Annotated in this window: 53 protein-coding genes (1 of these 53 running past the window's edge); 42 read left to right on the forward strand and 11 right to left on the reverse strand. The window is 62.0% G+C overall.

Annotated elements, in window-relative coordinates; all coding sequences use genetic code 11:
- Window positions 1-557: 557 nt before the first annotated feature.
- Window positions 558-1,634, reverse strand: coding sequence for a bifunctional nicotinamide-nucleotide adenylyltransferase/Nudix hydroxylase (locus DU490_RS08080; RefSeq protein WP_114573806.1), 1,077 nt, complete (start codon window positions 1,632-1,634; stop codon window positions 558-560).
- 162 nt (window positions 1,635-1,796) lie between these two features.
- Here DU490_RS08080 and DU490_RS08085 point away from each other — a divergent pair, with 162 nt between their 5' ends.
- Together DU490_RS08085 and DU490_RS08090 are read left to right on the forward strand one after the other, a co-directional pair.
- Window positions 1,797-2,666 (forward strand): YihY/virulence factor BrkB family protein, encoded by an 870-nt coding sequence (locus tag DU490_RS08085; protein ID WP_114573894.1) that lies wholly within the window; start codon window positions 1,797-1,799, stop codon window positions 2,664-2,666.
- A 222-nt stretch (window positions 2,667-2,888) separates the two neighbouring features.
- A complete protein-coding gene (locus tag DU490_RS08090; protein WP_114573895.1) occupies window positions 2,889-3,161 on the forward strand; it encodes an acylphosphatase in 273 nt (90 codons plus the stop codon).
- Window positions 3,162-3,245: 84 nt separating this feature from the next.
- Here the strand turns inward: DU490_RS08090 and DU490_RS08095 are convergent, their stop codons facing one another.
- The 3 genes from DU490_RS08095 to DU490_RS08105 are packed head-to-tail and all read right to left on the reverse strand — an operon-like array spanning window position 3,246 to window position 6,097.
- On the reverse strand, window positions 3,246-4,190 hold the full coding sequence (locus DU490_RS08095; protein WP_114573807.1) for a nucleoside hydrolase: 945 nt from the start codon (window positions 4,188-4,190) through the stop codon (window positions 3,246-3,248).
- A 43-nt stretch (window positions 4,191-4,233) separates the two neighbouring features.
- On the reverse strand, window positions 4,234-5,148 hold the full coding sequence (locus tag DU490_RS08100) for a ribokinase (RefSeq protein WP_114573808.1): 915 nt from the start codon (window positions 5,146-5,148) through the stop codon (window positions 4,234-4,236).
- Window positions 5,149-5,161: 13 nt separating this feature from the next.
- Window positions 5,162-6,097, reverse strand: coding sequence for a D-2-hydroxyacid dehydrogenase (locus tag DU490_RS08105; protein WP_114573809.1), 936 nt, complete (start codon window positions 6,095-6,097; stop codon window positions 5,162-5,164).
- A 182-nt stretch (window positions 6,098-6,279) separates the two neighbouring features.
- Here DU490_RS08105 and DU490_RS08110 point away from each other — a divergent pair, with 182 nt between their 5' ends.
- The 13 genes from DU490_RS08110 (at window position 6,280) to DU490_RS08170 (ending at window position 17,265) form a co-directional block, all read left to right on the forward strand.
- On the forward strand, window positions 6,280-6,570 hold the full coding sequence (locus DU490_RS08110) for an FmdB family zinc ribbon protein (protein ID WP_114573810.1): 291 nt from the start codon (window positions 6,280-6,282) through the stop codon (window positions 6,568-6,570).
- 54 nt (window positions 6,571-6,624) lie between these two features.
- On the forward strand, window positions 6,625-8,412 hold the full coding sequence (gene aspS / locus DU490_RS08115) for an aspartate--tRNA ligase (protein ID WP_114573811.1): 1,788 nt from the start codon (window positions 6,625-6,627) through the stop codon (window positions 8,410-8,412).
- 123 nt (window positions 8,413-8,535) lie between these two features.
- Entirely contained in the window at window positions 8,536-9,075 is a 540-nt protein-coding gene (ruvC, locus tag DU490_RS08120; RefSeq protein WP_114573812.1) for a crossover junction endodeoxyribonuclease RuvC, read from the forward strand.
- 283 nt (window positions 9,076-9,358) lie between these two features.
- Window positions 9,359-9,967, forward strand: a complete 609-nt coding sequence (gene ruvA / locus DU490_RS08125) for a Holliday junction branch migration protein RuvA (RefSeq protein WP_114573813.1) — start codon at window positions 9,359-9,361, stop codon at window positions 9,965-9,967.
- Window positions 9,968-9,991: 24 nt separating this feature from the next.
- Window positions 9,992-11,029, forward strand: a complete 1,038-nt coding sequence (ruvB, locus tag DU490_RS08130) for a Holliday junction branch migration DNA helicase RuvB (protein ID WP_114573814.1) — start codon at window positions 9,992-9,994, stop codon at window positions 11,027-11,029.
- On the forward strand, window positions 11,026-11,421 hold the full coding sequence (gene ybgC / locus DU490_RS08135; RefSeq protein WP_114573815.1) for a tol-pal system-associated acyl-CoA thioesterase: 396 nt from the start codon (window positions 11,026-11,028) through the stop codon (window positions 11,419-11,421). Before ruvB ends, ybgC begins: the two co-directional genes overlap by 4 nt.
- Window positions 11,422-11,456: 35 nt before the next feature.
- The gene (gene tolQ / locus DU490_RS08140; RefSeq protein WP_258801497.1) at window positions 11,457-12,134 is read left to right on the forward strand and encodes a protein TolQ; all 678 of its coding nucleotides are present in this window, start codon (window positions 11,457-11,459) and stop codon (window positions 12,132-12,134) included.
- 12 nt (window positions 12,135-12,146) lie between these two features.
- Complete coding sequence (tolR, locus tag DU490_RS08145) at window positions 12,147-12,584, forward strand: protein TolR (RefSeq protein ID WP_114573817.1); 438 nt, start codon at window positions 12,147-12,149, stop codon at window positions 12,582-12,584.
- A gap of 16 nt (window positions 12,585-12,600) precedes the next feature.
- The gene (gene tolA / locus DU490_RS08150; protein ID WP_114573818.1) at window positions 12,601-13,797 is read left to right on the forward strand and encodes a cell envelope integrity protein TolA; all 1,197 of its coding nucleotides are present in this window, start codon (window positions 12,601-12,603) and stop codon (window positions 13,795-13,797) included.
- On the forward strand, window positions 13,797-15,086 hold the full coding sequence (gene tolB / locus DU490_RS08155) for a Tol-Pal system beta propeller repeat protein TolB (RefSeq protein WP_114573819.1): 1,290 nt from the start codon (window positions 13,797-13,799) through the stop codon (window positions 15,084-15,086). The genes tolA and tolB overlap by 1 nt, the downstream gene beginning before the upstream one ends.
- 44 nt (window positions 15,087-15,130) lie before the next feature.
- Window positions 15,131-15,664, forward strand: coding sequence for a peptidoglycan-associated lipoprotein Pal (gene pal / locus DU490_RS08160; RefSeq protein ID WP_114573820.1), 534 nt, complete (start codon window positions 15,131-15,133; stop codon window positions 15,662-15,664).
- 36 nt (window positions 15,665-15,700) lie between these two features.
- Complete coding sequence (gene ybgF / locus DU490_RS08165; RefSeq protein WP_114573821.1) at window positions 15,701-16,474, forward strand: tol-pal system protein YbgF; 774 nt, start codon at window positions 15,701-15,703, stop codon at window positions 16,472-16,474.
- A gap of 26 nt (window positions 16,475-16,500) precedes the next feature.
- The gene (locus DU490_RS08170; protein WP_114573822.1) at window positions 16,501-17,265 is read left to right on the forward strand and encodes a YciK family oxidoreductase; all 765 of its coding nucleotides are present in this window, start codon (window positions 16,501-16,503) and stop codon (window positions 17,263-17,265) included.
- A 111-nt stretch (window positions 17,266-17,376) separates the two neighbouring features.
- On the opposite strand, the gene DU490_RS08175 is transcribed toward DU490_RS08170, so the two are convergent.
- Window positions 17,377-18,042 (reverse strand): HAD-IA family hydrolase, encoded by a 666-nt coding sequence (locus DU490_RS08175; protein WP_114573823.1) that lies wholly within the window; start codon window positions 18,040-18,042, stop codon window positions 17,377-17,379.
- The gene (ubiG, locus tag DU490_RS08180) at window positions 18,042-18,764 is read right to left on the reverse strand and encodes a bifunctional 2-polyprenyl-6-hydroxyphenol methylase/3-demethylubiquinol 3-O-methyltransferase UbiG (RefSeq protein ID WP_114573824.1); all 723 of its coding nucleotides are present in this window, start codon (window positions 18,762-18,764) and stop codon (window positions 18,042-18,044) included. The genes DU490_RS08175 and ubiG overlap by 1 nt, the downstream gene beginning before the upstream one ends.
- 161 nt (window positions 18,765-18,925) lie before the next feature.
- On the opposite strand from ubiG, the gene galU reads away from it, so the two are divergent.
- From galU to msrA, 6 genes are all read left to right on the forward strand, one after another.
- Window positions 18,926-19,816, forward strand: coding sequence for a UTP--glucose-1-phosphate uridylyltransferase GalU (gene galU / locus DU490_RS08185; protein ID WP_114573825.1), 891 nt, complete (start codon window positions 18,926-18,928; stop codon window positions 19,814-19,816).
- A 5-nt stretch (window positions 19,817-19,821) separates the two neighbouring features.
- Window positions 19,822-21,129 carry a UDP binding domain-containing protein gene (locus tag DU490_RS08190; protein ID WP_114573826.1) on the forward strand — a complete coding sequence of 436 codons (1,308 nt, stop codon included), beginning with the start codon at window positions 19,822-19,824 and terminating at the stop codon, window positions 21,127-21,129.
- 74 nt (window positions 21,130-21,203) lie between these two features.
- Entirely contained in the window at window positions 21,204-22,100 is an 897-nt protein-coding gene (locus DU490_RS08195; RefSeq protein ID WP_114573827.1) for a hypothetical protein, read from the forward strand.
- A 60-nt stretch (window positions 22,101-22,160) separates the two neighbouring features.
- Window positions 22,161-24,047: an autotransporter assembly complex family protein gene (locus tag DU490_RS08200; RefSeq protein ID WP_114573828.1), complete on the forward strand. Its 1,887-nt coding sequence runs from the start codon at window positions 22,161-22,163 to the stop codon at window positions 24,045-24,047.
- Window positions 24,011-28,381 carry a translocation/assembly module TamB domain-containing protein gene (locus tag DU490_RS08205; protein ID WP_258801501.1) on the forward strand — a complete coding sequence of 1,457 codons (4,371 nt, stop codon included), beginning with the start codon at window positions 24,011-24,013 and terminating at the stop codon, window positions 28,379-28,381. The genes DU490_RS08200 and DU490_RS08205 overlap by 37 nt, the downstream gene beginning before the upstream one ends.
- Window positions 28,382-28,448: 67 nt before the next feature.
- Window positions 28,449-29,063: a peptide-methionine (S)-S-oxide reductase MsrA gene (gene msrA, locus DU490_RS08210; protein ID WP_114573829.1), complete on the forward strand. Its 615-nt coding sequence runs from the start codon at window positions 28,449-28,451 to the stop codon at window positions 29,061-29,063.
- Here msrA and DU490_RS08215 read toward each other — a convergent pair.
- Both DU490_RS08215 and pepQ read right to left on the reverse strand, forming a co-directional pair.
- Complete coding sequence (locus DU490_RS08215) at window positions 29,044-30,084, reverse strand: hydrolase (protein ID WP_114573830.1); 1,041 nt, start codon at window positions 30,082-30,084, stop codon at window positions 29,044-29,046. The two genes, msrA and DU490_RS08215, sit on opposite strands and share 20 nt — an antisense overlap.
- A 7-nt stretch (window positions 30,085-30,091) precedes the next feature.
- Complete coding sequence (gene pepQ, locus DU490_RS08220) at window positions 30,092-31,399, reverse strand: Xaa-Pro dipeptidase (protein WP_114573831.1); 1,308 nt, start codon at window positions 31,397-31,399, stop codon at window positions 30,092-30,094.
- Between the two features lie 184 nt (window positions 31,400-31,583).
- Here pepQ and gorA point away from each other — a divergent pair, with 184 nt between their 5' ends.
- From gorA to yidD, 10 genes are all read left to right on the forward strand, one after another.
- Complete coding sequence (gene gorA, locus DU490_RS08225; protein WP_114573832.1) at window positions 31,584-32,945, forward strand: glutathione-disulfide reductase; 1,362 nt, start codon at window positions 31,584-31,586, stop codon at window positions 32,943-32,945.
- A 256-nt stretch (window positions 32,946-33,201) separates the two neighbouring features.
- Window positions 33,202-33,780, forward strand: a complete 579-nt coding sequence (ectA, locus tag DU490_RS08230) for a diaminobutyrate acetyltransferase (protein ID WP_114573833.1) — start codon at window positions 33,202-33,204, stop codon at window positions 33,778-33,780.
- Window positions 33,781-33,870: 90 nt separating this feature from the next.
- On the forward strand, window positions 33,871-35,136 hold the full coding sequence (gene ectB / locus DU490_RS08235) for a diaminobutyrate--2-oxoglutarate transaminase (RefSeq protein ID WP_114573834.1): 1,266 nt from the start codon (window positions 33,871-33,873) through the stop codon (window positions 35,134-35,136).
- A gap of 99 nt (window positions 35,137-35,235) precedes the next feature.
- A complete protein-coding gene (locus DU490_RS08240) occupies window positions 35,236-35,646 on the forward strand; it encodes an ectoine synthase (protein WP_114573835.1) in 411 nt (136 codons plus the stop codon).
- A 341-nt stretch (window positions 35,647-35,987) separates the two neighbouring features.
- A complete protein-coding gene (locus DU490_RS08245) occupies window positions 35,988-36,836 on the forward strand; it encodes an ATP-dependent zinc protease (protein ID WP_114573836.1) in 849 nt (282 codons plus the stop codon).
- Between the two features lie 35 nt (window positions 36,837-36,871).
- Entirely contained in the window at window positions 36,872-38,377 is a 1,506-nt protein-coding gene (locus DU490_RS08250; RefSeq protein ID WP_114573837.1) for an inactive transglutaminase family protein, read from the forward strand.
- Window positions 38,378-38,381: 4 nt separating this feature from the next.
- Window positions 38,382-39,383: an alpha-L-glutamate ligase-like protein gene (locus DU490_RS08255; protein ID WP_114573838.1), complete on the forward strand. Its 1,002-nt coding sequence runs from the start codon at window positions 38,382-38,384 to the stop codon at window positions 39,381-39,383.
- 33 nt (window positions 39,384-39,416) lie between these two features.
- Window positions 39,417-39,869 (forward strand): transcriptional repressor, encoded by a 453-nt coding sequence (locus tag DU490_RS08260; RefSeq protein WP_114573839.1) that lies wholly within the window; start codon window positions 39,417-39,419, stop codon window positions 39,867-39,869.
- 39 nt (window positions 39,870-39,908) lie between these two features.
- Window positions 39,909-40,361 carry a phosphoribosyl-AMP cyclohydrolase gene (gene hisI / locus DU490_RS08265; RefSeq protein ID WP_181869998.1) on the forward strand — a complete coding sequence of 151 codons (453 nt, stop codon included), beginning with the start codon at window positions 39,909-39,911 and terminating at the stop codon, window positions 40,359-40,361.
- Between the two features lie 3 nt (window positions 40,362-40,364).
- Entirely contained in the window at window positions 40,365-40,715 is a 351-nt protein-coding gene (gene yidD, locus DU490_RS08270) for a membrane protein insertion efficiency factor YidD (RefSeq protein ID WP_114573840.1), read from the forward strand.
- A gap of 54 nt (window positions 40,716-40,769) precedes the next feature.
- On the opposite strand, the gene DU490_RS08275 is transcribed toward yidD, so the two are convergent.
- A complete protein-coding gene (locus tag DU490_RS08275; protein ID WP_114573841.1) occupies window positions 40,770-41,201 on the reverse strand; it encodes a SufE family protein in 432 nt (143 codons plus the stop codon).
- A gap of 247 nt (window positions 41,202-41,448) precedes the next feature.
- On the opposite strand from DU490_RS08275, the gene DU490_RS08280 reads away from it, so the two are divergent.
- Window positions 41,449-42,522 (forward strand): DNA-binding protein, encoded by a 1,074-nt coding sequence (locus tag DU490_RS08280; RefSeq protein ID WP_114573842.1) that lies wholly within the window; start codon window positions 41,449-41,451, stop codon window positions 42,520-42,522.
- Window positions 42,523-42,589: 67 nt separating this feature from the next.
- On the opposite strand, the gene nfuA is transcribed toward DU490_RS08280, so the two are convergent.
- Window positions 42,590-43,180 carry a Fe-S biogenesis protein NfuA gene (gene nfuA, locus DU490_RS08285; RefSeq protein ID WP_114573898.1) on the reverse strand — a complete coding sequence of 197 codons (591 nt, stop codon included), beginning with the start codon at window positions 43,178-43,180 and terminating at the stop codon, window positions 42,590-42,592.
- A 237-nt stretch (window positions 43,181-43,417) separates the two neighbouring features.
- Between nfuA and metH the strand changes: the two genes are divergently transcribed.
- The 9 genes from metH to pdxH all read left to right on the forward strand — a co-directional run bounded on the left by metH (window position 43,418) and on the right by pdxH (window position 53,841).
- Window positions 43,418-47,119: a methionine synthase gene (gene metH, locus DU490_RS08290; protein ID WP_114573843.1), complete on the forward strand. Its 3,702-nt coding sequence runs from the start codon at window positions 43,418-43,420 to the stop codon at window positions 47,117-47,119.
- Window positions 47,116-48,441 carry an MATE family efflux transporter gene (locus DU490_RS08295; protein ID WP_114573844.1) on the forward strand — a complete coding sequence of 442 codons (1,326 nt, stop codon included), beginning with the start codon at window positions 47,116-47,118 and terminating at the stop codon, window positions 48,439-48,441. Before metH ends, DU490_RS08295 begins: the two co-directional genes overlap by 4 nt.
- Window positions 48,442-48,579: 138 nt before the next feature.
- On the forward strand, window positions 48,580-50,232 hold the full coding sequence (locus DU490_RS08300; protein ID WP_114573845.1) for a nitrite/sulfite reductase: 1,653 nt from the start codon (window positions 48,580-48,582) through the stop codon (window positions 50,230-50,232).
- Window positions 50,225-50,758, forward strand: a complete 534-nt coding sequence (locus DU490_RS08305; RefSeq protein ID WP_114573846.1) for a DUF934 domain-containing protein — start codon at window positions 50,225-50,227, stop codon at window positions 50,756-50,758. The genes DU490_RS08300 and DU490_RS08305 overlap by 8 nt, the downstream gene beginning before the upstream one ends.
- A 311-nt stretch (window positions 50,759-51,069) precedes the next feature.
- Complete coding sequence (locus DU490_RS08310; RefSeq protein ID WP_114573847.1) at window positions 51,070-51,537, forward strand: gamma-glutamylcyclotransferase family protein; 468 nt, start codon at window positions 51,070-51,072, stop codon at window positions 51,535-51,537.
- Between the two features lie 63 nt (window positions 51,538-51,600).
- Window positions 51,601-51,954, forward strand: coding sequence for an arsenate reductase (glutaredoxin) (gene arsC, locus DU490_RS08315; protein WP_114573848.1), 354 nt, complete (start codon window positions 51,601-51,603; stop codon window positions 51,952-51,954).
- A gap of 36 nt (window positions 51,955-51,990) precedes the next feature.
- On the forward strand, window positions 51,991-52,611 hold the full coding sequence (gene wrbA / locus DU490_RS08320) for an NAD(P)H:quinone oxidoreductase (protein WP_114573849.1): 621 nt from the start codon (window positions 51,991-51,993) through the stop codon (window positions 52,609-52,611).
- On the forward strand, window positions 52,608-53,009 hold the full coding sequence (locus DU490_RS08325) for a DUF2069 domain-containing protein (protein WP_114573850.1): 402 nt from the start codon (window positions 52,608-52,610) through the stop codon (window positions 53,007-53,009). Before wrbA ends, DU490_RS08325 begins: the two co-directional genes overlap by 4 nt.
- A 190-nt stretch (window positions 53,010-53,199) precedes the next feature.
- Window positions 53,200-53,841 carry a pyridoxamine 5'-phosphate oxidase gene (gene pdxH / locus DU490_RS08330; RefSeq protein WP_114573851.1) on the forward strand — a complete coding sequence of 214 codons (642 nt, stop codon included), beginning with the start codon at window positions 53,200-53,202 and terminating at the stop codon, window positions 53,839-53,841.
- Window positions 53,842-53,923: 82 nt separating this feature from the next.
- On the opposite strand, the gene DU490_RS08335 is transcribed toward pdxH, so the two are convergent.
- A complete protein-coding gene (locus DU490_RS08335; RefSeq protein ID WP_114573852.1) occupies window positions 53,924-56,671 on the reverse strand; it encodes a bifunctional acetate--CoA ligase family protein/GNAT family N-acetyltransferase in 2,748 nt (915 codons plus the stop codon).
- 110 nt (window positions 56,672-56,781) lie between these two features.
- Between DU490_RS08335 and DU490_RS08340 the strand changes: the two genes are divergently transcribed.
- Window positions 56,782-57,671, forward strand: the 5' portion of a protein-coding gene (locus DU490_RS08340) for a histone deacetylase family protein (protein WP_114573853.1). 46 nt of this gene lie beyond the right edge of the window; only the first 890 of its 936 coding nucleotides appear in the window; the start codon lies at window positions 56,782-56,784; its stop codon lies beyond the right edge, outside the window.

Here is a 57,671-nt window from a genome sequence, read left to right on the forward strand (position 1 = left end):
GCCTCCGCCAAGGCGCCTGACGGCGCCAGTCGCGATGGGAACCAGCGCTCCAACAGCGATTCTCTCCACCGACGCTGCCACACCGCTGTTGGAGTATCTTTAGATCACGACTGGAGGCCGCAGGCCTCCCGGCGGTGTTGCCGATGTGGCGACCACCGCCAGCGTCGGCCGCCTCCGCCAAGGCGCCTGACGGCGCCAGTCGCGATGGGAACCAGCGCTCCAACAGCGATTCTCTCCACCGACGCTGCCACACCGCTGTTGGAGTATCTTCAGATCACGACTGGAGGCCGCAGGCCTCCCGGCGGTGTTGCCGATGCTGGCGACCACTGCCAACCTCGGCAGCCTCCGCCGAGGCGCCTACCGGCGCCAGTCGCGATGGGGACCAGCGCTCCGACAGCTGCTCTCTCCACCAACGTTGCCACGCCGCTGTTGGAGTATCTTCAGATCACGACTGGAGGCCGAAGGACTCCCGGCGGTCTTGCCGACGCCAACGATCACCGCCAACGCGGCGGCCTCCGCCAGGCGCCTGCTGAGTCTTATGCGTAATCAGGAAACGTTTAGATCCCGCCGAAGTCTGCCGGAAGCCCGAGAAAATTCTGGATGATGAAGAAGTGGTCCTCGAACAGTCCGTCGGGCTCCAATTCGGCCAGCGGTACCCAGCGGGCATGATCGCCGCCTTTGACCGGCTTTAGCTGGGGCAACTGCTGATCCGGCCTGAGGGCGAAATAGAAGGCTTCGGCCAGGGTGCGACCACGCCAGCTGCGGTGCGGCTCGTCGAACAGTCGCTGGCCGCGCAGGGAGCCCTTCAAGACCGGCTCCGGCACCTTCAACCTGACCCTTTCGCGCAGTTCGCGCAGACAGGCGTCGAGCAGCCGCTCATGGGGGTTGATGAATCCCCCGGGCAGGGCCAGCAGCCCCTTCCCGGGGGCCGCAGTGCGGCGCACCAGCAGCACATGGCCTGATTGCACCACCACGGCATTCACGGTCACGAAAACCGGCGGGTAGGGCGCCTGGGCCCATGCCTGGCGATACTGTTCCAGCAGTTGCTGCTCTTCCATGAGCAGCTGGTGGGCCTCGCCGCCGGCAAAGTGACGCAGTTCCGCACAGACCGGGGGCGGTAGGTCATGGGTCGCGCCGGTACTCAGGTAATCATCGGTAGAAGAGTGTGAGCGGAACAAGCGTTCGCGGATCTGGCTGGCCGATATACCTTCGACCAGGGGTACGCTGACTGATTCCCATTGCGGAAAGAGCGATAGATAGTAACTCGACTGGCCACGGCTTGCGCCAATCAGTCCGATGCGTGGCAATCGAGCGTTGTGGTGCCCGGCAATGTCGCGAACCTTGCGCTGGACATCGCGCACCCAGACGTCATTATTGTAGAGCGCATCCAGAAGCGGGACGATTTCGAGCCTTGCGTTTTCCTCTACATCAAAACAACTGCGCAGCAGGTCCTGGCGTTCATCGAAACGCCAGGGATTGCGCAGAGAACGCGCTTGCCAGGCAGACCCAACGAGTACAATTACCTGTCGAGCGTGGCGTAATGCTTCATTGATGACCGCCATATGTCCCAGATGAGGGGGTTGGAAGCGGCCGATGAATACGAGACAGTCGAAATCATGGTCGGAAGCGGACATTGGCGAAACCTTCGCTGGCGGCTCGGGGCCGCCTATTATGGAGGTCGTCAGGCAGGGCTGCAATGAAGCACCGATAGTGAAATATGCAGGGCCGTTCTGGAGTTGCCGAGATGACAAGGAGGTGAGGTGCAGATCAATATCGTGACGTTCTGGTGGCGTGTGATGCACGATGCCGTACAACTCTGGCTGCAGCGCAATGCCTTCAGCTATGCCGGCTCACTAGCCTTCTACACGCTGTTTTCGTTGGCGCCGACGATCATCATCGCGGTGACAGTCATTGGGGTGGTGTTTGGCGAGGAGGCGGCCCAGGGGCAGATTGTCGCACAGCTGGAAGGGGTCCTGGGAGAGGAGGCAGCCAAGGCCGTCGAACAGGCCGTCGTGGCGTCGAGAATCGAGGAAAGCGGCCTGATGCCGACGCTGCTTGGGTTCGGTGCACTAATAGTGGGTGCCACTACCGTATTCGCCCAGATGCAGTTTTCCCTCAATACCATGTGGGGTGTGACCGCCAAGCCAGGCCGCAACGGCTTGCTACTTTTCCTACAGAAACGCTTGATGTCACTTGCCGTCGTGCTTGCCATCGGCTTTATTCTGCTGGTCTCGCTGGTATTCGGCGTGATGATTCGCGCTCTGCTCCTTGCCGGCGATGACCTGGTGCCCTTCGTCGGGCTCTTGACCACGGCGGTGGAATTCGTGGTGTCACTGGTGGTCATTACTGCGCTATTCGCCACGATCTTCAAGGTGCTGCCTGATGTGACGCTGGGCTGGAAGGATGTCTTGCTGGGGGCGCTGGTCACGGCGTTGCTGTTTGCCATCGGGCGAAGTGTCATCGCCGCCTATCTTGCCTACACCGCAACCGCTTCCACCTATGGTGCCGCCGGTTCGGTGGTCATGATCCTGCTCTGGGTCTATTACAGCTCGCTGATCCTGCTGTTTGGCGCCGCCTTCATCCGCAGCTATCTGCTGGCCCAGGGCCGGGAGATCATTCCACGAAATAACGCGGTACTGGTGAGGCGAGAGCTGCTGGAAAGCTGAGTCGGGCGGCCTGTGCCGCGCGACGCATGGCAGGGCCAGGCCTATGACAGAAGCCGCTCACGGGCGAGTTCGTTGGCAATGCCTTCCGGGCTGATGCAGCTTGTTGCGGACGCAGGTTCCAGGTCGCGGGATTTCGGGTGACTGGCATGACGCAGACCTACTGGTCGTCCGGTGTCCGGGATGGTAGAACAAGGCAACGATATCTTGCAGAGAGGTGGTGCCATGAGCAAACGTTGCGTAAAGGCCCTGGTGGCTGGAAAGGTTCAAGGCGTCTGGTACCGCAAGGCCGTGCAGGATCAGGCCTTGCAGCACGGGGTCACCGGCTATGCGAGGAATCTTCACGATGGCCAGGTAGAGGTCATGCTTTGTGGTGACGGAGATGCAGTCAACAAGGTGGCAACCTGGCTCTGGCAAGGCCCACCGAATGCCCGGGTCACCCATGTGGAGTTCGAGTCGCTCGAGCCCCAGGACCCGGACAATTTCGTCACACTCTAGTCATTTCAAAACGAGTCATTTCAAAACGAGCCATTTCAAAACGAGCCATTTCAAAACGAGCCAGTTCAGCGCCAACCAGGCCAGTCAGGCCAGCGTGGCGGCAATCCATTTCACCACGGCATCGCCGTCCGTCTCCAGGCAGACCTCGACCAGGGGCGTCTGAGCCCAGCGCTCCTGGATGAAGCCGCGGCCTTCGGGGGCGAAGACAGTCTGACCCTCGGCGATACCTTCGGTCACCACCGCCAGGTGCCCCGGTGCGGTGGTGAACAGCTCCGGGCGCAGCAGCCAGGCCAGCGCACAGCTGTCGTGGGGGCAGCAGCCGTCGATGCCGAGAAATTCCCGGTAGAAGTCCCGGTAGAAGTCATAGCTGCCCGCCAGCACCTTGCCCAGTTCGCCCTGGCCCGCCTCGATGCGCCGCATGTGCTCTTGGGTGAGTACGCAGCGATGCGTCACATCGAGCCCCACCAGGGTCAGCGGCCAGCCGGCGGTTAGCACACGCTGCGCCGCATGGGGGTCGTTGAACATGTTGGCTTCCGCGACGGGCGTGACATTGCCGCCCTCGCGGATCGAGCCGCCCATGATCACCACCTGCTTGACCTTGTCGATGAGGGTCGGATCGAGCTGCAGTGCCGCGGCAAGGTTTCCCACCGGCCCCACCGCGACCAGGGTCACCTCGCCGGGGCGGGCACTCACCGTGTCGACGATGAACTGGGCTGCACTACGCGGGTCCTTGTTGCCCTTTACCTCAGGCAGCTCGATGTCGCCCAGTCCATTGGCGCCATGAATGTGTGCCGGTGCCGGGTGGCGTGTCTTGACCATGGGTCCGGCGGCCCCCTGGGCAACAGGTACATCCCCGCGCCCGGCCAGTTCGCTCAGCAGCAGGGCGTTGTGGGTGGCAGTTTCCACGTCCACGTTGCCGTAGGTGGTGGTCAGGCCGAGCAGCTCGATCTCGGGGTGGCGCAGGGCAATGGCGATGGCTTGGGCGTCATCGACCCCCGGGTCGGTATCGAAAATGATGAAATGTGACACATGGACTCCTTCCACGAAGTAAAATGAGTGCAACAGGCAGCTTTCAGGAAGAGGGGGCCTCCCGGAACTGGCTCAGCGCATGATCGACGTCAGTCCGCCGGGGAATACTTTCGGCAGCGCCCAGTTGCTGGACGCAAAGTGCTGCAGCATGAGCGGCGAGTTCCAGGCAGCCGGCCACGGTGCTGCCTTCCTGATGCGCTGCCATGAAATAGCCGATGAAGGTATCGCCGGCGGCCGTAGTGTCTACCGGCTTGACCGGCAGGGCGGGCTGATAGCACTGCTCTTTTCCCGACTGATACCAGGCGCCAGCGCCACCGAGCGTGAGCACCGTGCTGGTATCGGGCAAGCGTTGGCGTAGGCCCGCCAGCAGGGTCTGGGCATCGGAAGACTCCGGTAGGCCAACCAGGCCCGCGGCCTCGACGCGGTTGACGAATAGCAGTTGGCAGGCTTCCAGCGACAGCTCGGCCACGTCCTCGGTCATGGGCGCCGGATTGAAGGCGATGTTCAACCCCTGCTCCCGTGCGCGCACGAATAGCTCCGGCAACGCATTGCATTCGTTCTGTGCCAGCAACCACTCTCCAGGCCGGGCCGATGCCGCCAGAGTGTCGAGTTCCGCCGCCGCAAAGCCGTGATTGGCGCCGTGAAACAGGATGATGGCATTTTCGCCACCATCATCCACCTGGATGATAGCGTGGCCGCTGGGTTCATCGACCAGTGAGATATGGGCCACGTCGACCCCGGCATCGGCCAGACGGTCCCGCGCCCAGGCATCCTGTCGCCCCAGTCGCCCCCAGTGGCTGACTTGCCCTCCGGCAAGCGCCATGGCCAGGGACTGATTGGCTCCCTTGCCGCCGAGTCCTACCTGGTAAGCCCCGCTGGCAAGCGTCTCGCCGGGGTGCACCAGGTGTGGGACGCGATAGACATGGTCGAGATTGATCGATCCGACGTTGTGCAGCATGGCGCCCTCTCTTTCAGTTCGCTTGAACCTGACGCAGATTCTCCGCGGTCAGCGTCACGATGCGCTGGCGCGCCTCCGGCGTGATCCAGGCACTGTGCGGCGTGACGATCAGGTTGAGCGACTCCTCCAGGGCATCGAGCAGGGGATGCCCATCCCGGGGTGGTTCCACCGGCAGCACGTCGACGCCTAGCCCGCCCAGCTGCCCTTCGCGCAGCGCATCGAGCGCCGCCTGTTCGTCGATGATGCCACCCCGTGCGCAGTTGACCAGCAGTGCTCCCGGCTTGAGGGCGGCCAGCAGGCTGGCGTCGAACAGGTGTCGGGTTGCATCACTCAGGGGGCAGTGAAGGGTGACGACGTCCGCCTCGGGCGCAAGTCTGGCCAGCGTGGGGCGGCGATCATTGGCTTCATTGCCAGGCCTGGCGGCGAAGCTGACACGCATGCCGAAGGCCTCCGCCAGGGTGGCGACACGGCTACCCAGTTCGCCCTGACCCACGACAACCAGGTGCTTGCCCTCGAGCTGAAGCGTACGGTGATCCATAAGGCAGAAGAAGGGGCTGACATTCCAGCGTCCGGCCGCCACGTCACGCTGATAGAGCGGCAGGCGATTGGCCAGGGCCAGGATCAGCATCAGCGTATGCTGAGCCACGCTGGCGGTGCCGTAGGCGGTGACATTGCGCACGTCGATACCCAGGCGCTCGGCGGCCGGCATGTCGATATTGTTCATGCCGGTGGCCAGCACGCAGATCGATCGAAGCGAGGGCAGGGCATCCAGGTTGGCTCCATCCAGCACTACCTTGTTGACGATGGCCACGTCAGTGCCTTCGAGGCGCTCCCAAACCTGTTCAGGGGCGGTGTGTTCATGCACATCAAGCTCATCGACCCGTTCGCGGATCGGTGACAGGTCAATATCGGCGCCAAGGCTGGCAGCATCCAGTATCACGGCTTTCATGCAGAATTCCTCTTGTGAGTCCGCCTTTTTTGGTCCGCCTTTTGGGACCACCGTGCCAAGGCTGGGACATGCCTGGCCAGGCACGCTATAATGTTCGGCTTTCACGGCAGCCTTGGAAAGTCCCTCGTACGACCCAATATTGCCGGAGGTTGCGCGCTGTCGAATCAGGAGTGAATTGAACCATGCCCATCTATGAATATCAGTGCAAGGCCTGCGGCCATCGTCTGGAAAAGCTGCAGAAGATCAGTGCCGCCCCCCTGACCGATTGTCCCGCCTGCGAGGCGCCTGTGCTCAATCGCCTGGTTTCCGCCGCGGGCTTCCGGCTAGCCGGTGGTGGCTGGTACGAGACCGACTTCAAGTCCGGCAGCAAGAAGAACATCGCCGGTGACAGCGCCAGCACAGGCAGTGACGTCAAGCCTCCAGCCAAGGGCGGTGATACCAAGCCACCGGCCAAGGACGGCGCCGCGGCCTGAGCCCGTGCTCATTGCGAACAACCCTTTCGATAACGCTAGAGAACAGGATACGACATGCGCAGCCATTATTGCGGCCAGCTGAACGAAACCCTGGTGGACCAGACGGTCAGCCTGTGCGGCTGGGTACACCGCCGCCGTGACCACGGGGGTGTCATCTTCCTCGACCTGCGCGATCGCGATGGCATTGCTCAGGTCGTGGTCGACCCCGATACCGCTGAGGCCTTCGCCACTGCCGACCGGGCGCGTAGCGAGTATGTCCTGAGGATTTCCGGCCGTGTCAGGCTGCGTCCCGAGGGCACCCAGAACCCCAAGATGCCCACCGGGATGATCGAGGTTCTGGCCAAGGAAGTCGAGGTTCTCAATATTGCCGCCACGCCGCCGTTCCAGCTCGACGAGCATGGCCGGGTGGGTGAGGAGGTGCGTCTCAAGCATCGCTACATCGACCTGCGCCGCCCGGAGATGATCGAGAAGCTGCGCCTGCGCTCACGGATTTCCCATAACGTGCGTGCCTTCCTTGAAGGACAGGGCTTTCTTGATATCGAGACACCGGTCCTGACTCGTGCCACCCCCGAGGGTGCTCGCGACTACCTGGTGCCCAGCCGGACCCATCCCGGCAGTTTCTTTGCGCTGCCGCAGTCGCCGCAGCTTTTCAAGCAGCTGCTAATGGTGGCGGGCTTCGATCGCTACTATCAGATCGCCAAGTGTTTCCGCGACGAGGACCTGCGCGCCGACCGCCAGCCAGAATTCACCCAGATCGACCTCGAGGCGTCCTTCGTCAGCGAGGACGACATCATGGGCATCACTGAGGCGATGATTCGCCAGCTGTTTCAGGAAGTGCTGGACGTCGAGCTGCCCGAATTTCCCCGCATGACATGGGCCGACGCCATGCACCGCTTCGGCTCCGATAAGCCGGACATGCGCATCCCGCTGATGCTGGTCGACGTCGACGACCTGATGCAGCAGGTGGATTTCCAGGTCTTCTCCGGCCCCGCCAGCGCCGAGGACGGCCGCGTGGCCGCACTCAAGGTGCCAGGCGGCGGTGGCATGTCACGCAAGGTAATTGACGAGTACACCAAATTCGTCGGGATCTACGGCGCCAAGGGACTCGCCTGGATCAAGGTCAACGACCGCGCCAAAGGCATCGAAGGTCTGCAGTCTCCCATCGTCAAGTTCATGGAGAACGTAATCGAGGAACTGCTGGAGCGTGTCGGCGCAGAAGATGGCGATATCATCTTCTTCGGCGCCGACAAGGCCCGTATCGTCAACGAGGCGCTCGGTGCGCTGCGCGTCAAACTGGGCGAAGACCTCAACCTCTATACCCAGCCCTGGGCGCCGCTGTGGGTGGTCGACTTCCCCATGTTCGAAGCCGACGACAATGGCCGCCTGAGCCCGCTGCATCATCCGTTCACGTCACCCTCGTGTAGCCCCGAGGAACTCAAGGCGAACCCGGCCGGTGCCCTGTCGCGGGCCTATGACATGGTTCTCAACGGCACCGAGCTGGGTGGCGGCTCGATCCGTATCCACGACCAGGCCATGCAGAGTACCGTGTTCGAGATTCTCGGCATCGGCGAAGAGGAAGCCCGCGAGAAATTCGGCTTCTTGCTCGATGCCCTGCATTACGGGGCACCACCCCACGGCGGTCTCGCCTTCGGTCTCGACCGGTTGGTGATGCTGATGGCCGGGGCGCGCACCATCCGTGAAGTGATTGCGTTCCCCAAGACGCAGAGTGCCGGCTGCCTGTTGACCGATGCCCCGGGCGAGGTGACTGCCGACCAGCTCAAGGATCTCAACATTCGCCTGCGCCAGAAGGCCAAGACCGAGACCGAGACCAGCAGCGAGTAAGACGAGACGCGTTGCCACCCAGTTCACCGGCGCCTCATGGCGCCGGTGTCATATGAGGAGAGACGGCATGGCCGGGTACAGCAATAGGGCCAGCAGCAGCCAGACGGCTCCGGGACGTTGCACATGCTGATCCTGGGCATCGATCCCGGGTCGCGGATTACCGGCTACGGGGTACTCGACGTCGGCGGGCCGACGCCACGCTATGTCGCCAGCGGCTGTATCCGCCTGCAGGGCGACGACCTGGCCCAGCGGCTCGCACAGGCCTATGCCGGCATCAGCGAGCTGATCGCGCTGCACAGGCCCGGTGAGTTTGCCATCGAACAGGTCTTCATGTCGAAGAACGCCGATTCGGCACTCAAGCTCGGGCAGGCGCGGGGTACCGCCATCGTCTGCGCCGCCAACCATGGGCTACCCGTCAGCGAATACGGTCCACGCCAGATCAAGCAGGCAGTCACCGGAACGGGCAGCGGCAGCAAGAGCCAGGTACAGCACATGGTGGTCGCCATTCTCGGCCTCGATGGTGCGCCGCAGGTCGACGCCGCCGATGCCCTGGCGATTGCGCTGACCCATGCCCACGCCCGCTCGGGCCTGCTGAATAGCGGTAGCTTTGGCGGCCATCGCGCCCGTCGTCGGGGAGGGTCGTGGCGTGACTATCAGCCCTGATCTGCGCTTACGGTAGCGGCGCAGAATAATTCTCGAACGCTGTTTGAAGCTGGGCTAGTCAGCCGCTTGAGCGACCAGTATAGTGGCGCCATGGTGGCCCTAGGTTTTGTACGAAAAGTCGGCGAGCGATGGCCAGGCAAGGCAAAAAACGGCAAAAAGACGGAGTTTACACGGTGTAAATGAGTGCTTTGAGCCGATTTTTAACGCCGTATGGGCGAGCGCAGGCAGTTTTCGTACAGAGCCTAAGTGCCTTGTCACACTCAGGAGCAGTATAGCGAAGCCCATGATCGGACGCCTGCGTGGCACCCTTCTCGACAAGCAGCCGCCCTGGCTGGTAGTGGACGTTGCTGGTGTCGGCTATGAACTGGAAGCCTCCATGAATACGCTGGTGGCACTGCCTGGCCTCGGGGAAGCCGTTTCCCTGTTCACGCACCTTACTGTGCGAGATGACGCACATCTGCTCTATGGCTTCGCTCGCGAGCAAGAGAGAACTCTGTTTCGTGCCCTGATCAAGGTCAATGGCATCGGCCCCAAACTGGCCCTGGCAATTCTCTCCGGCATGGATGAGACGGCCTTCATCCGCTGCGTCATGGATGACGACGCCAAGTCACTGACACGACTCCCGGGCGTGGGCAAGAAGACTGCCGAGCGATTGATCATCGAGATGCGTGACCGTTTCCCGCACTGGGAACAGCCCCTCGATATGGTCACGACCGGGTTGGGTGACTCCAACACCCCGCGCAGGCAGGGCCCCCTGGTCGATGCCGAGGCGGCCCTGGTCAGCCTGGGCTACAAGCCCACGGAGGCAGCGAAGATGCTGTCGGGTCTGGATGACGGACTCACCACCGAGGCCATGATCAAGGCGGCTCTGACCCGTCGCCTGGCAGGATGAACCCCATGAGTGCGAGTGGCTGGCATGATTGACAATGATCGACTGATCGCTGCCGACGAGCACGACGGTGAGGCTCGCGTCGACTATGCGATCCGCCCCAAGCGCTTGGCCGAGTACATCGGCCAGCCCAGGGTGCGCGAGCAGCTGGAAATCTTCATCACCGCAGCCCTTGGGCGCGACGAAAGCCTGGATCACACCCTGGTGTTCGGCCCGCCGGGGCTGGGCAAGACGACGCTGGCCAATATCATTGCGGCCGAAATGGGGGTGGGCATGAAGTCCACGTCCGGTCCGGTGCTGGAGCGTGCCGGCGATCTCGCCGCGATGCTCACCAACCTGCAGCCGGGCGACGTGCTCTTCATCGACGAGATCCACCGCCTCTCGCCCGTGGTGGAAGAGATTCTCTACCCCGCCATGGAGGATTTCCAGCTGGATATCGTCATCGGCGAGGGCCCGGCGGCACGCTCCATCAAGCTGGACCTGCCACGCTTCACCCTGGTGGGCGCGACCACTCGCGCCGGCCTGCTGACCTCTCCGCTGAGGGATCGTTTCGGCATCGTCCAGCGCCTCGAGTTCTACGATATCGAGGAGCTCACCGAGATCGTCACTCGCTCGGCGCGGCTGCTGGGAGTGGAGACCGACCGGGAGGGCGCCACCGAGGTGGCGCGCCGCTCCCGGGGCACACCGCGTATCGCCAACCGCCTGCTGCGTCGCGTCCGTGACTTTGCCCAGGTTCGTGCAAGCGGCCGCGTGGATGCCGATATCGCCGATCAGGCACTCAACATGCTGCATGTGGACCATCATGGCCTCGACCATATGGATCGCCGGCTGCTGCTGGCAATGATAGAGAAGTTCGATGGCGGCCCGGTAGGCGTCGACTCGCTATCTGCCGCCATCGGCGAGGAGCGGGACACCATCGAGGATGTCATCGAGCCCTATCTGATCCAGCAGGGGCTGATGATGAGAACCGCTAGAGGAAGGGTGGTCACCCGCCAAGCATGGCAGCATTTCGGGCTAGCGCCTCATGAGCAGTCACTGGATGCCACTGGCGAGGTTCGGCCGTGAGTGAGTTCCGTCTCCCGGTGCGGGTCTACATAGAGGACACCGATGCCGGTGGTATCGTCTATTACGTCAATTATCTCAAATATATGGAGCGCGCCCGTAGCGAGTGGCTGCGCCATCACGGATTCACTCAGAGTGATCTACTGGAGGCCGGTATACAGCTGGTGGTTCACCGTCTCGAGTGTCGCTATGCCAAGCCCGCGCTTCTAGACGATGCACTGGAAGCTACAGCTGTCATCCACTCCCCAGGCCACTGTCGCGCGAGCTTTCGGCAAACGGTGACCCGCAACGGGGAACCCTTGTGCGAAGCGACGGTCCACATCGCCTGCCTGGACGCTGATCACCTCAAACCCACGCCATGGCCGTCGGCGATTGCCGCGGTTCTCAACGGTTAACTGAAAGTTCGACGAGGATGCCCGTGAACGACTCCATGTCAATTCCACACCTGATCATGAGCGCCAGCACCGTGGTGCAGTTGGTCATGCTGATCCTGGTGATCGGCTCGATTCTCTCCTGGGTCGTGATTTTCCAGCGCACTTTTGTCATGCGACGCGCACGTCGCGCCCATCAGATGTTCGAGGAGCGTTTCTGGTCCGGCGTCGACCTCAACGAACTGTACCGTGAGACGCCCTCCGAGCAGGAAACGTTAGGCGCCGAACAGGTCTTTCGCGCCGGCTTCCGCGAGTTCAACCGTCTGATGCCGAAGACCAAGAGCCCCGATGCCATCCTCGACGGCGTGCAACGCAGCATGCGGGTCGCCTGGTCACGGGAAGAGGAGCGCTTGTCCTTGCATCTGGTTTTCCTTGCCACCGTCGCTTCGGCCAGCCCGTATATCGGCCTGTTCGGAACGGTGTGGGGCATTATGGGGTCGTTCCAGGCCCTCTCGCTGACCCAGCAGGCCACGCTCACCACGGTCGCGCCCTGGATTGCCGAAGCATTGATCGCAACGGCCATGGGTCTGTTCGCAGCCATTCCTGCGGTTATCTTCTATAACCGCCTTTCTGCTGAATCGAGCAGGATGCTGGGCAAGTACGAGGACTTCGCTGAGGAGTTCCACTCCATCCTGCATCGCAACCTGCAGGGACGCAGTGAAGCCGGCACTGCCTGAAGGAGCCGCACCATGCAAGGACCTTTCAATCGTGACGGTCGGCGCAAGCCGATGGGCGAAATCAACGTAGTGCCGTTCATTGACGTCATGTTGGTACTCTTGGTGATCTTCATGATCACTGCCCCGATGCTGACCCAGGGGGTGCAGATAGAGCTGCCCCAGGTCACCTCAGAGCCCATCGACTCCGAGGAGCAGAGCGAGCCGATCGTGGTATCAGTGGATCGTGAGGGCGAGTATTTCCTGATGGTCGGCGGTGACGAGATCCAGGTCGGCCTTGATGAGCTCTCCGACAGGGTGCTGATCCTGCTGGATCGCCGGCCGGACTCCCCGGTCATGGTTCGTGGCGACCGCCAGGTGCCATATGGCCAGATCGTCAACTTGATGAGCACCCTGCAGGTGGCCGGTGTGGCCAATGTCGGGCTGATCTCCGAGCCGCCGCCGCGTGATTGAGCAGAAAGGAAACACCATGGCTCGACATGACCAGTGCGCAGCGACCCCGCCGTATCGATCAGTTGGCTACGGCTTGCCGACTGTGCTCGCCGTTGGCCTGCATGTACTGATCGTCGTGTTGAGCGTGGTTACGCTGCCTCAGCGCCAGCCGGAAGTTCCACAGACCAGCTCCATCGTGCAGGCAACGTTGGTCAGCACCGAGACCACGACGGACCAGGCTCAGCGTGCCGAGGAGGCGCGCTCTCGTGCTGAGGCCCGCCGGGCAGAAGAAGAAGCCCAGCAGGCCGAGGCCGAAGCACTGGAGCGTGCCGCGGAAGAGCAGGTTGCCGAGGAGGCCGCCCGACAGGCGGAGCTGGAAGCGGCAAAGCGCGATGCGGCTCGTGAAGCCGAGCTGCGCGAGCGCCAGGAAACGCGAGAAGCTGCAGAAGCCGAGGCCCAGCGGCGCGCCGAGGAAGCTGAGCGTCAGGCACAGTTGCGCGAAGAGCAAGAAGCCCAGCGGCAGCGCCAGCAGGAGGACGCTGCCGAGGCCCAGCGCCAGGCTGAAGCGGACACTCGCCGCCAGCAGGAAGCCGAAGAGCAGCGTCGTCGCGAAGTAGAAGAGACTCGCCGCCAGCAGGAGGCCGAAGAGGCCCGCCGCCAGCAGGAGGCTGAAGAGCAGCGCCGTCGCGAGGCAGAAGAGACTCGCCGCCAGCAGGAGGCCGAAGAGCAGCGCCGTCGCGAAGCAGAAGAGACTCGCCGCCAGCAGGAGGCCGAAGAGCAGCGCCGTCGCGAAGCAGAAGAGACTCGCCGCCAGCAGGAGGCCGAAGAGCAGCGTCGTCGCGAAGCAGAAGCACGCCGAGCAGCGGAAGAGGCCAGCCAGGGCTTAGATCGTGCTATCGATGGTGAAAGTGAATCCGTCGCCAACGCTCGCCAGGCCCAGGAGGCGGCCAATAGTTTCATCAATCTGGTACGGCGGGCAGTGGAGCAGGCTTGGGTGATTCCTCCGGGTGCATCCAGAAACCTTGATGCCACTGTACAGGTCCAACTGGGACCATCCGGCGAGCTGTTTGGCACTACTATTATTCAGAGCAGCGGTGATAGCAGCTTCGACCGCTCAGCCATACAGGCGGTGGAAGCTGCCGCTCCATTCGGTGAGCTGCGTCAATTGCCCGCTATGGCGCAGCGTGACTTCCGACAATTCAATCTGCGGTTTCGACCGGGAGATGTACGCTGATGAAAGTCCTGATGACGACCTGGCTGAGCGGCATGCTATTGGTGTTCAGCACGCTGACACAGGCCAACCTGACCATTGAAATCACACGCGGCAGCGACCGTGCCACCCCAATCGCGGTAGTCCCTTTTGCCACAGACGGTGAAAGCCTGTCTGAGGACGTCGCCCAGATTATCAGCGACAATCTGCAGCGAAGCGGCTACTTCGAGCCACTTGATCGTCAGTCGATGTACGACAGGCCCAGCAGCAGCGACGATGTCCAGTTCGGCCAATGGCGTGCGCTGGATGTGCGCTATCTGGTGGTAGGGCACGTCAGTCGTGAAGGCAGCGGCTATCGGATTCGCTACGAGTTGATGGATGTCAGCGGTACCCGCCGTATGCTGGGTGAGAGCGTGACTGCCAGCGGCAACGAATTGCGCGGTGGGGCACACTACATCAGCGACCAGATCTTTGAATCCATTACCGGCATTCGTGGTGCCTTCGCTACGCGCATCGCCTATGTCACGGCGCGGGGAGTTGGCAATGATATGCAATTTGCCCTCTATGTCGCGGATGCCGATGGCCATAACAGCCAGGAGGTGCTTAGTTCGCGGGAGCCGATTCTCTCGCCTGCCTGGTCCCCGGATGGCCGCAAGCTTGCCTATGTCTCCTTCGAGACGGAGCGACCGGCTATCTATATCCAGGAACTGGCGACCGGCCAGCGGGTCAGGGCGACCTCCTTCGAGGGAATCAATGGCGCTCCGGCCTGGTCGCCGGACGGACGCAAGCTGGCCATGGCGTTGTCGAAGGACGGCCAGCCGGAAATCTATATCATGGATGTGGTGTCGCGTAATTTCGAACGCATCACCAATAACAGCAACATCGATACCGAACCGAGCTGGTCGCCGGACGGACGCAGCATCCTGTTCACCTCCGACCGCAGCGGCGGTCCGCAGCTCTATCGCTATACGGTGGGTAGTGGCGAGACAGACCGGTTGACATTTACAGGTAATTACAATGCCCGTGGGCGCTTTGCTCCCGATGGCGAATCCATCTTCCTGGTCCACCGCAGCAACAATGGCTACCAGATCGCCAGGCAGGATCTGGGGTCAGGCAGGCTGGTCGTAATCAGTGAGTCTCGTTGGGATGAATCACCCAGTGTTGCGCCCAACGGGACCATGGTAATCTTCGCCACCCAGCAGGGTAATAGCGGGGTGTTGGGGGCGGTGTCGGCCGACGGACGTGCGTCCTACCGGCTGCCATCAGCGCAAGGTGACGTGCGCGAACCCGCATGGTCACCATTTCTAAATTAATGCTCGATGATCCGTGTCTTTCGAATCCTTCAAGGAGTTTGACGATGCAATTCAAGTCGCATGCCAGGAGCCTGGCACTCGCCCTTTCTCTGGCGCTCGTGGCCGGCTGTTCCAGCACTGGTGGGACTCAGGACGGGTCTATGGAAGGCACCCGCAACGGCGGGGCAGGAACCGGCGTAGCCGGGAGCGGGCAGGTCTCCGGCACCGGTGTTGACGGCGTTCGTGCCGGCCAGCAGGCTGACGGTCGCATTCCTGAAGTTCGTACCATCTACTTCGACTTCGATCGTGACAACATTCGCACCGAATTCGAGTCGGTACTCGTTGCCCACGCCCGCTACCTGCGCTCCAATGGCAGTGCTCGCGTCGTGCTTCAAGGCCATACCGACGAGCGTGGTACTCGTGAATACAACATGGCCCTCGGCGAGCGTCGCGCGAATTCCGTGAAGCGCTTCCTTGAAGTCCAGGGTGTGTCTCCCTCCCAGTTGGAGATCGTCAGCTATGGCGAGGAGCGCCCGGCAGTGCGTGGCAGCAATGATGAAGCGCACGCCCAGAACCGCCGTGTGGTCTTCGCCTACTGATCGAGCCGGCGCGATAGTGCGCCTATGGAGTCCAACATGAGACACAGTCTGAAAAGGCTGTGCGGCGCGGGAGCCCTGGTGCTCCCGCTGTCCGTAATGAGCCTTGCCGTTGCACAACAGCGCCCGTTGGTCGAAGACCTCACATCCTCTCCGTCGCGCTCTTTCATGGATCAGGCAGAAGTACGGGAAGAAGCCCGGGGCAGCCTGGTTATCTTCAATCAGGTTGAGGAGCACCAGCGTGAGATACAGCAGCTGCGTGGCCAGATCGAAGAGCTTCGCCATCAGCTCGAGCAGCTGCGTAGCCAGACACGCCAGCAATACCTCGATCTGGAGGAGCGACTGATGGCCGGCAGTACCGGCATCGAGGCTCACCCGGAAGTCGACGAGGCGTCCGCACGTCAGGTTGCCGAGACGCCTTCGCCGAGTGGCGTGAGCGCCGAAGTTCAGGCTGCCTACCAGGCTGCCTTCTCCAGGGTGCAGGCACGCGAATTCCAGGACGCGATCAGCGCCTTCGACGCCTTCGTAGTCGACTACCCCGACAACAACCTGACCGCCAACGGTCATTACTGGCTGGGAGAGCTGCACTCCGCAGAAGGCAATCTTGCCGATGCTGAAATCGCCTTCCGGCAGGTCATCGAAAACCACCCCCAGAGCAGCAAGCTACCCGATGCCCTCTACAAGCTCGGCCTGATCAAGGCCCGCCAGGGGGAGCCCGAAGAGAGCCGAGAGCTGCTGGAACGGGTAAGGGATGACTATCCCGACAGCAGTGCTGCCGGACTTGCCAATGACTTTTTACGCCAGTCCCTGTGAGGACTGGCCCCGCCCGAGGAGCCGCGATGAGCTGCAAGATCGACTACCAGGCGCCAGCCGATCTGCTTGAAGGACGTATCATTCTGGTCACCGGTGCCGGTGACGGCATCGGTCGCGAGGCCGCACTGGCGTTTGCCCGGCATGGGGCCACGGTCATACTACTGGGGCGTACGCTGGGCAAGCTGGAGAAGGTGTACGACGAGATCGAGGCGGACGGCTGCCCCCAGCCCGCGATCGTGCCGCTGAACTTCGAAGGCGCCACGCTGAAGGATTATCACGACCTGGCAGAGATGCTCGACAAGGAGTTCGGCCGCCTCGACGGACTTTTGCACAATGCCAGCTTGCTGGGACGAATAACCCCGTTTGAGCAGTACAATCCCGAGCTCTGGGAGCAGGTCATGCAGGTCAACTTCAATGGCCCGGTATGGATGACACAGGCGCTATTGCCGCTGCTGCAGTCATCGAAGGATGCCTCGGTGGTATTTACCTCATCTAGTGTGGGACGCAAGGGTCGTGCCTATTGGGGGGCATACTCGGTCTCAAAGTTCGCCACCGAGGGTTTCATGGAAGTGCTTGCCGACGAACTCGAGCACCTCGGCACCATTCGCGTCAATAGCCTCAATCCCGGTGCGACGCGCACGACCATGCGGGCCAATGCCTACCCGGGCGAAGACCCAGAGACGCTGCCGACACCGGAAACCATCATGCCCACCTACCTGTGGCTGATGGGCCCCGACAGCCAGAGACACAACGGCGAGCGTTTCGACGCGCAGCCGCCGAAGTCCGCATAGCTCCGGGGTCATGCCCTGCCATCATGTCCCGGGCCGGTTGCCAGGGTCTAGGAGTCTGTCGGATTTGACCGATTGTCCAGGCTCCCAGGAGCCAAGTCCTAGGTGTGAGTATCAGAGCGCAGGGCCGGGAAGCAGGGTCTCCACCAGTGACGCACTGGTCTCGAACCATAGATCGGCCGGCCAGTCGCGGTAGTCGTCCCCCTCCTCGATGTAGCCGTAGCCCACCGCAATGGCCGGCATGCCGGCGGCACGCGCCGCTTGCATGTCACGCAGGTGGTCGCCGATATACCAACACCGGCCCGGCGCAACGTCAAGCAGACTCGCGGCGGCCCACAGCGGCTCCGGAAATGGCTTCTTGAGGGGCAGGTCGTCGGCACAGATCAGGGCACCTGGCATCAGTCCTAGGGCTTCAATCAGTGGTGCGGCAAAGGCGCGTGGCTTGTTGGTAACGATGCCCCAAGGCCGATGCATGGACTCCCAGTTCGTCAGCAAGCGATCCAACGGTGGAAAGACTCGGCTCTCTTCAGCCACAGCCTGGCCATAGGCCTCGAGCAGGAACTCGCGAGCTTCGTCATGCCCGTCCCGGGTCTTTTCCAGCCCCAGTGCCAGCTTGACCAGAGCGCTGCCGCCGTTGGAAACCTGGGCACGAATCACCGGATAGGGCAGGGGATCCAGCCCATGATGAACACGCAGGGCATTAGTGGCGCGTGCCAGGTCAGGAGCGGTATCTACCAGGGTGCCATCGAGATCGAACAGCAGTGCCTCCGGCAGCTGCATCAGCGAGCCTCCCGGCGGCAGTGCATCAGGTAGTTGACCGAGACATCATGTGCCGACAGCCGATAGCGACGCTTCAGCGGATTGTAGACCATGCCGTTCTGCTCGCGAACCTCCAGGTCCGCCTCACGACACCAACCGGCAAGCTCTGAGGGACGAATGAATTTGCGATAGTCATGGGTACCGCGGGGAAGCATTTTCAGCAGGTATTCGGCACCGATGATCGCCAGGGTATAGGCCTTGGGGTTTCGGTTGAGTGTCGAAAAAAAGACGTGTCCCCCGGGCTTGACGAGCGCAGCGCAGGCGCGGATGACGGACCCGGGGTCAGGCACATGCTCGAGCATCTCCAGACAGGTCACTACGTCGAATTCGCCGGGGTGCTCGGCAGCCATCCCCTCGGCACTGGCTTGGCGATATTTCACCTCGACGCCGCTTTCCTGTGCATGAAGGCGCGCTACTCCTAGAGGAGTCTCACCCATGTCGATACCGGTGACACGGGCACCACGATGGGCCATGGCTTCGGCAAGGAGGCCGCCACCACAACCCACGTCGAGGACCTGGCGGCCCGCCAGGCCACAGCGGGCATCGATAAAGTCCAGGCGCAGGGGATTGATGTCGTGCAGCGGCTTGAATTCGCTCTGGGGGTCCCACCACCGGCTGGCTAGTGCGTCGAACTTGGCAATTTCGGCCTGGTCCACATTGTGGTGATGGAGGCTTGCGCTCATGTTGTTTCTCCGTGTGAATTGGTCGACACCCTGGCAACATTCAGTACCTTCGGTATCATGCACTATTCTACCCGTAGCGACCCGGGCTTTCCCATGACGGAATCATCGGTGGCCCCGGGAGGTAATCTTGATCAACCGACTCAAGCGACAAGGAAGGCACAATGATTCGCAAGGCTGTATTACCCGTTGCCGGTTTCGGAACCCGCTGCCTGCCGGCCTCCAAGGCGATTCCCAAGGAAATGATCACCATCGTCGATCGTCCGGTGATCCAGTACGTGGTGAACGAAGCGGTCGCTGCCGGGATACGCGATATCGTCCTGGTGACCCACGCCAGCAAGAGTGCCATCGAGAACCACTTCGACAAGCACTTTGAGCTTGAGGCGAGCCTCGAGGCCAAGGACAAACAGGATCTTCTCGACGAGCTCAAGGCCATTGCTCCCGATGGCGTCAATATCATCAGTGTTCGCCAGCCGGAACCTTTGGGCCTTGGCCATGCGGTGCTTTGCGCCCGCCCGGTGATTGGAGACGACGAACCCTTTGCGGTGCTGCTACCCGACGTCCTGGTGGATGATGAGGGTCTCGAGCGCAACGACCTGGCGGGCATGATCGATGCCTTTGAAGCCAGCGGTCGTTCCCAGCTGATGGTGGAAGAGGTGCCATGGGAAAATGTCCACAAGTACGGCATCGTGGACCCTCAGGGCGGTGCGCCATCGCCGGGTGAATCCTGCCAGCTTGATGGTGTGGTTGAGAAGCCGTCACGGGACGATGCACCTTCCAACCTGGCCGTCATCGGCCGCTATGTCCTGCCGGGCCGTATCTTCTCACTGTTGGCTGAAACACCGCCTGGCGCCGGCAACGAAATTCAGCTTACCGATGCCATCGAAACGCTGCGCCAGAGCGACGGCGTAGACGCCTGGCGAATGCGTGGCAAGACCTACGACTGCGGCCATCAACTCGGCTACCTCGAGGCAACCATGGTCTATGGTCGCCGTCATCCGCGCTTCGGTGAGGGCTTTCGCGAACTGCTCTCCCGCTACAGCCAGCCGGAGTAATTGTCATGCGACTCGAGATTCATGGCAGTGAGCTGGCAGCCGCCACGGCTGCTGCCGCCCTCTCTTGGGTGGGGCATCAGGTGCATTGGATACCCCATGCCTCCATGCCCTGGCCCCGCTTGCTGGAAGCCGACTGGCTTCGGCGTGAACCTGACCTCATGGTCGCGCTACAGGAAGGGCGTGAACTCGGCACCCTGACGGTGGCCGGCAGTGACAGTCCGCAGGCGGGTCCCATCGACATACTCTGGCTCGCACTCTCTCCCGAGCAGCGTGACGAGGCCGGCGACCTTGTGGAAAAGGCTGTCACGCACCACACCGAAGCGCTGATGCTGGTCAACAATTCGACCTTTCCGGTGGGCGAGACCGAGCGCCTCGAGATGCGGCTGGCTGGGCCCGAGTGCCGTGCCGTGGCCCTGGTCGACATGCTGGAGGAGGGGCGTGCATGGGCGAGCTTCACCCGCCCCGGTCGTTGGCTGCTGGGGTGCGACGATGATCATGCCGAAAGCCAGGTGCGGGAACTGCTGCGAGCCTTCAATCGGCGGCGTGACGTGGTGCAGCGTATGCCACGCCGTGCGGCCGAGCTGACCAAGCTGGCCACAATCGGCATGCTTGCCACGCGCATCAGCTATATGAACGAGATCGCTGGCCTCGCAGACAGCCTGGGTGTCGACGTCGAGCATGTGCGTCAGGGCATGGGGGCCGACTCGCGGATTGGCTATGAATACCTCTACCCGGGATGCGGTTTCGGCGGCCCTAATTTCTCCCGTGACCTTATGCGACTGGCCAATGTCCAGGAGGCCAGTGGTCGCCATTCGGCACTCTTGGAGCAAGTCCTGGACATCAACGAGCAGGTCAAGGAAACGCTGTTTCGCAAGCTCTGGACCCATTTCCAAGGACGCCTGGAAGGGCGTACTCTGGCGATATGGGGCGCGGCCTTCAAGCCCGGCTCGGCCCGCATCGACCATGCCCCCGTGCTTACGTTACTCAAGGCACTATGGGCCCAGGGGGTCAAGGTACGGCTGCACGATCCTGCCGCAACGGCAGCGCTGCGTGCCGAAGTCGGCGACCATCCGTTGCTGGAGCTGTTTGATGCCGACCCCTATGCTGCCTGCGAGGGCGCGGATGCCCTGATGCTGGTTACCGAGTGGAAGCACTACTGGAACCCGGACTGGGCTCGGCTGGCAGGACAGTTGAAAGAAGGACTGCTGCTGGATGGGCGCAACATCTACGATCCTTCCCATGTGGCGAGTTGGGGACTTTCCTACCGCGGGATCGGCCGACGCGCCGACCCCGCGCAGACTTCTTCGCGTTGAGGTAACAGTGTGCGTGCAGGCGGTTTCCCTGCTTACAATGGGGCGCCTGCCGCCTTTGCTGAAAGGAGTTTGCCATGCCAGAAGCGCGTCCGCCCGAGCGACGCCCCATCGTCCCCGACCCGGACACTAGCCTGACACGGGCACGGCGGCCGGCACAGCCGATGCCCAGACTTTGGCCGCTTCGGTTGACGGTTTTCCTGCTTGTCTTCGCCCTGGGGGCGGTGACCTGGTTTGGCTGGCAGGAACGTCAGCGTTTCGATGAGCAGTGGAGCCAACTGGCCGGCGAAATGTCCAATGTGCATGCCCGGTTCGATGCCGAGGAAGGGCGTGGCGATCGTCTGGAAGGAATCGAGTCACGGCTATCGACGGTGGAGAATCGCGGCGAATCTCTGGCTGCTCGCACCGCGAACCTGGAGGTGGAGGTTGAGCAGGTCGCCGACATCGACGAGTCTCGCTTGGACGCGTTGGAGGAGCGCCTGGACGGTGTAGCTGGGCAACTGGAAGTCATGACCGAGGAGGCCGCTTACCGGGATGCCCTGCTGAGCGCCACTCAGGATTCGATGAATGCTCTCGAGCGCGCTGGTGAAGAGGGGCGGCAGGCGTTGGCCACCCGCATCGAGACGGTAGCCGACTCCACTCAGCTCACCGCTGATCGATTGTCGGAATGGCATGAACGCTTCGACGAACTCGCTGCTACCCAGCAGGATGTGCGTGGCAATCTGGCGGAGGAGCTGGCGGCTTTGGATGAGCGCACCCAGGCCCGGGAGGCGGAGCTGAATCGTCATCTCGAAGGTGTAGCTGAACGTATGGAGCCCTTGAACGTCGAATTGGAAGCCCTCGTGACGGACCAGCAGGAGCATCAGGAAACGGTTAGTCGACTGCGGAACAGACTCACTGCCATGGAAGCCGAATTGATCGAGCTACGCCAGACCCAGCTTGCACTCAGTGCCGGGCTGGAAGCTCTGCAGTAATGCGACTCGGCGGTCCTTCAGTCCGCCGGGTTGTCTGTAGTCTGTGAGGAAGCCGCAGATATGGGAAAACGCGTAGCAGCATGCCTTGGTGCAGTGGTCCTGTGCCTTGGCCTGACTCAGGATGCGCTTGCCATCGAGGCCCGTATCGACGGGCTGGAAAGTGATGTCGCGGAAAATGTCCGCCACTACCTGAGCAGCCTCGATGCCGCTCAGTACGGACGTGCACGTCTCGAAGGCGAAGTTCTGCGGCGCACCCGTGAGGCCATGCGGGTGTATGGTTACTACGAACCCCGGATCCACCAACAACTCGAAGTGCGTGACCCTCCCCGCCATGTCGAACTGGTGGTCGAACCTGGCCCCCAGGTCATTGTTGAAGTGCTGGATATTCGACTCGAAGGGGATGCCCGGCGCGACGCTCCTTTCCGTGATACGGTCGAGGCCTTCCCGCTGACCGTTGGCGACCCGCTGCTGCATGCCCCTTGGGATCGGATGCGCAACAGTCTCGCCAACCTCTCCCTGGAGCGCGGGTATTTCGACTGGCGCTTCACCGACAGGCGCATGGAGGTCAGGCCCTTCGACGAGAGTGCGCGTCTCTACCTGACTTTGGATAGCGGCCAACGCTATGCCTTTGGCGATGTGACAATACGTGGCAGCCATATCATCGAGGAACGACTGCGCCAGATGACCCCCTTCACGCCGGGCGAGCCCTATCAGGCGGGAGCTGTCGCGCTCTACACTCAGCGGCTGGGCCAGGCAGGCTGGTTCAGCTCGGTCAGCGTCCGGCCTCGCCTGGATAGCCGCCGGCAGCTGGCCCTGAGGGCACCTGAACTGGGCTGGTGGAACGAGGTCGGAACTCTGGGCGAGACGACACTATCTGGCGAGCCAGCGGCGCGCTCGCCACAGCAGCCGATCAGGCCACGACTTTCACCCGAAGCACTCTCTGCGGTCACCAACTTGTATCGATCCGATCGCCCCATTATGCCGATCGATGTCGTGGTTGCGCCGGCCGACCGGCATCAGTTCGAGATCGCCGTGGGCTTCGCCACCGATGTAGGGCCGCGGCTAGGGTTCGGCTGGGACCAGCCCTGGATCAACCGCTACGGCCATAGCCTCGACCACGACCTGTTCATTTCTCAGCCGGAGCAACGCCTGACCGGCACGTACCTCATACCACTGGACGATCCGCTGCGCGATCAGTACCGCCTGCAGTATGGCCTGCGCCATCGGGACATGGATGACACCCGCACCATAGAGAACACAATCGAAGTGACACGGCGCTGGGAGTTCGATAACCGCTGGGTGCAGACAGTCTTCCTGCGCGCCACCTATGAAGACTTTACCCAGGGCGGAGAAGCCGACAGCGTCTTCATCTACTACCCCGGGGTCAGCTGGTCACGGACACGGACTCGTGACCCTCGCTTTCCCAGTTGGGGAGACCGCCAGAGGATCGCCTTCGAGTACTCCGACAATCTGTGGGGGTCGCAAGCAGATTTCTTGCGCATGACTGGTGATACCGAATGGATTCGTATGCTGGGCAGCGATGCTCGTTTCGTGAATCGCCTTGGCCTGGGTGCCATAGAGTCCAGCGACTTTTCCAAGGTTCCGCCGTCACTGCGCTTCTTTACTGGCGGCGACAGGTCGGTGCGGGGTTATGCCTATGAAAGCCTGGCACCACGAAACGAGGAGGGGCGCCTACGCGGCGGCCAGCAGCTGTTGACTGCCAGCACTGAGTTGCAACATCGTATCGTCGGCAACTGGTGGGGTGCCGCCTTCATCGATACCGGTGACGCCTTCGATGACTGGGGTCCCGACTCGCTCAATACCGGGGCTGGCCTCGGGGTGCGCTGGATTTCGCCTGTCGGGCCGGTACGCTTCGATGTCGCCCATCCCTTCGACGATGAGGAGAATGCGTGGCGCCTTCATTTCGCCATCGGCCCGGAATTCTGAGGACCCGGCTGCTGTTCTGGTCGCTTGTTCGTCTACTGATTGTACTGCCACTCTGGTTACTGGGCTGGGTCATCCTTGCACTGGGCCTGGCGCTGTCCCCATGGGGAACCGGCTTCTTGCTGGAGCAGGGGGCCGAGCGTGGCTTCTACCAGTTGGAGGATTCCGAAGGCGCTCCTTTCGACCGGCTGGTCCTGCACGGGCTGGAGCTGGAAGCCGGGCCCGCAACGGTGTCGTTGCAGCGGCTCGACCTGGCCTGGGCCGATGACTGCTTGCTCCGGGGGCGGCTCTGCATCGAGCACCTGTCCATCGAGGGAGCGCGAATCCAGCTGCGAGCGGGTGAAACCGATACGGATCAGGAGGAAGCGGCGCCCGCAGGAGATATCCACCTGCCGTTTCCCGCGGAGATACGTGCGCTGTCGCTGGTCGACGTGGAGCTGTTCTTGCCGGATGGCACGCGAATCTTTTTCGATGATTTCTCGTCGGCAGCCAGGTCCCAGGCTGCCGAGGTGGAGCTGTTATCCACCCGGCTGGAAGGTCTTCGCATTACGATACCCCCATCGCCGGGCACCGCGCTGGCCACATCCGCCATCGATGATGCTGCCCCACGCCTTGCCGCTCCCGCCATCGACGCTCCCGCCATCGACGCTGCCGTCGATCTGGCTGCCACATCGCCGCCTGGCACGGTCGAAGAGTATGAAAGCGGCGGCGCTGCCGAGGAACAGACAATTCACCTGCCCGTGGCCGTGACGGCCCCTGACCTGCAGGTCGTCGACACGGCGATAGAACTGGCGGACGGCACTCACATCGAGATCGATACGTTGACGTCCGGCATCGAGGCCGCCCAGTCTCACCTGAGCCTGATGCCGACTCACCTTACCGGCCTGCGCGTCCACCTCCCCCTGTCTCCGGGGGCCAAGCTGGCTCTGGATGAGAGCGACACCGACCAGCCACGGCTTTCATCCGACGCCATTGATGCCACACTTGCCCTGACATCGCCGCTCCCGGCCGTCGTTGCAGCCGAGATCGAGGCGGGTCTGGGTCTCGCACAGCGCGAGCGCGCCACGCTTCCCGAGATTCATCTTCCACTGTCGGTGTCGATTCCCCACCTCAGGCTTGAGGAGGTCGAGTTCACCGGTCCATTCAACTACTCGATCCGGCATCTGACTCTCGGGCTCGAAGCCAACGGGAAGGAAGTAGAGGTGACCTCCCTCGATCTTGCCACCCTGGACGTCGACGTACAGCTCTCGGCGAGAGTCGAGCTACAGGGTGACTATCCCCTCGAAGTACGGCTCCGCACCACCCTGTGGCTGCCCGAGATCATGCCTGAGCTGGCCGGCCAGCGAATCGAGCTGTTGTTAGGGGGGAGTCTCGGTGACCTGGAGGTCGAACTGGCTGCCTCAGGCCCCGTGGACGCTGAGCTGAGGGCCAGGCTCGACGCACTGGACCCGACTATGTCCTTTACCGCTTCGCTGGAAAGCGACCTGTTGCAGTGGCCGCTGCCAACGCGGCTGACCACCGAAGTCCCCGAAGACATTGGAGACGTGCCAGCCGACCCTTACCTGGCCGAGGATATTTCCCTTCGCCTGTCAGGCAGCCTGCTCGATTACAGCGCGGCACTCTCGATGCGTCTGGAGGGTCCCGAGATACCCCGTAGCCGTGTCGCTCTGTCGGGCAGCGGCGATTTCGAACACTTTGCTTGGCTGCCTCTGTCGCTGACCCTGGGCGATGGCTCGCTGATCAGCCGGGGGCGCGTTGCATGGTCCGAAGGACTGGACGTGAACACAGTCATCCGACTCGACAACATCGATCCCGGCGCCTTCACCGCCGCCATCGATGGGCGGTTGAGCGGCGACATCGAGGCAGCGTTCGCCCAGGGACCTAATGGCTGGCTGTTGCGTGTGCCACGATTCGATATCGATGGCGAACTACAATCGCTGCCGATGTCGCTGCAGGCACGCCTCAGCGGTGATAGTAAAATGCGCTGGAGTATCGACCGCTTCGACTTCCAGCAGGGCGACAATCGCCTCTCCGCCAGCGGCGAGGTATCGGAACAGCGAATGAGTCTTGATGGCGACATCGACCTGCCCAATCTCTCCAACCTGCACGACGAGCTCGGCGGCAGCCTGACCGGTCAATTCACAACGACGGGAAGCCTCGAGACCCCACGGCTCGACATCGCACTCAGCGGCAATAGTCTGGCCTTCGGCGACAGCCGCCTGGAAAGCCTGCAGTTGTCGGGCAGCGTCCGGGGCCTTGAAGACCCCGACCTCGACCTGAGACTGGACATCGAGAACCTTATTGCCGGCGGACAACGCTTCAGCGAAGCATCGCTGCTGCTTGATGGACGTCTGACAGAGCATTCACTGACGCTGGACGCCACTGCCGGTCGCGGAATGCCGCTGTCACACGCCACACTGGTGCTCGATGGCGGTCTATCCGAGGACCACCAGCGCTACACCGGACGCATCCATCCGCTGGAGGTTGCAACGGAATACGGCGAAATCAGCCTGGACGAACCACTGGCCTTCACTGCTGATCTCGAGACCGGCAGCGCACGCGTGCAGCCCTTCTGTCTGCGTCGCGAGCAAGGCGGTCGTATCTGTCTCGACGAAACGCTGCAAGCCAGTGCCGAGAGCGGAGATGCCTCATTATCGGTTCGTGGGCTGCCCATGGAGCTGCTCGACGAGTGGCTTCCCGAAGAGTGGAGTGCGACAGGCCGAGCAGACATGGACCTTCAGGCCAAGTGGCGCAGGGGAGGCGACCAATGGCACATCGAGAGCGATGTGGACAGCGAGCTCTCTCTCCAGGGGATGGATATCTACGGCCAGCCCTGGTTGTTGCCGGACACGAGCTTGAATGTGACCCTGGACGCCGACGAGCAGAGGTCTGATCTCAACCTGGACCTGATCCTGGCCGATGCCGGACGGCTTCGCCTGAGCATTGGGATGGATGACCCGGCAGGTGATGGCGCCCTTGAGGGAACCCTGACGCTCGATGCTCTGAACCTGTCACGCTATCGTAGCCTGGTCGCCGGCATGGACACCCTTGAGGGTGTCATCGATGGGAGAGTGGACATTTCCGGTACAGGCCAATCTCCACTTCTCAGCGGCGCCCTGGAGTTGGCCGGCCTGCAGGCAAGCGGCATGGATATCCCCCTGATCATTGTGGATGGCCGCATACGGGTGGAGCTCGAAGGCGAGACCGCCCGTGTCATGGGCTACGTGGAAAGCGACGAAGGGCGACTGGTGATCAATGGCGATGCTGCCTGGCCCTCGCCGGAGGACTGGCGAATCGGGGTCGATCTGGACGGTACACGGCGGCCGCTGCTGGTGACGCTACCGGAATTCGGGCGCTTGCGCATCGCGCCGGACCTGCGTGTGCGCATCGATCCGAACCGACTTCAGGTGCGCGGTAGCGTACAGGTCCCCTGGGCACGGCTCGAGATAGGCGAGACGCCGCCCGCTGCCGTCGCACCCAGTCCTGATGAAATCATCATCACCCGTCGTGACGAAGAGCGGGCCAGACGCACCGCCGAGCTGACGGAAGACACCGGTGCGGATGAGGCCGCTGTCGTGGTCTTGCAGCAGGCCGGTATGTCGCTGGACGTGCGCATCGACTTGAATCTCGGTCCCGATATGCAACTAGAAGCCCGCGGACTCGAGACGGGGCTGCGTGGCGCCCTTGAAGTGCGCCAGCAGAACGGTCCGGTACAGCTGTTCGGAGACGTCCTGCTGACCGACGGACGCTTCCAGGCCTTTGGGCAGGATCTGATGATCCGCCAGGGTCAGCTGCTCTTCAGCGGCCCGCCGGACCAGCCGCTACTCGACTTCGAAGCCATCCGCAATCCCGACATTACCGACGACGGGGTGATCGCGGGTCTGCGTGTCTCCGGCTTCGCCGCTGAGCCGAGCCTGCAGATCTTCTCGGAGCCGGCCATGGATGAAGCCAGTGCTCTCTCCTACCTGCTGCGCGGTCGGGCACCCAGGGATGGTGACACCGATGGGGCCCTGACGGCTGCCCTGGTCGGACTGACTCTGGGGCAGACCGGCGGAGCGGTAGGGGCTATCGGCCAGGCCTTCGGCATCGACGACCTGGCGTTGGATACGGCTGGCATGGGGGACGAGAGTCAGGTGGTGGTGAGTGGCTATCTCACCGAGGATCTGCGCATCAGCTATGGCGTCGGTATTTTTTCGCCCATCGCCGAGCTGACTCTGCGCTATACCCTGTGGCGCAACCTTTACGTGCAGGCCGTGTCAGGTGCGGCACAGGCCGTCGATCTGGTCTATACCTTCTCCCTTCCCGGGAAACCTCCGCAGATCGATGGTGGTCAATAGGCGAAGTCCGTACACACAGCCCATCGACGGCAGCATCGACAGCGTTTGATGCTCAAGGAGACATAACATGATCATCGACCCAGCCCGTGCCTTACCTGGGCGCGATAGCCCACTTACCGTCTCGGGCGTGCATGCCGTCAACGGCAGTTCTATGCAGCCCCCCTTTCCCGATGGATATGCAGTCATCGTATTGGGTTTGGGCTGCTTCTGGGGTGCGGAGCGATTGTTCTGGCAGCTCCCGGGGGTTCATGTCACCGCCGTTGGTTATGCCGGCGGCGTCACCCCCAATCCCAGCTATGAGGAGACCTGCAGCGGCCTGACCGGCCATGCCGAGGTGGTCAGGGTCGTCTTCGATCCTGTCAGGCTCGATATCGAGACACTGCTGCGTACCTTCTGGGAAGCGCATGACCCAACCCAGGGCATGCGACAGGGCAACGACGTGGGAAGCCAGTATCGATCGGCGATCTATACCACCGGCGACGCGCAGCATGCGGCGGCCCAGCGCAGCCGCGACATCTACCAGTATTCGCTGTCACAGGCGGGACAGGGGAAGATCACCACCGAGATCGCTCCGCTCACCGCATTTTACCTGGCAGAGGAGAATCACCAGCAGTACCTGCACAAGAACCCTGGTGGCTACTGTGGCCTGAAGGGCACCGGCATCAGCTGCCCGATCGGGTGAGGTGTGGTCCGGTTCGGCCTGGCCAGTGAGCCGCCGGGCTGCTCCATGCCTGCAGCTCCTGGCTTATGCGCCGAGCAAGCCAGGGTTCCAACCGCCCGTTGCGCCACTCCATGAAGCCGACATGCCCGCCGTGCCGGGCAATCTCAAGATGCACGGCGGAAGAGGGGGCGGGCAGGCGCTCGTAGAGAGTCGCCGGCATGAAGGGGTCGTCATCAGCGTGCAGGATCAGGGTGGGAAGCTCGATCTCTGCCAGCAGTGGACCGGCGGAAGCGCGTTGGTAGTAGTCTATGGCCCCCTCGAAACCGTGCAGGGGGGCGGTCACGGCATCATCGTAGGCACGCAGGCTGGACAGGCTTGCCAATCCGCCAGTATCGAGCGGCAGCGGCAGCTCCCCTCGGACGAGCCTGCCCCGGACCTTGCGCTTCAGCGCACCCAGCAGGTGCCGCTCGTAGATTTGTGAGAACCCCAGATGGAGCCTGTCGGCACTAGCCGCCAGATCCAGTGGTGCGCTGACCACGATGGCACCCGCTAGATCCAGGCCGTCTCCCCCCTGTTCGGCCACCAGCTTGAGGAGCATATTGCCACCCAACGAGACACCAGTCGCCACCTTGAGCGCCTTCGGAAAGCGATGGGCGAGCTGACCGAATAGCCAGTAGGCATCGGCGGTGTCGCCGCTATGATAGGCTCTCGGCAGCCGATTGGGCTGACTGCCGCAGCCGCGGAAGTGCATCAGCACCGCACGCCAGCCCAAGTCGCTAGCTGCCGAGAGCAACCACCGGGCATAGGGAGAGTCAAAGGAACCTTCCAGTCCGTGGAAGAGCACGAAGATCGGCGCCACGGGATCCACGGGCTGGGGGCTAGCCCAGTTCAGTTCGACGAAATCACCGTCGGGCAGTTCAAGCACTTCCACGTCGCGTGCCAGCGGCGGGCGAGGCAGTACGCGGGGTAGCAGAGTCTGCACATGGGCATTGGTCAGCCCGCGTGGCGGTGAGAAATCGGCATCGTGTCGCCGTTCGCGCATGATGGTATCACTCGGCTTCGAGGGTCAGGTTTTCGGCAGCACCTGGCGTGACCAGGACGTTATCCTCGATGCGGATCCCGCCGTGGGGGGCCAGCCGTTCCACCAGCGCCCAATCCACCTCGCGCCCGGCTGGCGCCGCACGCAGCGGTTCGAGCAGCATGGGGATGACGTAGAGCCCCGGCTCCATGGTGACCACCATCCCCGCTTCCAGTTCACGCGTGAGACGCAGGGCAGGGTGCGCTGCAGGCGGTGTCAAGGCCGTGCCGTCCGCGGTGCGCCGTCCGGCCACATCGTGCACCTGAATACCCAGCAAGTGACCCAGCCCATGGGGGCAGAAAGCCCGGGTGATGCCGCCAGCCACGGCAGACTCGGGGCTGCTGAAGACGATACGATGCTCGACAAGCAGTTCGGCCAGCATGTCGTGCATCCTCTCATGCAGGGCGACAAAGTCGACACCGGGTCGCAGCGAGGCGATCAGGCGCTGCTGCACTTGGATGACTCCCTCTATCAGCGCAGGAAACAAGGCATCTGCCTGGGGGCCTGCCCAGGTACGGGTAATGTCGGCGCAATAGCCACGGTAGCGCAGCCCTGCATCGACCAGCAGGCTGTAGCGGTTTTTCGGGGTCCCCGTGTCGTAGTGCTGGTAATGGAGTACACCAGCGTGGGCGTTGATGCCGACGATATTGCCGTAGGGCGAGTCACTCTCACGCTGACGCGATGCCTGGAGATAGGCGAGTTGTACATCCAGTTCGGCCGCGCCTGCCAGGAAGGCATTCCTGGCAGCCAGATGGCCAGCCATGGCCTGTCGGTTGGCTCGACCAATGCAGGCGACTTCGAAATCGCTCTTGCGCACCCGCCCCTCATCCAGTGCCGTGAGCAGGGCGGCGGGGTTGAGTTCGCCCCCCAGCGCCTTGGCAGTCGTGCCATCCACGTCACCGATGACGGCGTTTCGCCCAGGAGGCAGGGCGGGAGGCGCATCGAAGCGCCCCGTCACCACGTCGACACGCTCGACCCAGGCCTCCTGAGGCAGGCGGGCGGGAAGGTGCCAGAAGTCGTCGGGGGCGTGCAGATACAGGATTGGACGCTTGCCTGGACAGACCAGTAGCCAACTGTGTGCAAGGCAGGCCTGCCCGGTCCAGTGCTGGAAATGACCATAGGCGCAAAAATTGGCGAACTGGTCGTCGCCGTAATGGGGCGCAGGATGACCGCTATAGAGCGCTACGCCATCAAGGCCGAGCCCGGAAAGCACCTCGGCATAGTGCCGCTCGAGACGGTCTAAATGAAGATGCTGGAGTTCGGCGAGCGGACCGGTCATGGAAGCCTTCCTGGCAGTCTGATTCATGCCACAGTTTAGCGTACTGCTCGAAGCGGACCATAGCCGGATAGAGCGTCTCCATGTCAGGGGTCAGCCACGGCACTCCCGAGGCACGGCCTGCACTGGTATCATCGCTCCATTCCAACGGGCCCTGTTCGAGTGCCCTGTTCGTGAAGGAGAACCCATGCCAGACTTCGACTATGACCTCTTCATTATCGGCGCCGGCTCCGGCGGCGTGCGTGCGGCACGCACGGCCGCAGCCGCGGGCGCACGCGTCGCCGTGGCCGAGGATCGCTACCTGGGTGGAACCTGCGTCAACGTAGGCTGCGTGCCCAAGAAACTCTACTCCTACGCTGCCCATTTTCACGATGCGTTCGAGGACGCCAGCGGCTTCGGTTGGCAACTCCCCGGTGCGCCGACCTTGGACTGGGCCACGTTGCGCGATAACAAGAGCGGTGAAATCAAGCGATTAAACGATATTTACGGCCGCCTGCTGGACACTGCTGGAGTACGACTGATCAACGGCCGCGCCCGAGTGGTCGACGCGCATCATGTCGAGGTGGCCGGCGAGCGCATCAGTGCCGCAAAGATCCTCGTTGCCGTCGGTGGCTGGCCATGGGTGCCCGACTTTCCCGGCAGTGAACATACTGTGACTTCCAACGAAGTCTTCGACCTCGAGCAGTTTCCCAAGCGCTTCCTGGTTCTGGGCGGTGGCTATATAGCTGTGGAGTTCGCCAGCATCTTCAACGGCCTGGGAAGCGATGCCCACCTGGTCTACCGGGGCGAATTGTTTCTCCGCGGCTTCGACCGCGAGGTGCGAGAGTTCACCCGAGACCAGATGGCCACCAAGGGTGTGAACCTCCACTTTGAAACCAACATCGAACGTATCGAACCGGGCGATGGAAGTCTGATGGTTACCCTCACCAACGGGGAGACACTGGAGGTAGATGCGGTGCTTTCAGCGACCGGCCGCAAGCCCCATCTGCTGGGGTTGGGCCTCAGCGAGTTGGGTGTCGAGCTCAATACCGATGGCACGCTCAAGGTCAATGAGCGGTTCGAGACATCAGTGCCATCCATCCTGGCCCTGGGGGATGTCACCGGTGGCCCGGAATTGACGCCGGTGGCCCTGGCCGAAGCCATGCACCTGGTCCAGCAGCACTTCTCTGACACCTCCGCCAGGCCACTGGACTACCAGAATATTGCCACGGCGGTCTTCTGCCACCCGAACATCGGCACCGTTGGTGTCTCGGAGGAGCAAGCCCGTGAGAAGTATGGGGCGATCCGCGTCTTCCGGACCGATTTTCGACCCATGAAACATACACTTTCCGGCAGCCAGGAGCGCTGCCTGATGAAGCTCATCGTCGATGATGAAAGCGATGTGGTAGTGGGTGCGCACATGGTCGGAGAGGAGGCCGGTGAGCTGATCCAGGGCATCGCCATCGCCGTCAGAGCCGGCCTGACCAAAGCCGATTTCGATGCCACCGTGGGGATCCACCCGACCGGCGCCGAAGAGTTCGTCACCATGCGAACACCATCGCGCACCTGATGTCATGACTCGATGCAGAGCACTTCATTGGTGCCGCCTGGAGGCGGCACGTTTGCGTGAGGTCGACAGGATGATCCTGGTCTAAACTATCAGCATGAATCGAGGAGCCGACACTATCATCAGACAGGTCGACGGGCTGACAGTGCCGTTGCATAATCTACCGTTATGGAATAGGGCGCGGTACATAATGCCTATTTTGATTTGATCATAAGCCCTGTTATCATTATTCGTAACATCGCTACAGCGAAGTCTGAACATGAATGTGACACCGCAGCCCTTTACACCTTCTGCTGATCTGGCACGGCCCAGCGTGGCCGACGCCGTGGTTGGCAGCGATGCCGCACCGCTGTTCATCCGCAAGCCCAACCCCGATGACGGCTGGGGAGTCTATGAGCTGATAAAATCCTGCCCGCCGCTGGACGTCAATTCCGCCTACGCCTACCTGTTGCTGGCTACCCAATTCAGGAATACCTGTGCAGTGGCAACCAACCAAGAGGGCGAGATCGTCGGCTTCGTTTCTGGCTACGTGAAAAGCAACGCTCCAGACACCTATTTCCTATGGCAGGTAGCCGTGGGTGAAAAAGCCCGTGGTACGGGACTCGCGCGGCGCCTGGTGGAAGCCGTCATGACCCGGCCCGAGCTTGTCGATGTCCATCATCTGGAAACCACCATCACGCCTGACAACCAGGCCTCATGGGGGCTTTTCCGCCGCTTGTCCGATCGCTGGCAGGCTCCCTTGAATAGCCGTGAATATTTCTCCACGGACCAGCTCGGCGGCGAGCACGACCCCGAGAACCTGGTGCGTATCGGTCCCTTCGAAGCCGGTCGCCTCTGATTTCCCATCCGCTAGACGCTGGGTGGCCGAAGTACAGCGCCGCCCTCGCTCTCCCTACGCTTATTTCCACCCTCACCAGGAGGCCGCACGATGCAGACCCAGATACTTGAACGCATGGAATCCAACGTTCGCACCTATTCACGCTCATTCCCGGTGGTCTTCACCAAGGCCATGAATGCACGCCTCACCGACGAGGACGGTCGTGAATACATCGATTTCCTGGCGGGCGCCGGTACGCTCAACTATGGCCACAACAATCCCCACCTGAAGCAGGCGCTGCTCGATTACCTGGCCAGCGATGGTATCGTCCACGGTCTGGATTTCTGGACAGCCGCCAAGCGTGACTACCTGGAAACCCTTGAGAAGGTGATCCTCAAGCCGCGCGGCCTGGACTACAAGATCCAACTGCCGGGGCCGACCGGCACCAACGCTGTAGAAGCCGCCATCCGCCTGGCACGCGTGGCCAAGGGGCGCCATAACATTGTCACCTTCACCAACGGGTTTCACGGTGTCACCATGGGCTCGCTCGCCACCACCGGTAATCGCAAGTTCCGCGAAGCCACTGGCGGCATCCCTCTGCAGGGTGCGGCCTTCATGCCCTTTGACGGGTATCTTGGCGAAAATACCGATACTCTCGACTATTTCGAGAAGCTGCTGGCCGACAAGTCCGGTGGCCTCGACATTCCTGCTGCAGTAATCATTGAGACCGTGCAGGGGGAGGGTGGCATCAACGTGGCCGGCCTCGAGTGGCTGAGGCGTCTGGAGCAAATCTGCCGCACCAACGACATCTTGCTGATCGTCGACGACATCCAGGCCGGCTGTGGCCGTACCGGCAAGTTCTTCAGCTTTGAGCATGCCGGCATCACTCCGGATATCGTGACTAACTCCAAGTCACTATCTGGCTTTGGCCTGCCTTTTGCCCACGTGCTGATGCGTCCCGAGCTCGACAAGTGGAAACCCGGCCAGTACAACGGCACCTTCCGCGGCTTCAACCTGGCCTTTGCCACCGCGGCTGAGGCCATGCGACAGTATTGGTCCGACGATACTTTCGAGCGGGATATCCAGCGCAAGGGCGACATCGTCGCAGACCGCTTCCAGAAGATCGCTGCCTGGCTCACCGAACATGGTGTCGAGGCTACGGAACGGGGACGTGGCTTGATGCGCGGGATCGATGTCGGCACCGGCGAGATCGCCGACAAGATCACCGGCAAGTCGTTCGAAAACGGCCTTGTTATCGAGACCAGCGGTCAAGATGGTGAAGTGGTCAAGTGCCTTTGCCCGCTGACCATACCCGACGAGGATCTTCAGCAGGGTCTGGATATTCTCGCAGAGAGCGTCAAGCAGGTCATCGCCTGAGAGAACCAGAGATAACCAGAGAGAGCAGGGCGATAGCATCTGGTGTATCGGCCGGCTACCCGCAGCCGGCCCATCAATAGTCAACGGGAGTGACACTCTATGATCGTTCGCAATCTTGAGGAAGCACGTCAGACCGACCGCCTGGTCAAGTCTGAAAGCGGCACCTGGGACAGTACCCGTCTCAGCCTGGCCGACGATGGCGGCAACTGCTCTTTCCATATCACGCGCATCTACGCCGGTACAGAGACGCATATCCATTACAAGCACCACTTCGAGGCGGTCTACTGTATCGAGGGAGAAGGTGAGGTCGAGACACTGGCTGATGGCAAGATCTGGCCAATCAAGCCGGGTGATATCTATATCCTCGACCAGCACGATGAGCACCTGCTGCGGGCCCAGGAAACCATGCACCTGGCCTGTGTCTTTACGCCAGGCTTGACCGGCAAGGAAGTGCACCGTGAGGATGGCTCCTACGCGCCGGCCGAGGTCGATGACAAGAAGCCAATCTAAGCCGAATATGGCTCGAAGTGGTTCATCCCTTGCCCATGAACCTGCCAAACACCCCCGGACCTGATGGTTGCGGGGGTGTTTGTGTCTCAAAGGCGATGAATGGCGCGGCCGGCCGTGCACTGTTTATCCCACCTTCATCTGTTCGTATAATGTATATTATGTTAAATTGATGATCTTTCCTGTATGTGAAATTGCCGATCTTTCCTGGGAGTTGGACAAGCCAGGCACCGACTCCTTATCATCTCTCGTCGCGATTCGTGCGACGCCACAGTTCGCGCCTCACCCCACACTCCAGGCCTCATTCCCGACTCGGGTGAAGCCCGCCCCGGAGATTTGCATTCATGCGACCGAGACCGCTGCTCGCTATTACGCCCTGGTTGCTGGCTTCCCTGGTGATTTCCGGTTGCGCCCTGGCTCCTGTGGCCGAGCCAGAGCCCGTCCTGAGCCCGGATGCCTTCGACGCTCGCATCGAGCGACTCGAGCGTACGATTGCCCTGCGCTGCGATCAGACCGAGGATCGCCTGTCCCGTCATGACCTTCGCCACGTCGAATTGATGGCCGATGTCAAGGATTCCAATGACTTGCTCCGCCATCTGCGTGGCAGTATCCAGCGGCTGGAACAGCGCGGCGACGAGCCCGTCATCGTCATGGCGGAATGCAACGAGACGGTTGATGCGTCGCTTGCCGACAAGGAATTGGTGGGACGAGCCGAGTGGATCGGCCTGGCCGATATCGGCACCTATCTTCGGGCTCGCATCGATTCCGGTGCCAATACGTCCTCTCTGTCGGCCAAGGAGATCACCCGCTTCGAACGCGATGGCGAAGATTGGGTGCGTTTCAAGCTCGGCATCAATGAGGACGATATCGTCGTCGACGACGTTCGCAACGAGTGGATCGAAGCGCCTGTCGAGCGTCGTGTGCGCATCGTACAGGCCGCCGGAAGCGAGTCGCGCCCGGTGGTAAGCCTGCTGATGACCCTAGGGTCGATTCGCGAACCGGTTGAGTTCACGCTTAACGATCGCACCCACCTGAACTATCCGGTGCTCCTGGGCCGCCGATTCCTGATGGATATCGCACTGATCGATGTCGCTGAAACCTACCTGCACCCAAGGCCCGAGTTCCCCGGTGGCCGCCCCGCCGCCGAAGCGGCACAGGACGAAATCAACGACCAGGATGAGGAAGACCGCTGAGCAGCGGCGCCTTCGAGCCCCAACAAGGAAGCTTCATGTCACGACTGCCCTTCTATCTCATCGTTGGCCTGCTGATGGCAGTAGGTATTGGCATGAGCGTGCACCGGCACGTCCAGTTCGAAGTCCCCTGGACCCAGGGCGAGCAGCGAACGGTATGGGAGGTTGAGGCGATCATCGATTTCACCGCCCTGGGCGATCCGGTTCGCGTCGACCTTGCGCTACCCCAGCACCAGCGCGGCTATCGCCTGCTGACCGAGAATACGGCGTCACCGGGCTATGGACTGTCGTTCCTCCAGGATGAAACCGGTCGTCGTGCACAGTGGTCGATTCGAGAAGCGGCCGGCAATCAACAGCTCTACTACTCGGCACGTCTGCTGGTGACGGAGGACAGACGCCAGCGGGAGTTGCCGACGCCTCCCCTGCGCGAAATCACTTGGGAGCGCCCCTACGATACCGCGGCCGCGCAGGTCATCGAGCGCGCCTGGGCTCGCAGCGCCGATCCCCACACCTTTGCCCGCGAGCTGATTCAAGATTTCAGCGAGGATCGACAGGCGGAAAACGCACGGCTGTTATTGACCCAGTTCGAGCGCAGCACGCTACTGGTCAGGCTGCTCAACCAGGCCGGCGTGCCGGCACGGGAAGTCAGCGGCCTTCTGCTGGAAGATGGCCGGCGACGCCAGACGCTCACCCCATGGATTCAGGTGTTTGCAGCTGATGACAACTGGGCGCTGTTCAACCCAAACACCGGAGCACAAGGGCAACCTGAAAACCTGCTGCTGTGGGAAAGTGGCGGTCGCGCCGTGCTGGAGGTTCAGGGGGGAAGCAACTCCCGGGTTACCTTCTCGATGCTGTCGCGAAATCAGCCGGCCGCCGCTGCCGTCCGCAGCCAATTGGCAGACGATACCCTGTTGAATTTCTCGATACACAGCCTGCCCCTGGAAGAGCAGGCTTTGTTCCAGACCATCCTGCTGATACCGATCGGAGCCCTGGTGGTGGTTTTCCTGCGCATCATCGTGGGCATCAAGACCTCCGGTACTTTCATGCCGGTCCTGATCGCCCTGGCCTTCATCCAGACTACACTGCCCACCGGCCTTATCGGCTTTCTCCTGATCGTTGCCGTGGGTCTGGTGATTCGCAACTATCTCTCCTATCTCAACTTGCTACTGGTGGCACGAGTGTCGGCGGTGATCATCACGGTCATCGCCATCATCTCGATCTTCTCTGTGCTCTCCTATCGCGTAGGCCTCAACGCGGGACTGACCATTACCTTCTTCCCGATGATCATCCTAGCCTGGACCATCGAGCGAATGTCAATCCTGTGGGAAGAGGAAGGCCCCAAGGAGGTGCTGATCCAGGGCGGCGGCAGCCTGGTCACGGCCGTGCTGGCCTACCTGGCCATGAACAACCCCTGGATCCGCCATATCACCTTCAATTTTCTCGGCGTTCAGCTGATCATCATGTCGCTGATCCTGCTGCTAGGGAACTATACGGGCTATCGCCTACTCGAACTGCGGCGCTTCAAGCCTGTTACCGAGGACTGATTCCATGTGGGCAAGCCCTAGCCAACTACTACGGCACGGCATCATCGGCATGAACCGACGCAATATCCGCTATATCGGCCGCTACAACGACCGCCGGCTCTATCCGTTGGTGGATGACAAGCTCCAGACCAAGCTGTTGGCTCAACGTCATGGCATCACCACGCCCGCTTTGATCGGTACCGTCACGACCCAGTTCGGCGTCAAGCAGCTCCAGAAGATGGTGGCTGGACACCAAGGCTTCGTCATCAAACCGGCCAAGGGCAGCGGTGGCAAGGGCATCCTGGTGATAGAGCGTATCGATGGCGATGGCTTCATCAAGCCCAGCGGCGTTCGCCTGGGCTTGAAGGACCTGGAGCGACATGCCTCCAATATCCTGTCGGGGCTCTACTCTCTGGGCGGCACGCCTGATGTGGCCATGGTCGAAGCCCTGATCAACTTCGACGAGCACCTCTCCGAATACACCTACGAGGGCGTGCCGGACATTCGTGTCATCATCTTTCAAGGCTACCCGGTGATGGCCATGATGCGTCTCTCCACCGCCGCGTCCGACGGCAAGGCAAATCTTCACCAGGGCGCAGTGGGAGTGGGACTCGACATCGACTCAGGTACCGCCGTACGGGGCGTGCAGTACGACCGTCCACGACGGGAGCATCCCGACACGGGCCATGAGCTGGCCAGCCTACTGATACCCGATTGGCGGAGCCTGCTGGAACTGGCTGCCGGATGCTTTGAAATGACCGGGCTCGGTTACCTTGGCACCGATATGGTGATCGATCGCAGCCGTGGCCCCATGCTGCTGGAACTCAACGCCCGCCCCGGGCTAGCTATCCAGATGGCCAACGGAGAAGGCCTCCGTTCACGCCTGGACCTGATCGAAAAGCAACCTGCTGGCCTCGGCGTGGCAGAGCGCGTCGCCTTCGCTCAGCGTCACTTTGCCCGCTGCGGGGAGCTCAAGCACGTCACCCCTCCTCCCCAGCCGCTGGCCGCCCTCCTGCCCAGCGCGTAGAATGGGATCATTCTCCTCAGCATCGGGTCACCCATGACCGATTCAAAGAGCCTGTTGCGGCAGGCCGAAAGACAGTGCCAGCGCCACGGGGCTCGCTTCACCCCAATTCGCCGGCGGGTCCTTGAAATGATTGCCGGGGCCAGCGGCGGCCTGAAAGCCTACGATCTCCTCGACCGACTGGCGGTCGAGCATGCCGCTGCCCGCCCGCCGACGATCTATCGCGCCCTCGATTTCTTGATCGAACAAGGCCTGGTGCACCGCATTGAATCGCTGAACGCCTACGTGGCCTGCCCTTGCCCCGAGCATGCCCACGGCTTCCAGCTGCTGATCTGCCGCCATTGCGGGCGGGTCGAGGAGCTGCATCTGGACGACGTCAACGACCAGCTCAACATCCAGGCGCGGCAACTCGGTTTTCGCGTAGAGCGGCAGACCATCGAGCTGCTGGGCAGCTGCGATGCCTGCCTCCAAGCCACCGCCCACGCCTGAAGTCAGTGCCTGAACTCATCACCGTCTTGTGGAAACGTTATGGTCGATATCTTCAAGGAACTCGAACGGGCCGAGCTCAACGCACGGCAACCGCTAGTCTCGATTCTCGATGCCGTTCGCTTCAATGCCGACGGCCTGATCCCCGCCATTGCACAGCAGCATGACAGCGGCGAAGTGCTGATGATGGCCTGGATGAACCGGGAGTCGCTGGAGGAGACGCTGGCTACCGGCCGGGTCTGCTACTGGTCGCGCTCGCGGCAGAAACTGTGGCGCAAGGGAGAGTCATCCGGCCAGCAGCAGCATCTGCGCGAGGCTCGCCTCGATTGTGATGGCGACACCCTGCTGCTACAGGTGGAGCAAACCGGTCCAGCCTGTCATACCGGGCGGCGCAACTGCTTCTACGTGGCGCTGGAAGGCGACTCGGCACGTATCACCAGTGAGCCTCTCATCGACCCCGACACGCTCTACCAGAAGCCTGTGGGGGGACGCTGAACGATGCACTGCCTGGCGGCCTGGATCCATCGCCTGGGGCGCCTGCTGGCTCGCGGGCTCGGCCTGCTCATGCTCGGCCTGGTGAAGCTTTATCAGGCCACCCTTAGCCCCTTGCTAGGACCCCGCTGTCGCTTCTGGCCCAGCTGCTCCCATTACACGACGGAAGCAATTCAGGTCCACGGCCCGCTCAAGGGCGGCTGGCTGGCTGCGCGTCGGATCGTGCGCTGTCACCCCGGCAGTGAAGGCGGCATCGACCCGGTCCCTGGCGGCCCCAGCGAACGGCTCTGCCAGGATGATCCGGAACTCGACGAGGATTTCCGATGCCGTTGCACCGGGCACGCTTCCGAGCGCTGAGTGGCCGCTCGGTAGTTACGGTAGCTCGCTACCACCCTCCCCCGGCTTGTCTTGTCAGGCAGAGGCCGCCTCCCGCTCCGCCACTTCGTAGATCGACTTCAGCATGGCGTGCAGGCCATTGCTGCGCGTCGGCGAGAGATGCTTGTCGAGCCCCAGGTCCTGCATGAAATGCGGGCTGGTCGCGCAGATCTCCCGAGCGGGGCGCCCGTTGTAGATACGCAGCAGTACCGCGATCAGGCCTGACACGATGGCCGCATCCGAGATCGCATCGAAGTAGAGCACGTCCCCCTCACGCCGATAGTGCATCCAGACATTCGACTGGCAGCCCTGGATCTTTCGCTCGGGCGTCTTCCATTCGTCGGGGAACGCCGGGAGCTGCTTGCCCATGTCGATAATGTACTGGTAACGATCCATCCAGTTGTCGAATATCTCGAACTCGGCCAGCAATTCCAGCTGCGCCTGCTCCGCGGTGGCTTCAGTCGTCATGGGAACTCCGTGGTTGGTATGGTGCCGATTATACCGGCTCATCCAGGGGTTCGTCCGCCCCGGGCGGCAAGCCATGCAATGTCGTCGAAAGTCTCGCGAATGAGGCGATTACGTAATTGATATCATGTAATTATCTTTTCCTTCTTGCCCGCCGGCACTAAACTAGCCGCGACATGCAACAGCACGAGGACATTCTGCCTTGCGGCCAAGTACAGGTAGGGTTCGCAGATGACGTCAGGAGAGCGACATGGCCCGTAGTGGCGTGCAGTACGAAGACGTAAAGCAGGCAATCGATGCGTTGATGGCCAAAGGAGAAGCGCCTAGCGTTCAGAAGATAAGGGAAGTGCTGGGCACGGGCAGCTTTACCACCATCAGCGACCACCTGCGCGAATGGCGTGGTCAGCGTGAAGAGCGAGGCGTTGCCACGCCGGCACAGGGCATGCCCGAACCGATCCAGCAGTTGGCCGAAGGCCTCTGGGAGAAGGCGCAGGATGCCGCCGGAGAAGCCCTCGCCGAGTATCGCGAAGAAGCCGACCGCGAGATCACGATGGCCCGGGATGCCATGCAGGATGCCCAGCGTCAGGTGGAGGATGCCCAGCAGCGCGAAGCGGCTCTTTCAGCCCATCTGGCCAGCATCGAGCAGCGCCTGGAAGCGCGCAGCGCCGCCCTGGCCACCGCAGAAGTCGAGCGCGACCAGGCCCTCGACAAGGCACGACGACTCTGTGAGCGACTCGCCCGCAGCCTTCAACAGCTCGAACGGCTTCAGGCTGAAAGCGAGCTGCAACTCCAAGCGCATCAGCAGGCCCTGGGGGAGCGGGAGACGCAACACCAGGCTCGTCAGCAACAGGCGGAGCAACGCCACGAAGCTGCCGAAACCAGACTGATGAGCCTGCTGGATGAGGCGCGCCAGGAGCGCCTGTCGGGCGAGAAACGCTACGCAGCCAATCTGCGGCAGCTGGAAAGCCGCCAGGAGGCGTTGAAACAGGAGCTTCAGGAGATGCGCAACGTGCTATCCAGGGAGGAGAAGCAGCACCGGGAGACCCAGTGGGCCCGGACTCGAGCAGAAGAGCACGCAGACACCATGCGCCATGAGCAGACGCTGCTCCAGGCGCGTATCGATGACCAGAAACGTCATCTTGAAGAGCAGGCCAGCCGCTTGCGCCTGCTGGAAGCAGAGGTGAGCCGCCGGCTCTGGCAGGGCGATGATCTCAGCCAGGCGAAGGGGCGTCCGGCCCGCAAGACCAAGGAAGGCCCCGCCACGGTGGAACCTTCAAACGAGACTGACAAACAGGCCGAGGGCGAACTGGGCACGAACCGATAACCCTGGTGGTAGCCCTCGAATCACCGCCACAGGCTCAGTTATCGCCAGGCTTGAGCCCCGCCAGCCTTCACCGATAATAAGCGTTTGTGGTATCGGTATGGTCGGTCACGTCACGGATGCCGGCAAGCTCGGGTATACGCTCCATCAGCGTCTTTTCGACCCCTTCCTTGAGGGTCAGGTCAACTGCAGCACAGCCCTGGCAGCCACCGCCGAACGCCAGCACCGCCACCTTGTCATCAGTCAGTTCCGTCAGCTTGATTTCTCCGCCGTGAGCGGCCAGGCCGGGATTGATCTCGCTGTAGAGGATATAATTGACACGGTCCTCAAGCGGACTATCGGCGTTGACCTTGGGCATCTTGGCATTGGGCGCCTTGATGGTCAGTTGACCTCCCATGCGGTCGGCATTGAAGTCGACGACTGCCTCGTCGAGGAAGGCAAGACTGTTCTTGTCCAGGAATACATTGATCTTCTCCAGCTCGACACGCTCGTCGGTAGGCTCCTCCTCACCCGGCCGGCAGTAGGCGAGACAGGTTTCGGCATAAGGCGTACCGGGCTGGGTGATGAAGATGCGCACGGCGATACCCTCGACACTCTGCTTCTCCAGCAGTTCGGCAAGGTAATCCTGGGCACTGTCGGTAATCTGGATAGTCTCGCTCATGGTGTTCTCGCTGCTCTGGCCTCGGCCCATTCGGGCAGGCCGTAAGTGACATACACTCCATGGTAAGCAAAACCGGCCGGCGAGACAATCCCGACTATTTTGGTCGGTTTTTGATCGACCCTGCCCTCGCGGCGCCGCATTTGTTAACATACGGGCCGAATCGGCCCGCCCAAGAAGACGCCCTGAGGCGCCTGCGAGGCCGTCTACCCGTGACTTCGCTGGAGACCGACCCGACCCATGGCCGCCGTTCCCTCTGCCTTGACTGCCACCCTTACCGATCAACTCGGTCGGCGTATCCTGATGCTCGATGGTGGCATGGGCACCATGCTGCAGAACGCCGAGCTCGATGAGGCCGATTTTCGCGGTGAGCGCTTCAGCGACTGGCCCTCCGATCTCAAGGGCAATAATGACCTGCTGGCGCTGACCTGCCCCGAACTGGTGGCGCGAATCCATCGCCAGTACCTTGAGGCCGGCGCCGATATCGTCGAGACCAACACCTTCAATAGCACTCGCCTCTCCCAGTCCGATTACGGGATGGAGTCACTGGTGCCCGAGCTCAACCGGGAGTCGGCGCGTCTGGCCCGCGAGGTGTGCGACGCCGTGGCCAGTGAAACCGGTGTACCGCGCTACGTGGCCGGTGTTCTGGGGCCGACCTCTCGTACTGCCTCGCTGTCACCGGACGTCAACGACCCGGCCAAGCGCAACGTTACCTTCGATGCACTGCGCGAAAACTATTATGAGGCCGCCGAAGCGCTGATCGATGGCGGCTCCGACCTGATCCTGATCGAGACCATCTTCGACACCCTCAATGCCAAGGCGGCTATCTTCGCCCTGGAGGCACTATTTGCCGATCGCGGCGAACGCCTGCCGGTGATGATCTCGGGTACCATCACCGATGCCTCGGGCCGTACGCTTTCCGGCCAGACCACTGAGGCGTTCTGGAACTCCGTGCGCCATGCCCAGCCGCTCGCCATCGGGCTGAACTGTGCCTTGGGAGCCGCAGAGCTTCGACCCTACCTGGAAGAACTCGCCACCAAAGCCGATACGTTCGTCTCCGCACATCCCAACGCCGGCCTGCCCAACGAGTTTGGTGAATACGACCAGACGCCCGATGAGATGGCGGCCATCGTCGCCGAGTTTGCCGAGAGCGGCCTGGTCAACATCATTGGTGGCTGCTGCGGCTCAACCCCGGAGCACATTGCCGCTATTCATGCCGCCATCCAGGGCATGCCTCCGCGCCAGGTGCCCGAGCGTCCGCGAGCCTGCCGTCTATCCGGCCTCGAGCCCTTCAACATCGATAAGGGCTCACTGTTCGTCAACGTCGGCGAGCGGACCAACGTCACCGGCTCGGCCCGCTTCAAGCGCTTGATCGTCGACGAGGATTACAACACCGCCCTGGAGGTGGCCCTGGAGCAGGTGGAGAGCGGCGCTCAGGTCATCGACATCAACATGGACGAGGGCATGTTGGAGTCCGAAGAAGCCATGGTGCGATTTCTCAACCTGATTGCCGGAGAACCCGACATTGCCCGGGTGCCGATCATGATCGACTCTTCCAAGTGGGAGATCATCGAGGCCGGGCTCAAGTGCGTCCAGGGCAAGGCGGTGGTCAACTCCATCTCAATGAAGGAGGGAGAGGACGCTTTCCGGGAACAGGCCACCCTGTGCCGGCGCTACGGTGCCGCCGTGGTGGTGATGGCCTTCGACGAACTGGGCCAGGCCGACACCTTCGCCCGCAAGACCGAGATCTGCCAGCGCGCCTATCAGATCCTGGTCGACGATGTGGGTTTCCCGGCGGAAGACATCATCTTCGACCCCAACATCTTTGCCATCGCCACCGGCATCGAAGAGCACAACAACTATGCGGTCGACTTCATTGAAGCCACCCGTTGGATCCGCGAACACCTGCCCCACGCCATGGTCTCGGGCGGTGTCTCCAATGTGTCGTTCTCGTTTCGCGGCAACAACCCGGTGCGCGAGGCGATCCACTCGGCCTTCCTCTATCACGCCATTCGTGCCGGCCTGAGTATGGGCATCGTCAATGCCGGTCAGTTGGCGGTCTATGACGATCTGCCCGCCGAACTGCGCGAAGCGGTGGAGGATGTGGTCCTGAACCGGCGCCCCGACGGCACCGAGCGACTGCTCGACATTGCCGATCGCTACAAGGGCGACGGTAGCGGTCCTGCCAAGAAGGAGGACCTGGAGTGGCGCGGCTGGGAGGTCGAGAAACGTATCTCCCACGCCCTGGTCAAGGGGATTACTGCCTACATCGAGGACGACACCGAGCAGGCCCGCCAGCGTGCTGCCCGCCCCATCGAAGTGATCGAGGGGCCACTGATGGATGGCATGAATGTGGTCGGCGACCTGTTCGGCGCCGGCAAGATGTTCCTGCCCCAGGTGGTCAAGTCGGCCCGTGTCATGAAGCAGGCAGTGGCCTACTTGATCCCCTATATCGAAGCAGAGAAGACCGAAGACACCAAGGCCAAAGGCAAGATCGTCATGGCCACGGTGAAGGGGGATGTCCACGATATCGGCAAGAACATCGTCGGCGTGGTCCTGCAGTGCAACAACTACGATGTGGTCGACCTCGGCGTCATGGTATCGGCGGAGAAGATCCTGCAGACGGCCCGGGCGGAGAAAGCCGATATCATTGGCCTGTCGGGCCTGATCACCCCTTCCCTCGACGAGATGGTCCATGTGGCCAAGGAGATGCAACGTCAGGGCTTCGACCTGCCGCTGCTGATCGGCGGCGCCACCACCTCAAAGGCACATACCGCGGTGAAGATCGAACCCGGCTACGAGCACCCGGTGATCTACGTGGCGGACGCCTCACGTGCCGTGGGAGTGGCCGGCAAGCTGCTTTCTCCAAGCCAGAAGCCCGCCTATGTGGCGGAAATTCGTGCCGAGTACGATCAGGTGCGCGAGCGCAACGCCCGGCGCCGGCCCAAGGCCGCCGACCTCAGCTATGCCGCGGCCCGCGAGCGCAAGCTGCCCATCGACTGGGCCAGTTATACGCCGCCGCGTCCCGCCATGACCGGCCTTCAGGTATTCGACAATTACGATATCGAAGAGCTGATCGAACGCATCGACTGGACGCCCTTCTTCATGAGCTGGGAGCTGACGGGCAAGTATCCGAAGATCCTCGATGACAAGGTGGTAGGCGAAGCCGCACGCAGCCTGTTCGCCGATTCCCAGGAGATGCTGCGAAAGCTGATCGACGGAAAACATATCCAGGCACGTGGCGTGATCGGCCTGTGGCCGGCCAATAGCGTCGACGACGATGTCATCGAGGTCTACGCCGACGAGTCGCGTAGCCAGGTCATCGAACGGCTTCACCATATTCGCCAACAGACCACCAAGAACCGCGATGGAGCCTGCTACAGCCTTGCTGACTTCGTCGCGCCCAAGGCGTCGGGCAAGCCCGATTGGATCGGTGGCTTCGCGGTGACCACCGGCCATGGCGTCGAGGCGCTGGCCGAACACTACAAGGCCGCTGGCGACGACTACAGCGCGATCATGGTACAGGCACTGACCGACCGCATGGCCGAAGCCTTCGCCGAGCGTATGCACGAGCGGGTACGCAAGGAGTTCTGGGGCTATGTGCCGGACGAGCAGCTGGATAACGTCGAGCTGATTGCCGAAAAGTATCAGGGTATCCGGCCTGCACCGGGGTATCCCGCCTGCCCCGACCACACCGAGAAGAGCACTCTCTTCCGTCTACTCGATGCCCCCTCGAATGCCGGCATCGACCTAACCGAGAATTTCGCCATGTGGCCGGCGGCAGCGGTGTCCGGCTGGTATTTCTCGCACCCGCAGTCAAAGTACTTCTCCACCGGGAAGATAACCCGGGATCAGGTGGAAACCTTGGCTGAACGCAAGGAGATGACCCTGGAGGAGCTGGAGCGTTGGCTGGCACCGGTGCTCTCCTACGACCCGGCATGACCGCATCGCTGCGCAGACAGAAAATCCTGCGCCTGGCCCTGCCGATCATCGCCGGCATGCTGTCGCAGAGCCTGATCAACCTGGTTGATGCGGCCCTGGTCGGTTCGCTCGGCGAGGTCCCCCTGGCCGGCGTCGGCATCGGCGGCTACGCCATGTTCCTGATCACCGCCCTGGTGTTCGGCCTGTCGTCGGGTGTCCAGGCGCAGACCGCCAGGCGTCATGGCGAGAAGGACTGGCCCAACTGCGCCATGCCACTCAACGCCGGTCTGGTTATTGCAATCACGGTGTCGCTGCCCATCACTCTGTTCAGCCTGTGGCAGGCACCTGCATTGCTCGGCCTGATCAATCAGGATCCCGAGGTGAGCGCAGTGGCCGTCGAATATTTTCGCTGGCGAGTCCTTTCGCTGGTGGCCGTGGCGATGATCTTCTGTTTTCGCGGCTACTGGAACGGCATCCAGCAGACCGGGATCTATCTGCGGATCATACTGATCACCCATGTCATCAACGTGGCCGCTAGCCTGACGCTCATCTTCGGTTACCTGGGACTACCGGCAATGGGACCTGCCGGTGCAGGTGCCGGCACGACCCTCTCATTGTTCCTCGGGCTTGCCCTCTGGGCGCTGCTGAGCGTTCGGCATGCAATATCGCGTGGCTTTCTGACCGAATTGCCACGGCGCAAGACATTAACCACTACCCTGCGCCTGGCCACACCCCACTCATTTCAGCAACTGTGGTTCGCAGCAGGCTACGCGGTACTGTTCTGGATACTTGGTCAGATCGACGCCGCAAGCGTGGCGGTGGGGCATGTGCTAATCAATCTTTCACTGTTGCTGATATTGCCCGGCGTGGGGCTCGGCATGGCGGCCATGAGCCTCGTCGGTCACTCGCTGGGGCAGCAGGCCCACCAGGAGGCTCACCGCTGGGGCTGGGACGTGGTACGCCTAGCCTGGCTCTGCCTGTCGGCCCTGGCACTGCCCATGGCGCTGTTCCCCGAAATGGTGCTGGGACTGTTTCTCCACGACCCTGGCCTGATCTCCCTTGGGCGGCTGCCACTTCAGCTCACCGCGGCCATGATCGTGCTGGATGCCGCAGCGCTGGTGCTTGGCCAGGCGCTGCTCGGCGCTGGTGCCAACCGCACCGTGATGACCACAACGCTGACCCTGCAGTGGCTGGTCTTCCTGCCATTGGCCTGGTGGGTCGGGGTGGGGCTGGACCAGGGACTGCTGGGCATCTGGTGGGTTCAGCTTGGCTACCGCTGTCTGAATTCCGTCTGGTTTGGGCTTATCTGGCAACGACGCCACTGGCAGCGGCTGGCGGTATAGTCTCCGGACATCGGACTTGACTCCTTATATTACTTTCCGTATAAAAAATATGAATATTTATTCTTTCATAGAATAATGCCGAGGCGTTAAGGTGGCCCCCTGACGCTTCGCCACTCTCATAGCAGCAGGACCGGCTGAATGTATCGCTACGACACCCACGATCAGACCTTGGTCAATGAACGCGTCGCCCAGTTTCGCGACCAGATGAACCGCTATCTGGCCGGGAGGCTCAGCGAAGAGGAATTTCTGCCACTGCGCGTGCAGAACGGCCTCTATGTCCAGCGTCATGCTCCCATGCTGCGCATCGCCATCCCCTACGGCATGCTGGCCTCCTACCAGCTGCGCAAGCTGGGCGATCTGGCCCGCGATTATGATCGCGGCTACGGCCACTTTACTACCCGCACCAACCTGCAGCTGAACTGGCCCAAGCTGGAAACGGTACCCGATATGCTCGCCGAGCTGGCCAGCGTGCAGATGCACGCCATCCAGACCAGCGGCAACGACATTCGCAACACTTCAAGCGACCAGTTCGCCGGCGTCGCGGAAGACGAAGACGTGGATCCGCGCCCTTGGTGCGAACTGATCCGCCAGTGGTCGACCTTCCATCCGGAGTTCACTTACCTGCCGCGCAAGTTCAAGATCGCCGTCACCGGATCAGCCGAGGACCGTGCCGCAATTCTGGTCCATGACGTGGGTCTACGCCTGTGGCGCGACGCCCACGGTGAGGTCCGGGTCAAGATCTTGGCCGGTGGTGGCCTGGGGCGTACGCCGATGATCGGCGAGGTGGTCCGCGAGGACCTGCCCTGGCAGCATCTGCTGACCTATCTGGAAGCTCTGGTTCGCGTTTACAACCAGTTCGGTCGCCGTGACAACAAGTTCAAGGCGCGCATCAAGATTCTGGTCAAGGCGCTGGGCGTGGATGAATTCCGTCGCCGCGTCGATGCTGAGTGGGCCCACCTCAAGGATGGCCCCCAGACGCTGACCCGCCAGACCGTCGAGGACATGCAGCATCATTTCATAGATCCCGAGCGCCGCCCGATCAGCGAGGAGGCGATTGCCGGCTACGAGCGGCTGCGCAGCGAGAATCGAGCCTTCGCCCGCTTCGTAACCAACAACGTGCATGGCCACAAGGTACCCGGCTACAAGGCAGTTACCCTGTCGCTCAAGCGCAGCGGCCACTCTCCCGGCGACTTGACCTGGGAGCAAATGCACCAGGTGGCGGACCTGGCTGACGAGTACAGCTACGGCGAGCTGAGGGTGACCCACGAGCAGAACCTGGTGCTTTCCGATGTGGCCGTCGACCAGATGAAGGCACTCTGGGATCGCCTCGGCGAACTTGGCCTGGCCAACCCCACCGTGGGCACCCTCGCCGACCTGATCTGCTGCCCCGGTGGCGACTACTGCGGACTGGCCAACGCCAAGTCGATCCCCGTCGCCCACGCCATCCAGGAGCGCTTCGAGGATCTCGACTTCCTTTATGACCTGGGGCCGGTCGAGCTGAACATCTCCGGATGCATGAACGCCTGCGGCCATCACCATGTCGGCAATATCGGCATTCTTGGCGTCGACAAGAAGGGCGAGGAGTGGTACCAGATCTCGCTGGGCGGAGCCCAGGGCAATGAAGCCTCGCTGGGCAAGATCCTCGGCCCCTCCTTCAGCCGCGATAAGGTGCCCGAAGTGATCGACAATGTACTGCAGGTGTATGTCGGTGAACGGCTAGAGGGTGAGACCTTTGTCGAAACCTATCGCCGTATCGGCCTCAAACCTTTCAAGGAGCGGGTTTATGCCTGATCAAGCTACCAACGCACGCCCCTTCATATTTGAGGGACGACCCGCCGAGGACCACTGGACGATGATTCGCGAGCCCGAATCGCCACTCCCCGACGCCCCCGCTATCGTGCCACTGGCCGCATGGCGGGAAGAAGCCAGCAATAGGCAACGGGCACCTCTGCTTGGCAGCGATACCGAGCTGACACCCGAACTCGCCGCAGAACTTGCCAATGCACCATTGATTGCCATCGACTTCCCCAAGTTCACCGATGGACGCGGCTACAGCACCGCACGCCTTCTGCGGGAACGTTTCGGCTATACAGGAGAGATTCGTGCCGTGGGTGACGTGCTGGTTGATCAGGTCTTTTTCCTGACCCGGTGCGGTTTCGATGCCCTGTCGCTGCGCGAGGACCAGTGGCTGGAAGATGCCCTGCAGGCACTCAACGCTTTCAGTCGTGCCTACCAGCCTGCCGTTGACGAACCGGAGCCACTATTCCGTCACCGCCTGCGCGAAGCGGTCCGCGAGGCAGAAACCTCGATGGTCTGATGCCACATGTCATTAAACCAGTAAGCCGGCCCCAGTGGGCCGGCTTACTGGCTTACGACGTTAATCGCGGTACTTCTGCTGCCGCTGCCGATTCGCCACCCTCGCCCGCCGCTCTTGCATAGCATTACCCAAGCCGCCCCGAGCTTTCCATCAATCGCTTGGAAGTCTTCTTCATCTCGCACAGAGTGATTCATGGACCACCTCCGTGATTGTCGAACCTACCGACCAGCGCCTGGAATCGGCTTTGGACCGGACAGCCGAGGTCGTGTCGTGGCAGGATGACTCCGTGTCATGTCGATGAGGAGGCATCCATGCAAGGACTGCGATACCTGTTGGCGGCCGTGGTGGCCCTGCCGCTGGCCACTGTGGCCTGGCTCTGGTTCACCATGCTCAGTCCCTTCACCTACGACCGCCCCGATCACCTGCCGGAAGTGGGCGAAGGACCTCACGCTGTCTTCGTCTATGGAACCCTGCGCCTGTCACCGGTGCGTTGGATCGTGATGGGCCGAGCCGGCGAGTCCGAACCCGCAGAACTACATGATTTCCGCCGCGAGAAGCTGGATCTGATCGAGGCGCCAGGCGAGCGTGTGGCAGGTGAAGTCATCGTTGTCAGTGCCGATGAACTGGAGCGGCTTGACCGCTATGAGCGACTGGGCATTCGCTATGCACGCGTTGCCAAGCGTCTGGCCGACGGACGGACGGCTTGGGTGTATCGCAGGCTGGCCGACGAAGACGTTGGCGTCGAAGCGCTACTGGAAGCCGGCGGGGCGGATACCTAGTTGTGGTGAGCACGACGCCCCTTCTACAATAGCTGCCACTTCCCAAGGATCGAGGAGCCCGCCATGACCATCACGCTCTATCATAATCCCCGCTGTTCCAAGTCCCGCCAGGCGCTGGCTCTGCTCGAGGAAAATGGCGCCGCGGTAACGATTCGTCGCTACCTTGACGCCCCCCTCGGGGAGGAGGAGCTGCGCGACCTGATGTCTCGACTGCATGCGGACGGCGAGGCGCTGATTCGAACCCAGGAGCCCGAGTGGGAAACGCTGAAAATCGACCTGAAGGACCAGGAGCAGGTGATTCAGGTGCTGGTCAAGCATCCTCAGCTGATGGAGCGCCCCATCGCTGACGATGGCAAGCGTGCCGTGCTGGGCCGCCCGCCGGAAGACGTGCTCACTTTGCTGTATACCGAAGAGTGACCCGAACCCAGCCTCTTTCAGTCTTCAGGAGCCAAGATGCGCGACTCCCTGCCCTACGTATTGATCCTCTACTATTCTCGCCACGGCGCAACCCGTGCCATGGCCGAGCAGCTCGCCGCGGGCGTTGAATCCTCTCCCGGTATCGAAGCCCGGCTGCGAACCGTACCGGCCGTGTCAACCACGTGCGAAGCCGTCGATCCCGAGATACCCGACGAAGGTGCCATCTACGCCGACCTCGATGACCTGCGGCACTGTGCGGCGCTGGCGCTCGGCAGCCCAACCCGTTTCGGCAATATGGCTGCCCCGCTCAAGCATTTCATCGATACCACCAGCGCGCTGTGGCTCAATGGCGCCCTGATCGACAAGCCGGCGACGGCGTTCACATCCACCTCGAGCCTCCACGGCGGCCAGGAAACCACGCTGATCTCGATGCTGTTACCGCTGCTTCACCATGGTATGGTCTATGCCGGTCTGCCCTATAGCGAGACCGAGCTGATGAACACCACTGCCGGCGGGACGCCCTATGGGGCTAGCCATGTCGCCGGCCAGCGCAGCGACCAGCCTCTCACCGACTCTGAGCGACGCCTCGTGCGTGCCCAGGGCGAGCGTATCGCCCGCCTGGCCCTGGCACTGCAAACCTTGAGGGAGCCCTCATGAGACGCTGGTTGGAAGAGATGGAGGGCCGCCATGGCCTGGACAGCCTCACCGACCGCTCACGGCAACTGGTGCTGGGCAGCTTTGGCTTGCTAGTCGTGCTGATGATGACTTGGGTTGTAGTGCTTCAAGATGAAGGCATAAGTTTGGGTCCGATGCTGGCCTTCATTCTGCCGCTCATCCTGTTCCTGCCATCGATCATTGGCCGCCGTCCTCGCGGGCATGCCTGGCTGGCATTCGTGAGCCTGCTGTATTTCATGATTGGTGTAAATGTTGCGATCCTACCCGGCGTCGGGCTACTGGGGATGTTGATTGCACTGTCATCATTAGCACTTTTTACCGGCTGTATGTTCTACGCCCGCTTTCGCAGCCGCCAGATGAAGGCAGCCAGCGGTGCATGACTCCCTTGAGTGGATGCCAGGAACCCCTGCAATGCCCCGGCCGCTGGAATAGAATAGTACTAAAGCATGCGGTTTCCCCGGCACAAGAAGGTTGCCACGTTGCCCAGCTCCTTTGCACCCAGGAAGGCCGTCGACATGTTGTGCTTCGGCCCAGCAGCAGCGACCATTTAGAAAATTTTAGGAGAACGCAATGACACGAAAGATCGCCGACATTCGGCGCGACTACGAGGGCGGGCAGTTGGAAGAGGAGAAGTTGCCCGCTGACCCCATGGTGTTTCTGGATGAATGGATCACACTGGCACTGGACGCCGAGGGCGACAATGGCAACGCCATGACGCTGGCCACCGTCGACAGCAAGGGCCTTCCTCACGCGCGTATCGTACTGCTCAAGGGATACGATGAAAGAGGCTTGGTATTCTACTCAAATTACCATAGCCACAAGGGCAGCGAGCTGGCCAACGTTCCTTACGCTGCCCTGACCTTCTGGTGGCCGTCGCTGGGGCGCCAACTGCGCGTCGAGGGGCACGTCGAGTTGGTCGATGCCAAGGAGTCGGATGCTTATTTCAATAGCCGCCCGCGGGCCAGCCAACTGGGTGCCTGGATCGCCACCCAGAGCGTAGTCATCCCCGGAAGGCAGTGGATCAAGGAGCGGCAGCATCGCTTTGAGCAGGCTTATGAGGACCAGGAGATCCCCCGTCCCGTCCACTGGGGAGGCTACAGAGTCACACCGGAGATGATCGAATTCTGGCAGGGTCAGCCCAGCCGGTTGCATGACCGTATCCGCTACGAGCTGCGCGACGGCAACTGGCACTCTTTCCGCATGGCGCCCTGACCTGCATAGCTCTGGATAAGAAAACCCGGGGCAAGGAAGCTCTGATTCATATATCGAACGAGGTAATGATTCAGGGTTTCCGTTAGTCGGGCATGCTTTCAAGACGGTGTCGCTGCCACTCGTTCTCGGGCTCATTGAGACGCAGCACCGCGTCCACCACCTGCTCCTCCATGTTGTAGCGACAGCGAAAGCCCAGGTGCTTCATCAGCGCTCGCATGGGGTGGTTGTCGACCATTATCTTGCCGATCATCTCCAGGGTGCCCACGCTCTTGCAATAGGCAATCATCTTCTTCATGAGCAGGCTCCCCAGCCCCTGCCCGGCCATGTCGTCACGGACGATCACCGAGAATTCGGTGCGGATATTGTCGGGGTCGTTCCACACTCTGACCACGCCCAGCATCTCCTTGCTGCCGTCCTCCCGCAGGTGCTCGGCGATGAACGCCATCTGCCGGTCGTAATTGATGTGCGACAGCATCGATAGATCGCGCTGGGTCAGGTCCGACTTGTTGTGAAAGTAGCGAAAGCGAATGCTCTCCTCGGACAGTTGGCCATGGAAGTTGGTGATCAGCGGCGCGTCCTCGGCACGAATGGGTCGCACCTCGACCGCCATGCCATTGTTGAGCGTCGTCCATTCCCGCAGCTCTTCCGGATAGGGCATGATGGCGAAGCGCGCCGGAGTGCCCAGGTCAATGGCGAAATCGACCGCCACAATGCCGTCGCGGTTGAGTAGCAGCGGATTGAGCTCCAGGCCGCGTAGCTCGAGCAGGTCGGAAGCCATCTGCGACAGCTGGACCAGTAATTGGCAGAGGCGCTCCAGATCACGTTCCGGATCGCTGGAGTGTTCGCGTATCAAACGAGCAGCGTGGGTGCGCCCCACCATGTCGGCGGCCAGCGTCATGTTCAGTGGCGGCAGTGCCACCTGGCGGTCGGCCAGCACGTTGACCTTGTAACCACCGATACCGAACAGAATGATCGGGCCGAAGATGGGGTCGCGGGTGATACCGGCACAGATCTGCATGGAGTGCTTGCCCCGCTGCATTGGCTGCAGACAGTACTCGCGTATTCTCACCGACGGGAATCTTTCACGCAGTTTGTCGCCGAGGCGAGTGACGCCTTCGGCCGCCTGCTCTGGCGAATGGATATCCTGCAGCAGGCCTGCCGACATCCTGTGAGGTTGCCGGCGATAGCGAAACGGCCGACAGTTGCTCGCGTGCACGACCTTCACCGCCATGGGGCCGTCGATGCTGCTGGCAGCGTCAAGGGCCTGTTCCGGCGTCTGCACGTAGCGGCTGGGTGCAACGGGAATGCCGTAGGCCTCCAGAACCTGGGCCGTCTCGGAATGGGACAGTGTCTCGCGCCCCTCGACCCTGGCCGCTTCGATAAGAGTACGGCAGCGGGCACGGATATCGGGCGTGGTGGCGAAAGGCAGTGTCGGCGGAGTCTCCTGCAGCAGCGCCTGGACACGCTGGTAATCGACCATGTGCATGAAGGCCTTTACCGCCTTCTCCGGCGAGACGTAGGTCGGTATACCCGCAACGCTGCACTCATGGCGGGCGTCGAGGGCTGCCTCTAGTCCCATCCAACTGGTCAACAGGTTGCGGCGAAAGCGCTTGCGGTTGGCGATCACCGCCAGGGCAGTGGCCTTGGATGGAGCCAGGCGCGTCGGTGCATGTACTACCAGCACGGCATCCACCCCAGGGTCACCGGCGACGATTTCCAGCGCCGCCACCAGTTTCTCCGGCGTAGCGTTGCCCCCCAGGTCTACCGGGTTCTCGCCGGGCTTGCTCATGTCGAAGTCGCCTTTCTTCAGCGCCCGTTGCGTCTCCTCGCTAAAGCTTGCCAGCTTACCACCGGCGCTTATCAGCTTATCGATGGCAAGCATGGCCGGCCCCAGACCATTGGAGACGATCGCCAGTCGATCGCCCTTGAGCGGTTTCATCTGGGACAGGGTCATCAATGCATCGAACAATTCGTCTGAATCGTTGACCCGCACCACGCCGGCTCGGGAGAAGGCTGCGTCAAAGATGATGTCACGGTTGGCGACTCCCGGTGTCGGCGGCGTGCTGGAAAGATCGGATTCCGGTGTCCGTCCGCTCTTGATGGCGAGAACCAGACGATTTCGCGAGGCATCACGCAGTGCCGTCATGAAGTGCTGGGAGTCCTGAATCCGCTCCAGGTGCAACAGAATCGCCTGGGTGGGAGAGTACTGATTGATGTAGTCGAGCAAGTCGGGAAGCATGACGTCGACACTGTCGCCCACCGTGATGAGATGGGAGAACCCGATTCCCCTCCCGGCGGCCCAATCGATCATGGCGTTGCCGAGCATGCCAGACTGTCCCAGGTAGGCCACCCGGCCCGCCTTGACCGGCTGACTGGCATAGGAGGCGTTGAGCTTGCGCCCCGGCACGATCAGCCCCATGCACTCGGGCCCCAACACACGAATTCCCGATTCGCGTGCCGCCACCAGCATTCGTTCGCGGATCGAGCCCTTGTCCCCATTGGCTTCGTCGAGGCGCGAACCACCGGAAAGTACCAGGGTCGCCTTGACACCCAACCGACCCAACCGAGAGATCACCTTGGGAAGACTGTGTGCCGGTGAACAGATGACAGCCAGGTCGGGCGTTTCAGGCAACTCACGAATACGCGACACGCAGGCCTGGCCGAATACCGACTCGTACCCCTTCGGATTGACTGCCCAGATGGTGCCGGGAAAGCCGGCCTCTTGAAGGTTGCGAATGACCAGACCACCGATGGAGTGGGGCTTTTCCGACGCCCCGATCACAGCGATGATACGTGGCTCGAAGAAGTGCCGTAAGAATCGGGTACCCAAGTCGCTTTCTCCGCAAGGTCAGTTTCTGCCATCCTGTGTACGACTTATTGACACTGTTATGCAAGGGCTTGGCAGCATTAAAGTGACCTATGTCACTGTGGAGCGCCCGTATGATCACGGCTTATATCACGCACCCCGATTGTCATCTTCACCATATGGGGCCGGAGCACCCCGAGTGCCCCCTGCGACTCGAAGCCATTCGCGCACGCCTAGCCCTGTCAGGCCTGCTTCAACAGACCATGCAGTCAGACGCCCGTGAAGCCACCGAGGACGAACTGGCTCGGGTTCATCCGCTTCGCCACCTTCGGGCACTCGACAAGTGTGTGCCCGAAGCCGGTATTGTCACGCTGGACAGTGACACCATGATGAACCCCGACAGCCTGCAGGCCGCGCGCATGGCTGCCGGCGCGGTCATCCGCGGCGTGGAGCAGGTCTATCGTGGCCAGGCCGACAACGTCTTCTGTGCCGTGCGACCCCCGGGACATCACGCCGAGGCCACCGACGCAATGGGCTTCTGCTTCTACAACAACGTCGCCGTAGGAGCTGCCCATGCCCGGGCCAAGTACGGTGCCCGGCGCATCGCCATCCTCGACTTTGACGTTCATCAGTGCAACGGCACCATCGACATCTTCAAGGACGACCCCGACACCCTGATCTGCACCAGTTACCAGTACCCGTTCTACCCGTGGCGCTACCTGCGCAGCGAGTGGCAGAACGTGGTCAATACCCCCCTGGATGCCGGTACCGATAGCACCTCCTTCCGCCGACAGATCGAACACGACTGGCTCCCTGCACTGCACAACTTCAAGCCGGAGCTGGTGCTGGTATCCGCCGGTTTCGACGCCCACCGCGAGGACCCAATGGCAGAGCTCTGCCTGGAAGACGAGGACTACCACTGGGTGACCCATATGGCCATGGAAATTGCCGCACTCTATGCCGACAACCGCCTTGTGTCGGTCCTGGAAGGGGGTTACGACCCGGCCTCGCTCGGGCGCAGCGC

It is taken from the genome of Halomonas sp. DQ26W, from assembly GCF_003339685.1.
Classification (GTDB): domain Bacteria; phylum Pseudomonadota; class Gammaproteobacteria; order Pseudomonadales; family Halomonadaceae; genus Halomonas.

Coding starts and splice junctions, on each gene's coding strand:
- DU490_RS08195 (WP_114573827.1), top strand. CDS start 21,204: ATGCCAGAAGCGCGTCCGCCCGAGCGACGCCCCATCGTCCCCGACCCG.
- wrbA (WP_114573849.1), top strand. CDS start 51,991: ATGCGCGACTCCCTGCCCTACGTATTGATCCTCTACTATTCTCGCCAC.
- tolQ (WP_258801497.1), top strand. CDS start 11,457: ATGTCAATTCCACACCTGATCATGAGCGCCAGCACCGTGGTGCAGTTG.
- DU490_RS08260 (WP_114573839.1), top strand. CDS start 39,417: ATGACCGATTCAAAGAGCCTGTTGCGGCAGGCCGAAAGACAGTGCCAG.
- tolB (WP_114573819.1), top strand. CDS start 13,797: ATGAAAGTCCTGATGACGACCTGGCTGAGCGGCATGCTATTGGTGTTC.
- DU490_RS08170 (WP_114573822.1), top strand. CDS start 16,501: ATGAGCTGCAAGATCGACTACCAGGCGCCAGCCGATCTGCTTGAAGGA.
- aspS (WP_114573811.1), top strand. CDS start 6,625: ATGCGCAGCCATTATTGCGGCCAGCTGAACGAAACCCTGGTGGACCAG.
- pepQ (WP_114573831.1), bottom strand. CDS start 31,399: ATGACCGGTCCGCTCGCCGAACTCCAGCATCTTCATTTAGACCGTCTC.
- ectA (WP_114573833.1), top strand. CDS start 33,202: ATGAATGTGACACCGCAGCCCTTTACACCTTCTGCTGATCTGGCACGG.
- nfuA (WP_114573898.1), bottom strand. CDS start 43,180: ATGAGCGAGACTATCCAGATTACCGACAGTGCCCAGGATTACCTTGCC.
- ruvB (WP_114573814.1), top strand. CDS start 9,992: ATGATTGACAATGATCGACTGATCGCTGCCGACGAGCACGACGGTGAG.
- DU490_RS08275 (WP_114573841.1), bottom strand. CDS start 41,201: ATGACGACTGAAGCCACCGCGGAGCAGGCGCAGCTGGAATTGCTGGCC.
- ectB (WP_114573834.1), top strand. CDS start 33,871: ATGCAGACCCAGATACTTGAACGCATGGAATCCAACGTTCGCACCTAT.
- metH (WP_114573843.1), top strand. CDS start 43,418: ATGGCCGCCGTTCCCTCTGCCTTGACTGCCACCCTTACCGATCAACTC.
- DU490_RS08085 (WP_114573894.1), top strand. CDS start 1,797: ATGCACGATGCCGTACAACTCTGGCTGCAGCGCAATGCCTTCAGCTAT.
- ubiG (WP_114573824.1), bottom strand. CDS start 18,764: ATGAGCGCAAGCCTCCATCACCACAATGTGGACCAGGCCGAAATTGCC.
- yidD (WP_114573840.1), top strand. CDS start 40,365: ATGCACTGCCTGGCGGCCTGGATCCATCGCCTGGGGCGCCTGCTGGCT.
- DU490_RS08240 (WP_114573835.1), top strand. CDS start 35,236: ATGATCGTTCGCAATCTTGAGGAAGCACGTCAGACCGACCGCCTGGTC.
- DU490_RS08280 (WP_114573842.1), top strand. CDS start 41,449: ATGGCCCGTAGTGGCGTGCAGTACGAAGACGTAAAGCAGGCAATCGAT.
- hisI (WP_181869998.1), top strand. CDS start 39,909: ATGGTCGATATCTTCAAGGAACTCGAACGGGCCGAGCTCAACGCACGG.
- DU490_RS08175 (WP_114573823.1), bottom strand. CDS start 18,042: ATGCAGCTGCCGGAGGCACTGCTGTTCGATCTCGATGGCACCCTGGTA.
- DU490_RS08110 (WP_114573810.1), top strand. CDS start 6,280: ATGCCCATCTATGAATATCAGTGCAAGGCCTGCGGCCATCGTCTGGAA.
- gorA (WP_114573832.1), top strand. CDS start 31,584: ATGCCAGACTTCGACTATGACCTCTTCATTATCGGCGCCGGCTCCGGC.
- DU490_RS08215 (WP_114573830.1), bottom strand. CDS start 30,084: ATGCGCGAACGGCGACACGATGCCGATTTCTCACCGCCACGCGGGCTG.
- pdxH (WP_114573851.1), top strand. CDS start 53,200: ATGACACGAAAGATCGCCGACATTCGGCGCGACTACGAGGGCGGGCAG.
- ruvA (WP_114573813.1), top strand. CDS start 9,359: ATGATCGGACGCCTGCGTGGCACCCTTCTCGACAAGCAGCCGCCCTGG.
- DU490_RS08310 (WP_114573847.1), top strand. CDS start 51,070: ATGCAAGGACTGCGATACCTGTTGGCGGCCGTGGTGGCCCTGCCGCTG.
- arsC (WP_114573848.1), top strand. CDS start 51,601: ATGACCATCACGCTCTATCATAATCCCCGCTGTTCCAAGTCCCGCCAG.
- ruvC (WP_114573812.1), top strand. CDS start 8,536: ATGCTGATCCTGGGCATCGATCCCGGGTCGCGGATTACCGGCTACGGG.
- DU490_RS08200 (WP_114573828.1), top strand. CDS start 22,161: ATGGGAAAACGCGTAGCAGCATGCCTTGGTGCAGTGGTCCTGTGCCTT.
- tolR (WP_114573817.1), top strand. CDS start 12,147: ATGCAAGGACCTTTCAATCGTGACGGTCGGCGCAAGCCGATGGGCGAA.
- DU490_RS08250 (WP_114573837.1), top strand. CDS start 36,872: ATGTCACGACTGCCCTTCTATCTCATCGTTGGCCTGCTGATGGCAGTA.
- DU490_RS08105 (WP_114573809.1), bottom strand. CDS start 6,097: ATGAAAGCCGTGATACTGGATGCTGCCAGCCTTGGCGCCGATATTGAC.
- ybgF (WP_114573821.1), top strand. CDS start 15,701: ATGAGACACAGTCTGAAAAGGCTGTGCGGCGCGGGAGCCCTGGTGCTC.
- tolA (WP_114573818.1), top strand. CDS start 12,601: ATGGCTCGACATGACCAGTGCGCAGCGACCCCGCCGTATCGATCAGTT.
- DU490_RS08245 (WP_114573836.1), top strand. CDS start 35,988: ATGCGACCGAGACCGCTGCTCGCTATTACGCCCTGGTTGCTGGCTTCC.
- DU490_RS08305 (WP_114573846.1), top strand. CDS start 50,225: ATGCCTGATCAAGCTACCAACGCACGCCCCTTCATATTTGAGGGACGA.
- galU (WP_114573825.1), top strand. CDS start 18,926: ATGATTCGCAAGGCTGTATTACCCGTTGCCGGTTTCGGAACCCGCTGC.
- DU490_RS08100 (WP_114573808.1), bottom strand. CDS start 5,148: ATGCTGCACAACGTCGGATCGATCAATCTCGACCATGTCTATCGCGTC.
- DU490_RS08190 (WP_114573826.1), top strand. CDS start 19,822: ATGCGACTCGAGATTCATGGCAGTGAGCTGGCAGCCGCCACGGCTGCT.
- DU490_RS08090 (WP_114573895.1), top strand. CDS start 2,889: ATGAGCAAACGTTGCGTAAAGGCCCTGGTGGCTGGAAAGGTTCAAGGC.
- pal (WP_114573820.1), top strand. CDS start 15,131: ATGCAATTCAAGTCGCATGCCAGGAGCCTGGCACTCGCCCTTTCTCTG.
- DU490_RS08255 (WP_114573838.1), top strand. CDS start 38,382: ATGTGGGCAAGCCCTAGCCAACTACTACGGCACGGCATCATCGGCATG.
- DU490_RS08300 (WP_114573845.1), top strand. CDS start 48,580: ATGTATCGCTACGACACCCACGATCAGACCTTGGTCAATGAACGCGTC.
- DU490_RS08325 (WP_114573850.1), top strand. CDS start 52,608: ATGAGACGCTGGTTGGAAGAGATGGAGGGCCGCCATGGCCTGGACAGC.
- msrA (WP_114573829.1), top strand. CDS start 28,449: ATGATCATCGACCCAGCCCGTGCCTTACCTGGGCGCGATAGCCCACTT.
- DU490_RS08295 (WP_114573844.1), top strand. CDS start 47,116: ATGACCGCATCGCTGCGCAGACAGAAAATCCTGCGCCTGGCCCTGCCG.
- DU490_RS08080 (WP_114573806.1), bottom strand. CDS start 1,634: ATGTCCGCTTCCGACCATGATTTCGACTGTCTCGTATTCATCGGCCGC.